Consider the following 55,477-nt stretch of genomic DNA (forward strand, 5'->3'; position numbering starts at 1 on the left):
CGCGCGCCGTGATCGAGCGCACGAAGAAGCCGCGATTGGGCAGGTAGGTCACTAAGCCAGAGTTCTCGAGCAGCCGCGCTGCCTCGCGCACCGGGGCGCGGCTCACACCGAGCTGGCGGGCCACCACCGATTCGGAGAGCCGTTCGCCCTGTGACAGCTGACCGGTCACGATCGCCTTGCTGAGCAGGCGCGCGACGCGCTGAACGAGTCCCTCGCGGTCGAGAGGCTGAAAGCCGTCGCTGTCCTGTTTTGGGTCCATGAAATCGAAACCGAAATGCACAAGTTGCGATCACGCTAATTGTAGGTTTGCCGATTGTCGACAATTTCCTTGACCAAAGATGCGTTCTCGGCCTTTCTTTACGGCAAGCGATGAAAAGGACGACTTTGATGCCCGATGGAGCACCCGCCGACACCGTCACCCAGCTGCGCCGCGATCTGGCTGCCGCCTACCGGCTGATCGCGCATTTCGGAATGGATGACGGCATCTACACCCATATCTCCGCGCGTCTGCCGGATGGTCCGGGTGGCGAGAAGCGCTTCCTTCTGAACCCTTACGGCCTGCGCTTCGACGAGGTGACGGCGGCGAATCTCGTCACCGTGGACGAGACCGGCGCGGTGGTCGACGATCCCTATGGCGCTGGCGTCAACGCGGCCGGCTTCACCATTCACTCGGCCGTGCACATGGCGCGGCACGACGCGGTCTGCGTGCTGCACACCCACACCGTCGCCGGTGTCGCGGTGTCCTCGATCAAGGAGGGGCTGCTGCCGCTGAACCAGTGGTCGGCGCAGTTCTTCAACCGAATCGCCTTCCACGACTACGAAGGCATCGCGCTGAACCTCGAGGAGCGCGAGCGCATCGTGGCCGATCTCGGTGAGAAGCAGGTGATGCTGCTGCGCAACCATGGCACGCTGCTGCTGGGCCGCTCGGTCGCAGAGGCGGTGAAACTGGCGCTGAACCTCGAGCGGTCCTGCAAGGCGCAGGTGGCGGCTCTGGGCATGGGGCAGACGCCGATCGTGCTGCCCGACGATGTCGCCGAGCACACGGCCGGCCAATATCAGAAAATGTATGACAAGATGGAAGGCGCCGGCGGCAAGGATCCCGAATGGGATGCCTTCCTGCGGATGCTGGAAACCGCCGCTCCCGGCTACAAGGGCTGAGTGGCGACCCGAGAGATAACCAATGCGGCCCGGCGCAGAACCGGGCCCGACACCCCCGAAACCAAACTGACAGGGAAAACATGAAACATCTCAAAGCGACGACCTTCCTGATCGCCGCCGCCCTCGCGGCGCCGCTTGCCGCCCAGGAGGCCGGTGGCCGGCTCGACATCGTGGTTCAGCCCGAACCGCCCTCGCTGATGCTGGGCCTGGTGCAGAACGGCCCGACGCAGCTTGTTGCCGGCGACATCTACGAGGGCCTGCTGCGCTACGGCACCGATCTGCAGCCGCAACCGCTGCTGGCGAAAAGCTGGGAGATCTCGGACGACGGCCTGACCTACACCTTCACGCTCAACGAAGGTGTGAAGTGGCACGACGGCGAGGATTTCACCGCCGAGGACGTGGTGTTCTCTGCCGATGTCTTCCTGCGCGAGACTCACGCCCGCCTGCGCGCCTCGCTGGCCTATGTCGAGAGCATCACCGCGCCGGACGACACCACCGTGGTGTTCCAGCTGAAGGAGCCCTTCGGCCCGTTCATCAGCGTCTTCGAGACCGGCACCATGCCCATCGTGCCCAAGCACATCTATGAAGGCACCGATTTCGCCAACAACGAGATGAACGCCACGCCGATCGGCACCGGCCCGTTCAAGTTCGAGGCCTGGGAAAAGGGCAGCTACATCCACCTCGTGAAGAACGAGGACTACTATGTCGACGGTCTGCCCTATCTCGACGAGGTCTATTACCGCGTGATCCCGGATGCCGCCGCCCGCGCCGTGGCCTTCGAGACCGGCGAAGTGGACGTGCTGCCCGGCGGCTCGGTCGAGAACTGGGACGTGCCGCGTCTGACCGAGATGGACAATGTCTGCTCGACCGGCTCGGGCTGGGAGTTCTTCGCGCCGCACGCATGGATGTGGCTCAACAACCGCGAAGGTCCGACCAGCGACGTGCGCTTCCGCCAGGCGGTGATGTACGCGATGGACCGCGACTTCCAGCGCGACGTGGTGTGGAACGGCTTCGGCAACGTCGCCACCGGCCCGGTCTCGTCGAAGACCAACTTCTACTCGGACGACGTGACGATCTACGATCACAACCCCGAGAAGGCCGAGGAGCTGCTGGCCGAGATGGGCTATGACGGTGAAGAGGTCCGCCTGCTGCCGCTGCCCTATGGCGAAACCTGGCAGCGCTGGGCCGAGGCCATCCGCCAGAACCTGAGCGAGGTCGGCATCAACGTGTCGATCGACAGCACCGACGTCGCGGGCTGGAACGAGAAGACGTCCCAGTGGGACTACGACATGGCCTTCACCTATCTCTACCAGTACGGCGATCCCGCGCTGGGCGTGTCGCGCAACTACACCGCCGACCGCATCCAGAAGGGCAGCCCGTGGAACAACGTCGAAGGCTACGACAACCCCGAGCTCGACGAGAAGTGGTTCGCCGCCGCGACCATGATCTCGCCGGAAGAGCGTCAGGCCGCCTATAACGAGATCCAGCAGGAGATCGTCGACGACGTGCCCGTGGCGTGGCTTCTCGAGCTCGAGTTCCCGACCATCTACCGTTGCGACATCAAGGACCTCGTGACCACCGGCATCGGTGTCAATGACGGCCCGCGCAACGCCTGGATCGAGCAGTAACCCAACCGGTTCGGGCCGGACTGTCCCTTGTCCGGCCTGACCTCGAGGCGCCGCCCCTTCCCCGTGGACGGCGCCTCGGGAAACAGATTCCCCTCCGAGGACGCATGACCATTCTCATCGCAATCCTCTCGCGGCTCGCGAAGGCGGCACTCACGCTGCTTGCCATCGCTGTCCTGAACTTCTGTCTGCTGCACGCAGCGCCGGGTGACCCGGCGGTGGTGCTGGCAGGCGAGGCGGGCGCGGCCGACGAGCAGATGATCGCGCAGCTGCGCGAACGCTTCGGCCTTGACCAGCCGCTTTACGTGCAGCTCGGCAAGTATATCGCCGGCATCGTGCAGCTGGATCTTGGCTATTCCTTCCGCCAGAGCGCCCCGGTGATCGACCTGATCGCCGAGCGGCTGCCGGCAACGCTGTTGCTGACCCTGACCGCCTTCGTGATCTCGCTGACCTGCGGCATCGCGCTGGGCGTCGCCGCCGCCGCCCGCGTCGGCAAGGTGTCGGATTCGCTCCTGACCACGCTGGCGCTGCTGTTCTACGCCACGCCGCTCTACTGGCTGGCGCTGATGGCGGTGCTGGTGTTCTCGGTCTGGCTCGGCTGGCTGCCCGGCTTCGGCTACGAGACCGTGGGCTCCGATTTCTCGGGCTTTGCCCGTGCCATCGACATCCTCAAGCACCTGATCCTGCCGGCGCTGACGCTGGGGCTGTTCTTCATGGCGGTCTACATGCGCATGACGCGGGCCTCGATGCTCGAGGTCTCGACCGCGGACTTCGTCAAGACCGCCAAGGCCAAGGGCCTGTCAGGCCCGGTGATCCGCCGCCGCCACATCCTGCGCAACGCCATCCTGCCGGTGGTCACGCTGGCCGGCCTGCAGGCAGGGCAACTCGTCGGCGGCGCCGTTCTGACCGAGACCGTCTTCGCATGGCCCGGCATCGGCCGGCTGATGTTCGAAAGCCTCGCCGCGCGCGACTACAACACCATCCTCGGGGTCTTCCTCGTGTCCGCCGCCATGGTCATCCTGTTCAACATCGTGACCGACATCGTCTACCGGATCGTCGATCCCCGGATCGGAGCGAGGGCCTGAGCCATGTGGAAACGTTTCAGAAGCAATATCGGTGCCATGGTCGGGGTCGTCCTGCTTGTCGCCGTCATCTTCATCGCCATCTTCGCGCCGCTGATCTTCGCCAACACGCCCTGGCAGATGGTGCAGCGCCCGTTCCTTGCGCCGTTTGCGATGGAGAGCCTGCCGCTCGGCACCGACACGCTGGGCCGCGACGTGGCTGCCCAGCTGGCCTATGGCGCGCGGGTCTCGCTGCTGGTCGGGCTGGTCTCGACGCTGGTGGCTCTGCTCATCGGGGTGCCGCTTGGCGCGCTGGCCGGGTTCTATGGCGGATATGTCGATGAAGGCGCCATGCGCTTCACCGAGTTCTTCCAGACCATCCCGAACTTCGCGCTGGCCATCGTGCTGGTGGCGATCTTCGAGCCGACGCTGGCCTCGATCACGCTCGCCATCGCCATTGTTTCCTGGCCGCCGGTGGCGCGCCTGGTGCGGGCCGAGGTGATGTCGGTGCGAAAGCGCGAGTTCGTCGATGCCGCGACGCTGGCGGGCCTGTCGAAGCCGCGCATCCTGGTGCGGCAGGTGCTGCCCAACACGGTCTCGCCGATCATCGTCATGGCCTCGCTGATGGTCGCCACCGCGATCCTGCTGGAGAGCTCGCTCTCCTTCCTCGGCCTCGGCGATCCCAATGCCATGAGCTGGGGCTACATGATCGGTGCCGCGCGCACGGTGATCCGCTCGGCCTGGTGGCTGAGCTTCTTCCCCGGCATCGCCATCGTCATCACGGTGCTGGCGCTGAACCTCATCGGCGAAGGTCTCAACGACGCGCTGAACCCGCACCTCTCCCGGAAGGGCAAGGCATGAGCACGACACTTTCCATCGAACACCTCACCATCGGCCTGCCGGAGGGCGCGGATCGCCCCTTCGCGGTCGAGGACGTGAGCATGGCCATCGAGAAGGGCGAGATCCTCTGCGTGGTCGGTGAATCCGGCTCCGGCAAGTCGATGACCGCCAACGCGCTGATGGGGCTGTTGCCGCCGGGCGTGAACGTGAAAGCGGGGCGCGCCATGTTCGAGGCCCGCGACGTGCTGCGTCTGCCCGAGGGTGAGAAGCAGGCGCTGCGCGGCGCCAGCATGGCGATGATCTTCCAGGAACCGATGACGGCGCTGAACCCGCTGATGCGCATCGGTGACCAGATCGTCGAGGTGTTTGCCGCGCATGACCGCTACACCCAGTCCGAGCGCCGCGAGAAGGCGCTCGCACTGATCCGCGAGGTGCAGCTGCCAGATCCCGAAAAGATCATCCGCGCCTATCCGTTCCAGCTTTCCGGCGGACAGCGGCAGCGGGCGATGATCGCCATGGCACTGGCGCTCGAGCCGAAGCTGCTGATCGCCGACGAGCCCACGACGGCGCTCGACGTGACGACGCAGGCGCAGATCCTCAAGCTGATCCTCGACCTGCGCGAGAAGCGCGGCATGGCGGTGATGTTCATCACCCATGACTTCGGCGTGGTGGCCGAGATCGCCGACCAGGTGATCGTCATGCGCATGGGCAAGGTGGTCGAGCGCGGCTCTGCCACCGAGGTGCTGGAGAACCCGCAGCACGACTATACCAAGCGTCTGCTCGAGGCGATCCCGACCGGCAAGCTGCCGGAGGCACGGCAGCTCTCGGAGACGCCGGCGCTCGAGATCAAGGGGCTGCGCAAGATCTACCGCACTGGCGGCGGCATGTTCAAACCGGTGCGCGAGGTGCGCGCGGTGGACGATGTCTCGCTCACCGTGGCGCGCGGCGAGGTGCTTGGGCTCGTCGGCGAATCGGGCTCGGGAAAGTCGACGCTCGGGCGCACCGCGGTGCGGCTCGTCACCCCCGATGGCGGGCAGGTGATGGTCGGCGGCACCGATCTTGCGGCGCTGTCCGACGAGGAGCTGCGCAAGCAGCGCCACAAGGTCCAGATGGTGTTCCAGGATCCCTATGCCTCGCTCAACCCGCGCCAGCGCATCATGGGCGCGATCACCGACGGGCCGATCACCCGCGGCATTCCGCGCAAAGAGGCCGAGGCCCGCGCCCGCGAGCTGCTCGAGATCGTGGGGCTGGGGGCGGATGCTGCCAGCCGCTTCCCGCACGAGTTCTCCGGCGGCCAGCGTCAGCGCATCGGCATCGCCCGCGCGCTTGCGATGGACCCCGAGCTGATCATCGCCGACGAGGCGGTCTCGGCGCTCGACGTGTCGATCCAGGCGCAGGTGCTCGACCTGCTGCGGGAGCTGCGCGAGAAGCTCGAGCTGTCGATCCTGTTCATCACCCACGACCTGCGGGTCGCGGCGCAGCTCTGCGACCGCATCGCGGTGATGCAGAAGGGCAAGCTGGTCGAGATCGGGACGGTGCACGACATCTTCCTGAACCCGAAGCAGGAGTACACCCGCAAGCTGCTCGCCGCCGTGCCCGGTGCCGACTGGGACCAGCAGGGAGCGGCCTGAGCATGATCGGGGTCGTCACCAACACCGCGTTCGAGATGTTCGACCGCTTCAGCCCGATCTTCGCCGCCGAGGCGCCGGAGATCACCATCCTGCGCCCCGAGGATGTCGAGCGCCCCGAGGAGGTGTCCTTCGTGTTCACCTTCCGCCCGGCCGACGATGCCTTCGCGCCCTATCCCAATCTGCAGGCGGTGTTCTCCGCCGGGGCCGGGACCGACGCCATTGACGCCTGTCCATCGCTGCCCGAGGGCGTGCCGGTCTACCGTGTCGAGGATGCAGACCAGGCGCTGCAGATGGCGGGCTATGCGGCCTTTCACGTGCACTGGCATCACCGCCACATGGCGCAATACGTCGCCCAGCAACGCGACGCCGTGTGGGAGCGTGTGCTGACGGGGCTGTCGCCGACCCACAAGCGGGTCGGCGTGCTGGGCTTCGGCCACATGGGCCGCGCCATTGCCAAGGGCCTCATGGCGCTGGGCTACCCGGTCTCGGCCTATGCGCGCTCGCAGCCCAGTCCGCCCGAGCCGGGCGTGCGCCATTTCATCGATGGCCAGATGGACGCGTTCCTCGCCGAGAGCGACATGCTGGTGAACGTGCTGCCTTTGACCGAGCAGACCAAGGGCCTGATCGACGCCGCCTTCCTGCGCAAACTCCCCGAGGGGGCGGCGCTGATCCACATGGGGCGCGGCGGGCAGGTCGACGAGGCGCAACTGCTCGAGGTGCTCGACGCGGGTCACCTCTGCGGCGCGTCGCTGGATGTCTTCGACACCGAGCCGCTGCCGGCAGAGAGCCCGCTCTGGGGCCATCCCAAGGTGCTCATCACCCCGCATGTGGCGTCGATCCCCGAGGCCACCTTTGTCGTGCGCGGCATCCGCGACCGGATGCGCGCGCTCGTTCCCGCCTGATCCTCTCCTCTTCTCCCCGCAGGACGCCATGACCACCGATCCCAACGACCTCTCCGCCCGTGAACTCGCGGCCCGCGTCCGCTCGGGCGCGCTCTCTGCCAGCTCCGTCATCCGCGAGACGCTTGACCGCGTCGCCAAAATGAACCCGCAGGTGAACGCGATCATCCAGGACTGCGGCGCGGACGCCATGGCCGAGGCCGAGGCGCTTGACGCGCGCATCGCCAAGGGCGAGGCGGTGGGGGCGCTGGCGGGCGTGCCGGTGACCATCAAGGTGCTCTCGGATCAGGCGGGCTATGCCTCGACCAACAGCTGCCGCATCTTCAAGGACGTGATGGCGACCGAGGACGCGCCCTTCCTGCGCCATCTGCGCGAGAAGGATGCCATCGTCATCGGGCGGACCAACACACCGGCCTTCTCTTATCGCTGGTTCTCCACCAACAACTTCTACGGCGACACCAAGAACCCCCACAATGACACGCTGACCGCCGGCGGCTCGTCGGGCGGGGCAGGGGCTGCGGTGGCGACCGGCATGGGCCATATCGGCCACGGCACCGACATCGCGGGCTCGATCCGCTATCCGGCTTATGCCTGCGGCGTGCAGGGGCTGCGCCCGACGCTTGGCCGCGTGCCGATGTTCAACGCCTCTTCCGGCGATCGCGGCGTGGGGCCGCAGCTGATGGCGGTTTCGGGCCCGCTGGCGCGCCGGGTCGACGACCTGCGGCTGGGGCTAGAGGGCATGGCGGGCTACGCGCCCGAGGATGTCTGGAGCGCCCCGGTGCCGCTGGTCGGCCCGACCTACCGCCGCCGCGTGGCGCTGGTGAAGCGCCCGGGCGGCATCGACACCGATCCGCGCATCCTAGAGGATCTCGACCGCGCCGCGGCGATTTTCCGCGCCGCCGGCTGGCAGGTCGACGAGCCTGCCGAGGTGCCGGAAATCCGCGAGGCGGTGGAGCTGCAGATCGACCTGTGGCTCTCGGACGATCACGCCACCAAGCTGCGCATGGCGCATGAAGAGGGCGATCCCGGTGCCATCGCGCTGCTCGAGCACTACGCGCCCCGCGCCGAGGCCATCGACGCCAAGCGCTTCGGCGAGGTGTTCCAGCGCCGCGCCACGCTGGCCCGGCACTGGCGCCACTTCCTGCAGGACTACCCGGTGGTGCTGATGCCGGTTTCGGCGGAGCTGCCATTCAAGCAGGATGCCGACCTTGAAGGTGGCGACGCGGTGGCGCGGCTCTGGGAGGCGCAACTGCCCCAGATCGCCTTCCCGGCGCTGGGCCTGCCGGGCATCGCCGTGGCCTCGGGTGTGCTCGATCACGTGCCCTCTGGCGTGCACCTGATCGGCGCGCCGTGGCGCGAGGACGTGCTCTGCGACGCGGGCGAAGTGCTCGAGCGCGGGTTCGGCTTTCCCGGCCTCGTGTCCTGACAAAGCTTGACAGATGGGGCGCAAAGCCCCATTTGGGACGGTAACGCTGCGCTGCCGCGTGAGCTAGCCGCGCCATTGGGCGGGAGGATCCCTCCCTGTCGGGCGCATCAGCGTTGCCAATACCGATTTCCCCATCACGCAGGGTTCTCGATGCGACGGCCGGATGGCGCGGGATACGCCCGCCTGTCCCGAGGCCGCGCCGCACCCTGACCGTGTCGCCTCTCGGGCGGCAGGTTCGTACGCCGTATCCGTGCCCGAGGAAGGGCCGTGCGGCCCGACAAAGGATATCTCTTGTTCGATTTCGACATGCTCGGCCTTGCGCCGACCCTCTCCGAAGCCCTGAAGCGCAACGGCTTTTCCGAGCCGACCCCGATCCAGAACCAGGCCATTCCGCTGGCGCTCGAGGGGCACGATGTGCTTGGCCTCGCCCAGACCGGCACCGGCAAGACGCTGGCCTTCGGCCTGCCGCTGATCGATGGCCTGCTGGCCCAGCCCGGCAAGCCGGCGCCCAAGACCGTCAAGGCGCTGGTGCTGGCGCCGACCCGCGAGCTGGTCAACCAGATCGCCGACAGCCTGCGTCAGCTCACCGACGGCACCAAGCTGCGGGTCGGCACCGTGGTCGGCGGCCAGTCGATCAACCGCCAGATCAACTTCCTCAGCCGCGGCACCGACATCCTTGTCGCCACGCCGGGCCGTCTCATCGACCTGATGGACCGCAAGGCGGTGGACCTGTCCACCGTGCGCCAGCTGGTGCTCGACGAGGCCGACCAGATGCTCGACATGGGCTTCATCCACGCCCTGCGCCGCATCGCGCCGCAGCTTGGTACCCCGCGCCAGACCATGCTGTTCTCGGCCACCATGCCGAAGCAGATGGAAGAGCTCTCCTCCGCCTACCTGACCAACCCGCGCCGGGTGCAGGTCTCGCCCCCGGGCAAGGCCGCCGACAAGATCACCCAGTCGGTGCATTTCGTCGACAAGGCCGGCAAGCCGTCGAAGCTGCGCGAGGTTCTGGGCCGCGATGACGAGTCGCTGACGCTGGTCTTCGCCCGCACCAAGCACGGCGCCGAGCGGCTGATGAAGGGGCTGGTGGCCGATGGCTACAACGCCGCCTCGATCCACGGCAACAAGAGCCAAGGCCAGCGCGACCGCGCCATCAAGGCGTTCCGCGACGGCGACATCAACGTGCTCGTCGCCACCGACGTGGCGGCCCGCGGCATCGACATTCCCGGCGTGGCCTACGTGGTCAACTACGACCTGCCGGAAGTGCCGGACAACTACGTGCACCGCATCGGCCGCACCGCGCGGGCTGGCCGCGAAGGGGAGGCCATCGCCTTCTGCGCGCCGGACGAGGCGGACCTGCTGCGCCAGATCCAGAAGCTGATGAAGATCGACATCCCCGTCGCTTCCGGTGACGCGCCGACCGAGCTGACCGAGGGCGGCCCGCGCCGTCGTCGCGGTGGCGGCGGCGGTGGTGGCGGCCGGGGCCGTGGCGGCTTCGGCGGTGGCAAGCCGCAGGGTGCCGGCAAGCCCGGCGGTGGCCAGGGCCAGCGGCGGCGTCGTCCGCGCCGTCGCGCAGCCTGAGCGCCAAGGACAGGGACGGGCCAAGATTTTTAGCTAAAAATCTTGGCTCCGGTGAAGACAAAACGCCCGGACGGGGATCTCCGTCCGGGCGTTTTCTGTTCTGAGCGGAAGAAAGCGGCTTACTGGGCCAGCTTCTTCGCGACGATCTCGTTCACCGCCTTGGGGTTGGCCTTGCCGCCGGTGGCCTTCATCACCTGGCCCACGAACCAGCCCGCGAGCTTGGGGTTCTGTTTGGCCTTCTCGACCTGTGCCGGGTTGGCGGCGATGATCTCGTCGACCGCGGTCTCGATGGCGCCGGTGTCGGTCACCTGCTTCATGCCGCGCTCTTCGACGATCTGCTCCGGGTCGCCGCCTTCGGTGTAGACGATCTCGAACAGGTCCTTGGCGATCTTGCCCGAGATCGCATCCGACTTGATCAGCCGCACGATGCCGGCGAGCTGCGCCGGGGAGACCGGGCTCTCGGTGATCTCGTGGCCTTCCTTCTTCAGCCGGCCAAAGAGCTCGTTGATCACCCAGTTGGCGGCGAGCTTGCCGTCGCCGGCGTCGCCCGCGACCTTCTCGAAGAAGGCGGCGTTGGCGACCTCGGCGGTCAGCACGCTGGCGTCATACTCGGACAGGCCGAACTCCTTGACGAAGCGCGCCTTCTTCTCGTCGGGCAGCTCGGGCAGGGAGGCGGCGATGTCATCGACCCAGGCCTGCTCGATCTCGAGCGGCAGCAGGTCGGGATCGGGGAAGTAGCGGTAATCATGCGCTTCTTCCTTGGAGCGCATCGAGCGCGTCTCGCCCTTGTCCGGATCGTAGAGACGGGTCTCCTGGTCAATGGAACCGCCGGCCTCGAGGATGGCGATCTGGCGCTTCGCCTCGTAATCGATGGCCTGCTGGATGAAGCGCATGGAGTTCATGTTCTTGATCTCGCAGCGGGTGCCGAGATGCGAGAAGTCCTGCGTTTCCTGGTATTTCTCGTACTGGCCCGGACGGCAGACCGAGACGTTCACGTCGGCGCGCAGGTTGCCGTTCTGCATGTTGCCGTCGCAGGTGCCGAGATAGCGCAGGATCTGGCGCAGCTTCGACACGTAGGCCGCCGCTTCCTCGGGGCCGCGGATGTCGGGGCGCGAGACGATCTCCATCAGCGCCACGCCGGTGCGGTTGAGGTCGACGAAGGACATGTTCGGATCCATGTCGTGGATCGACTTGCCGGCGTCCTGTTCGATGTGGATGCGCTCGATCCGCACGAGGCGGGCGATGCCCGGCTCCATGTCGACGATCACCTCGCCCTCGCCCACGATCGGGTGGTAGAGCTGGCTGATCTGGTAGCCCTGCGGCAGGTCCGGGTAGAAGTAGTTCTTGCGGTCGAAGGCGGATTTCAGGTTGATTTCGGCCTTCAGGCCGAGCCCGGTGCGCACCGCCTGCTCGACGCAGTATTCGTTGATCACCGGCAGCATGCCCGGCATCGCCGCGTCCACGAAGGCCACGTTCGAGTTCGGCTCGGCGCCGAACTTGGTGGAGGCCCCCGAGAACAGCTTGGCCTCGGAAGAGACCTGCGCATGGACCTCCATGCCGATCACCAGTTCCCAGTCGTATTTCGCCCCGGCGATGACCTTGGGTTTGGGGGGCTCGAAGCTCAGGTCAAGCATGGCGTATCCTCGTCTCGCAATTCGCGACGGGGATACGCCAGAGCGGCAGAGGGAGCAAGAGCGCTGGCGGCGCAGGGCGACGGAGACAGCGTGACACCGGCCTCGGTGAAGCGGACCTCGCGCCCGAGGCGCAATTGATGGGCGAAATGCTCAGCCAGCGCCGAGCGCGCGCGGCTCTCGCCGAGGCGCAGGCGATCGCTGGCGTCGGTCTTGCCGGCGAAGGCCCGGGCGTTGGCCCAGAGCGCGGGATGGATCTCGCGCAGGTGGTCCTCGACGATCCAGCCGAAGCAGCCGCTGATCCGGGCCCGGGCGCTGCTGGGCTCCGACGCACCCGAGAGGCTCATGCCGCAGAAGGCCGCGAGAAGATTGGCGGTGTGCTGGTCGGGACGGCGGGTGAGGATGTCGTGAAGGCCCTCGGTGAAGAGTTCCGCATCGACATGGGCGAAGCCGCGCAGCTGGCCGCTTGCGAGCGCGTCGAACCAGACCCAGACATAGCCGCCGGCCCCCCAGATATCGGCGGTGCGCCCGGCGGTGCGTCGGGCCTCGAGTTCGAGCCGGTCCCAGTTTCCGAAACGGGTCGGCATCAGGTCCCGGCCGAGCGCGCGCATGTGGGCGGGGCAGGCGGGATCGAGGTCGATCAGGTCCTCGTACTCGTCGATCACCCGGCGGCTCGGGCGCGGATCGAGTTCGAGCAGGGCGCAGCGCAGCGCGGCGATGGCCGGCGAATCGAACTCCAGCGGATGAAACGGCGCGATCAGTCGCGCCGCGGTCTCGAGGTGCTGTGAGCGGGCGTCGCGGCGCAGTGTCAGGGCGTCGCCGCTCGCCGGGACGGCCTCCCACGCCTCGGCCACGGTCAGATGGGCTTGTGCGACGGCATAGGAGAGCCACGCGGACTCTGCCAGCCCGTCGACGGCGTCATGCAGGCAGTACAGCGTCTGCCGCGCCGTCGTGGCATCGTTTCCGGTGACGGCGGCGAGCGCGGTCTCGACCACGTCCGAGCAGGCCCCCTCGGCGAGCAGCCGCGCAATGGGCATGCCGCCGCACGTCGCCGCGCGGCCAGTATCGGCCTCGCGCAGCCGTTCGGCCAATGTCTCCCAGTCTTCCTGCCGCGCGAGGTAGCGCCCGGCCAGGCGCAGGCTCTCGCAATCCGAAGCGTCGGGCGAGCTTTCGCGCAGGGGGATGTGGATCTTCGCGGGTTCGACGGTGGCAGGGCGCTCGGTCTCACCGGCAGGCGCCACCGTGGCGCCGACAGGACGCGGCCGGAGCCGCTTCCGTGACAGCACGGCGCGGGCAAACCGGAGGAGCGATGCGGGGCGGGCGATGTCTGACATGCGCGCAACATGTTTGGGGAATCGGGCACATTGAGGGCAGGAGCGGGTTGAGGCGGCGGCATTCCGCCGACGTTTCTTCGTCCGCTACCACGTTGACTCCCAAAGGGTTAACGGGGCCTTCGACGGTTTGGGTGCGACCGCCTGCAGCCTTGGGGCGAGCCGCGCTTTACCGAACCCACACCCTGTGGCAATTCTCCGGTCATGCTGCCACGTCTTCTCACAGTTCTGTCGGCCCTGTTCTTCGCAAGCGCCGTCTGGTCAGAACCCGCCCCGATGCCGCCCGGATACTCTCTCCAGGCCGTCGTCCACTCCGTACGCCCGCAAGAGCGGACCATGACGATCCCCGAAGCGCGCTGGGGCACCTCCGGCGAGCGCGGCACCTGGTCGCTGGCGGCGCTGTCGGCGCTGCGCGGACCGGCGAGCAACCTGCCCGGGATCGTCCCCGAGGACATCGCCACCTGGTGCCCGGCCTATCCGAGCGCCGGCCGCGAGGATCGCGAGGCGTTCTGGATCGGGCTGGTTTCGGCGCTGGCCAAGCACGAGAGCACCTATCGTCCGACCGCCGTCGGTGGCGGCGGCTTGTGGTACGGCCTGCTGCAGATCCTGCCCTCGACGGCGCGGCTCTACGATTGCCAGGCTGGAAGCGGGGCCGAGCTCAAGGACCCGCATCTCAACCTCACCTGCGGCCTGCGCATCATGGCCAAGACGGTGAAGCGCGACGGCGTGGTGAGCCAGAACATGCGCGGCGTCGCCGCCGACTGGGGCCCGTTCCATTCGCGCAAGAAGCGCGAGGACATGATCGCATGGACCCGTGCGCAGCCTTATTGCGCCGGCCTGCCGCGCTCGCTGAAGCCGGTGGCGCGCCCGGACAGCTGGGGTGAGGACGAGATCATGGCGAAGCTGCCCGCAAATGACGGCGTGATCGCCCTGAGCGTAGACGGCGCCATCCTGCGCCCGACGCAGGATCCGATCATCGCAACCTCGGGGATGTCCCCGGCACAGGAAGCTGTGGTGCAATAATCAAGACAACCAGCGCTGCGGCGCGAACCTGTCGAGCGCGCAGCGATGCGCAGAAAAAGGGGGCCAAGCGGCCCCCTTTTTTGGTCGCGTGCCGGTCCTCGTTCAGGACAGCAGGCGGCCCACCATCTCCGACACGTCGCGCGAGAGGTCAGGCTTGGCGGCGATGCGCTCGAGCTCGGCCTTCATCAGCGCCTGCCGCCCGGCGTCGTAGCGTGTCCAGGTCTGGAACACCGAGCACATGCGCGCCGCCGTCTGCGGGTTCTTGCCGTCGAGCTTGATCAGCCACTCGGCCAGCAGCCGGTAGCCGCTGCCGTCCTTGGCGTGGAAGCCGGCATGGTTCATCGCCAGCGAGCCCATCACCGCGCGGAAGCGGTTGGGGTTCTTCCAGTCGAAATCGGGCCGCTTGGTCAGCGCCTCGGCGCGGGGCGCGGCGGTCTCCGGCTTGGTGGCGGCGACCTGCAGCGCGAACCACTTGTCCATCACCAGCCGGTCGTCCTTCCACTGCTGCTCGAAGGCTGCGAGCGCCGCGTCCTCGGCGCCGGCGGAGATCAGGCAGGACAGCGCGCTCAGCTGCATGGTCATGTTGTCCGCGGCGTCGAACTGCGCCTGTGCGGCCTTGCCGCCATCGAGACGGGTCTGCAGCGACAGGACCGCATTGCCGAGCGCCCGCTTGCCGGACTGCTTGGCGTCGGGGCTGTAGCGGTCCGTGACGCGGGTCGCCGCCATCAGCTCGGGCAGCAGCGACGACCAGCGCTCGGCCATGGCGTTGCGCAGGGTCTCGGCGGCGGCATGGATCGCGTCGGGGTCGGGAGTGATGCCTTTGGCGTGCAGCATCTGCGCCAGCTCCGACTGGGTCGGCAGAGCCAGCATCAACGCCCGGAAGGCCGGATCGAGGTCGCCGTCGCGGATCACTTGTTCAAGCGCGTCGATCCATGCCGTGTCGGGCCCGGCGCCCTCGGTCACCATGTCGAAGAGGCAGCCCCGGGCGAGATCGCGGCTCGCCTCCCAGCGGTTGAAGGCGTCGGTGTCATGCGCCAGCAGGAAGCGCTTCTCCTCCGCCGAGGTCTCGCGGTCGAGCACCACCGGCGCCGAGAAGCCGCGCAGGATCGAGGCCACGGGCTTTGCGCTCAGCCCCTCGAAACGGAAGCTCTGCTCGGCGTCTGTCATCTCGAGCACGGTGGTCGGCACCACCTCGTCGCCATTGGGGTTGAGCAGACCCACGGCGATGGGCAGCACCTGCGGCGCCTTGTCGGGCTGACCCGGGGTGGGGGGCGTCTCCTGTTTGAAGGTCAGGGTGAAGGTGCCGTCGGCATAGTCCTCGGAGACGCTCAGATGCGGCGTGCCCGATTGCGAGTACCAGCGCTGGAACTGCGTCAGGTCGCGCCCGGTGGCATCCTCGAATACCCTGAGCCAGTCCTCGATGGTGGCGGCATCGCCGTCGTGACGCTCAAAATACAGATCCAGCGCCTTTGCATAGGCCTCGTCCCCCACCAGCCGCTTGAGCATCCCGATCACCTCGGCACCCTTCTCGTAGACCGTGGCGGTGTAGAAGTTGTTGATCTCCTGGAAGCTCTCGGGGCGCACCGGGTGCGACAGGGGACCCTGATCCTCGGGGAACTGGCGGGCGCGCAGGTCGATCACGTCGGAGATCCGCTTGACCTCGGCGGAGCGCATGTCCGAGGTGAACTGGCTGTCGCGATAGACCGTCAGCCCCTCCTTCAGGCAAAGCTGGAACCAGTCGCGGCAGGTGATGCGGTTGCCGGTCCAGTTGTGGAAATACTCATGCGCGATGATCGCCTCGATGCGCTCGAAATTGGCGTCGGTCGAGGTTTCCGGCGAGGCCAGCACGCAGGAGGAGTTGAAGATGTTCAGCCCCTTGTTCTCCATCGCGCCCATGTTGAAATCGTCGACCGCAACGATGTTGAAGATGTCGAGATCGTATTCCCGGCCATAGACCTCTTCATCCCATGTCATCGAGGCCTTGAGCGCCTCCATCCCGAAGGCGCATTTGCCCTCGTCGCCGGGGCGCACCCAGATGTTGAGCTCGACCTCCTTGCCGGACATCGTGGTGAACGCGCCGGGGTGGTTGACCAGATCGCCGGCCACCAGCGCGAAGAGATAGGCGGGCTTGGGCCACGGGTCATGCCACTCGGCCCAGCCTTCGCCGCTGTCGGTGGGGTTGCCGTTCGAGAGCTTGACCGGCGTGTCCCCCTCGATGCGGACGGTGAAGGTCGCCATCACGTCGGGGCGGTCGGGGTAGTAGGTGATCTTGCGGAAGCCCTCGGCCTCGCACTGGGTGCAATACATGCCGTTCGACATGTAGAGCCCCTCGAGCGCGGTATTCTCGGCCGGGGCGATCTCGACCTCGGTCTCCCACAGGAAGGGGCCGGAAGGCACGTCGCAGCGCAGGCCCTGAGGCGTCAGCTCAGGGGTGACCTCGGTGCCGTCGATGGCGGCGTGGATCAGCTTGAGCTCTTCGCCGTGCAGGAAGAAGTCCTGCGCGGGGGCGTTCGGATTGGGCTGGAAATGGATGCGCGAGACCACCCGCGTGGCTTTCGGGGCGAGCTTCACGGTCAGGTGAACATCCGCGACCTGCCAGCCGAAGGGCGTGTAATCGCTGAGGTAAATCGTCTGCGGGCTTGCGTCTTTCATGCGGTCTCATCCTGTCGGCAGGGGTGGCGCAGGAACTGCGCCCGATGGAAAAGTGTTAGGTCCGCAAGTCAGGCGCCACAACCGTGTGGCACGAAAATTTGCAAGTGAGGAGCTTTGTCATGTCGGCACCCGACACCAACATCAAGACGCAGAAGAAACAGCACAAGGGCCCGCTCGGGGGCATCTGGTTCGGGCTCGGGTTCGTGGCGCTGCTCCTGATCGTCTGGCTTGCATGGGTCTTTGCCTCGGCAGACGAGAGCGATCCCGCCGCCGCGACGACCGAGCCTGCCGCCGCCACCGAGACCGAGGCCGGCACGACGCAGATGGAAACGGCCCCCGCCGCCAACGACTGACGCCTTTCGCCAACCCCTTGCCAAGGCCTGCTCTGACGCTCGGCCGAGGTGTTCTCACGTGGGCCCCGGATCGGAACCGATCCGGGGCCTTCCGCGTTGTTCCGCGACCCAGCGGGATGCAAGGTGAGGGACAGATGGACGGGAAACTGGCGGGCCGCGCCTTCGCGGCGCTGAGCGAAGCCGATGGCGATGTGCCGGCGGAAGAGGCGCGCAACGGTCTGCGGCACGTGGTGTCGCTGTCGATGACCAAGCTCGCCGATGGTCTGATCAATCCCAAACTCGTGCTGACATGGCTGGCGCAGGCGCTGGGCGCGCCGGCGGTCCTCGTGGGGCTGCTGGTGCCGATCCGCGAGGCCGGGGCGCTGCTGCCGCAAATGCTGCTGGCGCACCGTGTCGAGGCGCTGCGACACCGCAAATGGGCGTGGGTCATCGGCTCGCTGGGGCAGGGGATCGCCGCCGCCGGCATGGTCGCGGTGGCCTTCACGCTGCAGGGCTGGGCCGCGGGGCTGGCGCTTTGCAGTCTGCTGGCCGTCCTCGCGCTGTCGCGCGCGGCCTGTTCGGTGAGCTTCAAGGACATTCTCGGAAAGACCGTCGAGAAGACCCGGCGCGGCGCGGTGACCGGAACCGCCGCCTCGGTCGCTTCGGCGGGGGTGATCCTTTTCGCGCTGCTGCTGATGACCGGACTGTTGCAGGACGTGACGCCGCTGGCACTCGCGGTGGGGCTCGCGGCGCTGCTGTGGTTCGCCGCCGCGGCCCTGTTCTCCACGCTCGAAGAAGCGCCCTCGGAGGCGGAGGGCGACGCCCCGGCGATCGATCTGTCTCCGTTCCGAAAGGACGGTCAGTTCCGCCGCTTCGTTTATGCACGCGGGGCGCTCACCGCGACGGCGCTCGCACCGCCCTATATCGTGCTGCTCGACACCGGCGAGGGGGCACTGCAAAAGCTGGGCGCACTGGTGCTCGCCTCGGCGGCGGCCTCCTTCGTCAGTTCCTATGTCTGGGGCCGGCTCTCGGACCGCTCGTCGCGCCGGGTGCTGATGTATTCCGGCTTTGCCGGTGCAGTGGCGATGGCGCTGGCTGTGCTGGCGGGGCTGACCGGTGTGGCGGGCGCGGCAATCTGGGTGACGCCTCTGCTGCTCTTTGCCCTGATGATCGCCTATCACGGCGTGCGTCAGGGGCGCTCGACTTACCTTGTCGACATGGCCCCCGAGGAGGCCCGCGCGCGTTACGCGGCTCTGGCCAACACCCTGATCGGCGGGCTGCTGCTGCTATCGGGGGCCTTCGGCGGCGCGCTGGCGTGGATCGGTCCGATCGCGGCGCTGGCGGGCTTTGCGGCACTGAGTGCCCTTGGCGGGGTCATCGCGATGGGGCTGGACGAGGTCGAGAAGGCTGCCGACTAGACCGGCACAAGCGCGGTGCTGGCGGCGCGGCGCACGGCGGCGGTGAGCCCGGTGACCGCACCCGCCACCAGACGGTTGACCTGCCAGTGCAGCGCCACCTCCTGCGGCTGATCGGGCCTCAGCGCGACCAGCCTCCCCTGCGCCAGATCCTCGCGCACCATGGGCTCGGGGTTGAGCCCCCAGCCCAGCCCGAGCCTCGCGGCATCGACGAAGCCTTGCGACGAGGGCAACCGGTGCAGCGGCGGGGTCGGGGCCTGCCCGGTGATCCGGCGCAGCCAGTCGTGCTGCAGCGCATCCTTGGCATTGAACTGAAGCATTGGAGCGTGGGCGAAAGCCTCGGTCGTGACGCCCTCCGCAAAGAACCTCTCGTAGAAGCCGGGCGCGCAGGTCGCCACGTAGCGCATCTTGCCGAGTGCGTAGGCGTCGCAGCCCTGCACCGGGCGGGCATGGGCGGTGATTGCCGCCGAGACCTCGCCCCGGCGCAGCCAATCGGCGGAGTGGGATTCGTCGTCCACCGCGATATCGAAGAGCAGGTCGTGCCCGATCAGCGCCGGCAGGAACCATGTCGAGAGGCTGTCGGCGTTGATCGCGAGGCGCAGCCGCGCCGGGGTGCCGGGCAGCTCGAGATCGCGGGCCAGCGCCGCCTCGAGCAGCCGCACCTCGCCGGCGTGACGGGCCAGACGCGCCCCGGCCGGGGTGGCGATGCAGGGCGCGGCGCGCACCACAAGCGCGCCGCCGACCCGGTCCTCGAGCGCCTTGATGCGCTGCGAGATCGCCGAGGGCGTGACGTACAGCTCGGCAGCGGCGGCGTCGAAGCTGCCAAGCCGGAGCACCGCGTCGAGCGCGGCCAGTTGCGACGGGTCGAACGACATTAGCAGAACTTATCAGAACTGAATTTCTTTAACTAGGCTGTCCCTTCGAGCCCGTGCTAGCAGGCGGGACGGATCGAAGGAGGGACAGGACATGCAGGCGGCAGTGGCGGGCTTCGCGCTCGGGTTTTCGATGATACTTGCGATCGGGGCGCAGAATGCCTTCGTGCTGCGGCAGGGGCTGATGCGGGCGCATGTGCTGCCGGTCTGCCTGATCTGCGCGCTCTCCGACGCGGTGCTGATCGCGGCCGGGGTCGCCGGCTTCGGGGTTCTGACCGAGGCTTTGCCGGGGCTGGAACCCGCCATGCGGCTCTTCGGTGCAGCTTTCCTTGCGTGGTACGGCGCGCGCAGCCTGCGCTCGGCCTGGCGCGGCGGGGCCGCGATGGGTGCGGGCAAGGCGGCGCTGAGCCTGCGCGGCGCGGTGCTCACCTGTCTCGCCTTCACCTGGCTCAACCCGCATGTCTATCTCGACACGGTGATGCTGCTGGGGGCGATCTCGTCGCAATACGCGCAGCCGGCGCTCTTCGGGCTGGGCGCGGTGACCTCCTCCTTCGTGTTCTTCTTCCTGCTCGGATACGGGGCGCGGGCGCTGGCGCCGGTCTTTGCCCGCCCGCGGGCGTGGCAGCTGCTCGATCTTGGCATGGCGGTGGTGATGTGGACGCTCGCCACCAAGCTGATCCTTGGCGGCATGGACAGCCTCGTCGCGAGCTTTCCGCTTTTCGAGAGATTGTTCGTGGTCTAACACCATCGCATGAGCGCTGTTTCCGCCCCGGTCCGGGGTATTCTCTGGATGGTCGTCACCGGCCTTTGCTTCGTCGGCGTCACGGCGCTGGTCAAGCTGCTGGCCGGGCGCGTCCCAGCGGCGGAATCGGCCTTTCTGCGCTATGTCTTCGGGCTTGTCTTCCTGCTGCCGGCCTGGCGCAGCCTGGCCGCGCTGCGGCTGTCCAAGCGCCAACTCGGGCTGGTGACGCTGCGCGGGGCGGCGCAGACTGCGGGCGTGATCTGCTGGTTCTTTGCCATGACCCGTATTCCGATCGCCGAAGTCACGGCGATGAACTACCTCACGCCGGTCTACGTCACCATCCTCGCGGTCTTCGTGCTGGGTGAGCGGCTCGCGATGCGCCGCATCATGGCTATCGTCGTGGCGCTGGGGGGCGCGCTGCTGATCCTGCGCCCGGGCTTCCGCGAGCTTGATCCGGGCCATTTCGCCATGCTGGGGACGGCGCTGCTGTTCTCGGTGTCCTACCTGATCGCCAAGATCATCTCGGGCGAGATGAGCGCTGCCGTGGTGGTGGCGCTGCTGTCGATCACCGTCACCATCGGGCTGTTCCCCTTCGCGTTGAATGTCTGGGTGACGCCGTCCTGGGGCGATCTCGGCATCCTGTTCCTCGTCGCCTGCTTCGCCACCGGCGGCCACTACGCGATGACGTTGGCCTTCGCAGCCGCGCCGGTGACGGTCACCCAGCCGGTGACCTTCCTTCAGCTTGTCTGGTCGGTGCTGGTGGGAGCGCTGTTCTTCGCGGAGCCGGTCGATCCATGGGTCGTCATGGGCGGTGCGATCATCATGGGCGCGGTGCTGTTCATCACCTGGCGCGAGGCTGTGCTGAAGCGCCGGGTCGCGCCGGCAGGTCCGGAAGCGCAGAGCTGAGCAGGCGGCTGGAAACGCAGCGTTTCCAATTCCAGAAAACTTCGCAGCGCTTCCGCATTCGCGCCCCAATCTGCCCGCAGCCTGAGCCCGGAGACTGGCGTATTGGAGAGTGACATGTTTGCCGAGAACAAGCTGACCGAAGACATGAATGACGTTCGGGATTTCCTGATCAACGAGCGGGCCAAGAGCCTGACCGAGGCCGAATGGCGGTTCCGGATGCGAGGCTACGGCTACAATCTTCGCCGCGTCGAGGGCGGTGTCGAGGTGGCCCGCCTGCCGCAAAACAGCGTGCTCGGCACCATCGAGCTCTGAGCCGGGTGCCACCGGCCGCCCCCGAGGCGCGGCCGGTGCGGAAGGGTCAGCCTTCGCCCAGTTTCGGCGAGGCCCTGTCCAGACACAGGTCCGCGTCCGAGAACTTGAACGGCGAGCGCACGCCGGGCACGCCCTCGGGCGAGATCTGCATGCCGCGCGCCTGCACCTGCGGATCGGCCATGACCTCCGACAGGTCGTTGATCGGCCCCGCCGGGATGCCCTCACGCTCGCAGCCCGCGAGCAGCTCGGCCTTGGTCCACTTGCCGGTCTCGGCCATCAGATGCGCCTCGAGCGAGGCGCGGTTGGCGATGCGGTCGGCATTGGTCAGGTAATCGGGGTGCTCGGCCAGATCGTCAAGCCCGAGCAGCCGGCACAGCCGCTGGTATTGCGGATCGTTCCCGGTGGCGATGATGATGTAGCCGTCGGAACAGTCGAACACCTGATAGGGCGTGAGGTTGGGATGATAGTTCCCGGTCCGCCCCGGCGCCTCGCCGGTGGCGAGATAGTTCATCGCCTGGTTCGCGGTTGCCGCCACGGCGCAATCGAGCAGCGCCATGTCGATATGCTGGCCCTTGCCGGTGCGCTGCTTCTGGTGCAGCGCCGCGAGGATGCCCGACACCGAGTAGAGCCCGGTGAACAGGTCGGTGATCGCAACGCCCGTGCGCTGCGGCTGACCCTCCGGATTGCCGGTGATCGACATGAAGCCCGACATGCCCTGGATGATGTAGTCATAACCCGCGCGATGCGCGTAGGGACCATCCTGCCCAAAGCCGGTGATCGAGCAGTAGATCAGCCCGGGATTCACCTGCGCCAGGGAGGCGAAGTCGAGCCCGTACTTGGCAAGCCCGCCGACCTTGAAATTCTCGATCAGGATATCCGCCTCGGCCACAAGCTCGCGCACCTGGGCCTGCCCCTCGGGCGTGGAGATGTCCACCACCACCGAGTGCTTGCCCCGGTTGCAGCAGTGGAAATAGGCCGCCGAGCGCTCGTCCTCGCGGTCGATGAACGGCGGGCCCCACTTGCGGGTGTCGTCGCCGCGCGACGCTTCGATCTTGATGACCTCGGCGCCGAGGTCGCTCAGAATCTGACCGGCCCAGGGGCCGGCCAGAATTCGGGCCAGTTCAATGACCTTCACCCCCTCGAGGGGGCCACGTGGTGCAGAGGTCATTGCGCGGCTTCGACACGCTCGTCGAGGATTTCCACGAACTCGTCGTAGGGCATGTTGGTGTGCAGCTCGCCGTCGATCATGAAGGACGGGGTCGAGTTGAAGCCGTCTTCCTCGACGTTCTGCTGGTACCAGCCGACGAGCGCCTTCAGCGTCTCGCCGTCCTGCATGCAGGCGTCGAGCTGCTCCTGGCCGATGCCGGCCTGCAGCCCCATCTTGCGGATCGCGTCGGCGACGCCAGCCTCGGTGCTCTGACGGGCCCATTCGTTCTGGGTCTCGTAGATCATGTCGACGATGCCGAAATACTTCATTTCGCCGCCGCAGCGCGCCATCAGCGAGGCCCACATGTCGTACTTGTTGAAATAGGCCTCGCGGAAGGTGAACTTGACCTTGCCGGTGTCGATGTAGTCTTCCTTGAGCTGCGGGAAGACCTCCTGCTCGAAGGTGGCGCAGTGCGGGCAGGTGAAGGAGCCGTATTCGATGATCTCGACCGGCGCGTCGGCCTGTCCGAGGGTCATGTCGGTCACCGTGGCCTCCTGCGCGCCGGCGGCGCCGATCGGGGGCTGGGCGGTGGGGTTCAGAACCCAGCTGCCGCCTGCGGCGATGGTAGCGGCCAGCGCGACGGTGGTCAGGATACGCTTCATGAGACTTCCTTCTTTCTGCGACAGCCCTCTGCGGGCCTCAGCGATGTGACTTGGTTATGACGTTTGCACCCAAACGATCAAGGGCGGCGCGCAGGCCTTCATCTCCGACACCCTCGGTGGCGCGATGCACCTCGGCGCGGGTCTCGGGCGAGGGGGCTGGCTTGGCCTGTTCCCTGGCACGGTGCTCGAAGGCGACGCGGCCCTCGGAAAAACCGGTTGCGGCGGTCTGGGTGACGCGGATGCGGGCGATGGCGTTGTAGCCGTAGATCGCGTTGACCCGCTCGCGCAGCTCTTCCTTGCGCATCTCCAGAAGCGGCGCGTTGGCGCCGGTGGTGAGCAGGGTGAGCGTGGCGCCGAGCCCGCCGCGGCTGTAGCCGATCTCGACAGGGCGCGAAATCGCGGCCATGTCGGCGCCGGCGATCTCTTCCCAATGGGTGAGAACACGCGATTGCGCGAAGCCGCGGCTTTCGCTGGCCTTGCGGATGTTCTGCTTCAGCAGGCCCGCGGTCAGGGCGAAGCCCTTGGTGGTGCTCTTGCGCCGTTGCATCTTGAATCCCTCTCTGCGGCACTATTCTAGTGACCGCGCCACCGGGCGCCAGCCCGGAATCATCCAATCAAGGGAATGTCAGTTTTGCGTGACCCCGCCCGCGCCGCGGATCTTCTCGACTGGTACGACCGCCACGCCCGCGACCTGCCGTGGCGTGTCGGGCCGCGTGCCCGCGCCGCAGGGATCCGCCCCGACCCCTACCGTGTCTGGCTCTCGGAGATCATGCTGCAGCAGACCACGGTGCCGGCGGTGAAGCCCTATTTCGAGGCCTTCACCACGCGCTGGCCGACGGTCTCGGACCTCGCGGCGGCCGAGGATGCCGACGTGATGGCCGCCTGGGCGGGGCTGGGCTACTACGCCCGTGCCCGCAACCTGCTGAAATGCGCCCGCGTGGTCGCCGCAGAGCATGGCGGCGTCTTCCCGCAGAGCCTCGAGGGCCTGCTGAGCCTGCCCGGCGTTGGCCCGTACACCGCCGGGGCGGTGGCGGCGATCGCTTTCGACATCCCGGCCACCGTGGTCGACGGCAATGTCGAGCGGGTGATGGCGCGGCTGCATGACGAGCACACGCCGCTGCCGCAGGCCAAGCCGATCCTCACCGAGATGGCCGCGGCGCTGACGCCCGAAGAGCGCCCGGGCTGCTACGCGCAGGCGGTGATGGATCTCGGCGCCACGATCTGCAGCCCGCGCAACCCGGCCTGCGGCCTGTGCCCATGGCGCAGCGCCTGCGCCGCCTGGGAGGCGGGCACCATGGCCGAGCTGCCGAAGAAGGCCCCCAAGAAGCGCAAGCCGACGCGGCTTGGCATCGCCTATCTCGTGCGGCGCGTCGATGGCGCCTGGCTGCTCGAGCGGCGCCCTGACAAGGGCCTGCTGGGCGGCATGCTCGGCTGGCCCGGCAGCGAATGGGGCGAGGCGCCGGAGGAGGCGCCGCCGATCGCCGCCGAGTGGAAGGCGCTCAATACCGAGGCGCGTCACACCTTCACCCATTTCCACCTGCGGCTGACGGTCAAGACTGCGCTGGTGCCGATGGACCGCCCGCCCGAGCGCGGAGAATTCGTCGAGGCCGAGGATTTCGATCCCAAGGATCTGCCCACGGTGATGCGCAAGGCCTACGATCTGGCCCGGAGCGTCTGAGGCAGAAAGGCCGGTCCCAGAGATTTTGTCGGGGTCTTCGCCCGCTTGCCCCGTGACGCTGCCCGGGCGGGGAGCTAGTCTCGCCCCGAGACGCGCAAAGGACCCGTGCGGAACGGAGACTCATCATGATCTCGTCGGACAAGATCGCCCGCATCGGGGCCGCCGCCCCCTTCTGGCTCACCTACATCCTGCCGCCGCTGGTTTGGCTCGGCGCAGCGCAGGGCGGGCTCTGGGTGCTCTTGCCTCCGTTGGCGACATGGTACCTGTTCTCGGCGCTCGACGCGGCGCTTGGCCTCAACACCGAGAATGCCGACCCGCAGACCGAGGAGCGGCATCTGATCTGGTACCGCGCCGGGGTGATCCTCTGGGCGCCGGTGCAGTTCCTGACGCTGGTCTCGTTGATCCGGTATGTGCCGGGGGCGGTGCACCTGAACGGGTGGGAGAGCTTCGGGGTGATGTTCGGCACCGGGGTGATGACCGGCTCGGTGGGCATCGTCTACGCCCATGAGCTGCTGCACCAGCGCAACAGGCTCGAGCGCAACTTGGGCGACGGGCTGCTGGCGATGGTGCTCTACTCGCATTTCCGCTCCGAGCATTTGCTGGTGCATCACACCTGGGTCGGCACCCCGCGCGACACCGTGACGGCGCGCTACAACGAGGGCTTTCACCGCTTCTACCCGCGGGTGCTGCGGGAAAGCCCGGTCTCGGCCTTCCGCGCCGAGGCGGCCCTGCTGGCACGGCGCGGGCTGCCGTGGTGGCACAGGCGCAACCCGTTCTGGACATACGCCGCCCTGCAGGGCGCGATGCTGGCGCTGGCGCTGCTGCTCGGTGGCTGGGCGGGGCTGCTGTTCTTCGTGGTGCAGGCGGGCGTGGCGATCTGGCAGCTGGAGCTCACCAACTATGTCGAGCATTACGCGCTGACCCGCCGCCACCTGGGCGGCGGCCGCTACGAGCACGTGCGCCCGCACCATTCCTGGAACTCGGCCCATACCGCGACCAACTGGCTGCTGATCAACCTGCAGCGCCATTCGGATCACCATTACAAGCCCGACCGTCGCTTCCCCTTGCTGCAGACCTACCAGGAGAGCGAGGCGCCGCAGCTGCCCTACGGCTATCCGATCATGACCATGGCCGCGATGGTGCCGCCGCTCTGGCGCCGCATCATGAACCCCAAGGTCCGGGCCTGGCGTCGTGCCTGGTATCCCGACATCGAAGACTGGACGCACTATAATCGCGGCACCACGCCGATGCCGAAAGGCGCGCGCGGCTGATCCTGCCTCGCCCTCCGGGGCGCGGCGCCGTCTCGGGCGCGGGGCAGGGGAGGTGCGCCCCCGAAAGAAGAAAGGGGGCTCTGCCCCCTCTTGGCGCTGCGCGCCAATTCACCCCCGAGGTATTTTTGAACCAAAGAAGCCAGAAGCGCCGCGCCCCTGGCTTCTTTTCGTCAAAAATACTCCCGCCGGAGGCCGGCCGGGCATCGCGGCCGGGCGTTGCGTCAGGGAGGCCAGAGCAGGGTTGCAATCGGGCTGGGCGGCTCGCAAACATGAGGGTCCGTAATGCTGGAAGGAGTCTGGGACGTGGATCTCGAGAAAGCCGCGCGCGACGTGCGCGAAAACGCCTACGTGCCCTATTCGCGATTCAAGGTCGGGGCCGCGCTGCGTGCGCCTTCCGGCAGAATCTATGCCGGCTGCAATGTCGAGAACGTGGCCTACCCCGAGGGCAGTTGCGCCGAGGCCGGGGCCATCGCCGCCATGGTCGCGGCCGGTGAGACCGAGATCGTCGAAGCCTATGTCATCGCAGACAGCGCCCACCCGGTGCCGCCCTGCGGCGGCTGCCGTCAGAAGCTGGCAGAGTTCGCCAGAGGCGACACGCGGGTGACGCTGGCCACGGTCGACGGCGGCACGCTCGAGACCACCGTGGCGGAGCTGCTGCCCGGCGCCTTCGGTGCGGACCACATGGATCGCACATGATGGACGCGCGCACGGTGATTGCCGCCCTGAGACGGGGCGAGGAGCCGGCCACCGAGGGGCTGCGCTGGTTCGCCCGCGGCCTCGCAGATGGCCGCGTCAGCGATGCGCAGGCCGGCGCGTTTGCCATGGGCATTTGCCTGCGCGGCCTGACCGAGGAGAACCGCGTGGCGCTGACGCTGGCGATGCGCGACTCGGGCCACGTCATGCGCTGGGATCTCGACGGGCCGGTTGTCGACAAGCACTCCACCGGCGGCATCGGCGACTGCGTCTCGCTGGTCCTCGCACCGGCGCTCGCCGCCTGCGGCTGCTACGTCCCGATGATCTCGGGCCGCGGGCTCGGCCATACCGGTGGCACGCTCGACAAGCTCGACGCCATCCCCGGCTATGTCGTCGCCCCCGACGAGTCGCGCTTCGACCGTGTGGTGCGCGAGGCCGGCTGCGCCATCGTCTCTGCCAGCGCCGAGATCGCCCCGGCGGACCGCCGCCTCTACGCGGTGCGCGACGTCACCGCCACGGTCGAGAGCCTCGACCTGATCACCTCCTCGATCCTTGCCAAGAAGCTCGCGGCGGGGCTCGAGGGGCTGGTGCTCGACGTCAAGGTGGGATCGGGCGCCTTCATGAAGACCGATGCAGAGGCGCGCAGGCTGGCCGAGGCGCTGGTCTCGACCGCCAACGCGGCCGGCTGCCCGACCACCGCCTTCGTCACCGACATGAACCAACCCATCGCCCCGGCTCTCGGCAACGCGCTCGAGGTCGATGCGGCGATGGGTGTGCTGACCGGGCGCGACAAGGGGCCGCTCTTTGATCTGACGCTGGCGCTGGGCGCGGCGCTGCTCGAAGGCGCTGGTTTCGATCGCCCCGAGGCACGGCTGCGCGAGGCGCTGGAGAGCGGCGCAGCGGCGGAGCGCATGGGGCGGATGGTCTACGGCCTCGGCGGGCCGGTGGAGTTTGTCGAGACCTGGGGCCGTTTCCTGCCCGAGGCCACGGTGATCCGCGAGGTGCCGGCCCCCGCGGCCGGCCACGTGGCGGCCATCGACGGCGAGGCGCTTGGGCTGGCAGTGGTCCGGCTGGGCGGCGGCCGCACCGTCGAGACCGACATGATTGACCCTGCGGTGGGCCTGTCGGACGTGGTGCGCCTCGGCGAGCGCGTCGAGAAGGGCGCGCCGCTGGCGCGGGTCCACGCCGCGCGCGAGGACCAGGCCGACGCGGCGGCGCGTGTGGTGCAGGCGGCGATCACTCTGGGCGAGGCCGCAAAGCCCGGGCCCTTGGTGCGGGAGCGCGTCGGATGAGGGCGTTTCTCGTGGTGATCGACAGCGTCGGCATCGGCGGCGCGCCGGACGCCGACAGCTATTTCAACGACGGCGTGCCCGATACCGGCGCCAACACGCTGCTGCACATTGCCGAGGCCTGCGCGAACGGCGAGGCCGAGGACGGGCGCAGCGGCCCGCTCGCGCTGCCGGTGCTTGACGGGCTTGGGCTGGGCCGGGCGGTGGAGCTTGCCAGCGGCACCCTGCCGCCGGGGCTCGGGGCGGTGCCGCGGGGACGCTGGGGGGCCGCGACCGAGAGCTCGAGGGGCAAGGACACGCCCTCGGGCCACTGGGAGCTGGCCGGCCTGCCGGTGCCGTGGGACTGGCATTATTTTCCCGACCAACAGCCAGCCTTTCCACAGCCCCTGATCGACGCGGTCTGCGAGATTGCCGGCACCGAGGGCACGCTGGCCAATTGCCACGGCTCGGGCACGGTGATGCTCGACCGCTTTGGGGCCGAGCACATCCGCAGCGGCTGGCCGATCTGTTACACCTCGGCCGACAGCGTGTTCCAGATCGCCGCGCATGAAGCGCATTTCGGCCTCGAACGGTTGCTCGATCTTTGCGAGCGCATGGCGCCGATGCTGCACGAGATGAAGGTCGGGCGGGTCATCGCGCGGCCCTTCCTCGGCGAGGAGGGCGCCTTCAAGCGCACCTCCAACCGGCACGACTATGCCATCCGCCCACCGGAGCCGATCCTCACCAACTGGGCGCAGGAGGCCGGTCGAACGGTGCACGCGGTGGGCAAGATCGGCGACATCTTCTCGATGGAGGGGATCGACCACTTGCACAAAGGCGATGACGCGACGCTGATGGGCCATCTCTCCAGCCTTGTGGATAACTCCGAGGATGGTTCTCTGACCTTCGCCAATTTCGTCGAGTTCGACAGTCTTTATGGCCACCGTCGCGATGTCTCGGGCTATGCGCGCGCGCTCGAGTGGTTCGACGCCGAACTGGGCCGCCTGCTGCCGCGGTTGCGCGAAGGCGACATTCTCGTGGTCACCGCGGATCACGGCAACGATCCCAGCTGGAGCGGCACCGATCACACCCGAGAGCGGGTGCCGGTGCTGATCGCCGGTGCCGGAACGGGGGCGCTCGGGCAGGTGGCTTTCGCGGATGTCGCCGCGAGCGTTGCCGCGCATCTGGATGTGCCCGCGCGCGGGCCGGGAAGATCATTTCTGTAAGGGAGTCCGGCATGGACGAGGAGCGCATCGCAGCCATACGTGGCCTGCCCAAAGTCGAGCTGCACCTGCATATCGAAGGGGCGGCGCCGCCCGCCTTCATCCGCGGTCTGGCGCAGGAAAAGAACGTCAGGCTCGATGGCGTATTCGACGAACGTGGCGGCTACGCATTCACCGATTTCGTGCATTTTCTCTCGGTCTACGAGGCCGCCACATCGGTGCTGAAGAGCCCCGAGGATTACGCCCGGCTTACCACGGCCGTGCTCGAGGAATGTGCCGAAAACGGCGTGGTTTACGCCGAGACTTTCATCTCGCCCGACTTCTGCGGCGGAGGCGACGTGGGCGCGTGGCAGGAATACCTTCATGCGATCCGCGAGGCCTCGGACCGGGCGGAGACAAGCCTGGGGATAACTCTGAGGGGAATTGTCACCTGCGTGCGCCATTTCGGCCCCGAGACCGCCAAGCGCTCTGCGCTCTGCGCCGCCGAAACCGCAGGGGACTGGATCGTCGGCTTCGGCATGGGGGGCGACGAGAACCAGGGCAAGCAGAGGGATTTCGCCTACGCCTTCGACATGGCGCGCGAGGCCGGGCTGAGGCTGACCACCCATGCCGGCGAGTGGCGAGGCCCGCGCGAGGTCGAGGATGCGATCACCGATCTGCGGGTCGAACGCATCGGCCACGGGGTGCGCGCCTACGAGGATCTGGCGCTTGTGGACAAGCTTGTTGAGAACGGCATCGTGCTTGAGGTCTGTCCGGGGTCCAACGTCAATCTCGGGGTCTACCCGTCGCTCTCGCGGCACCCGATCGAGAGGCTGCGCGAGCGCGGTGTGAAGGTGACGGTGAGCACCGACGACCCGCCCTTCTTCCACACCACCATGGCCGACGAGTACGAGGCGCTGGCCCGGACCTTCGACTGGGACGAGGAGGTGTTCGCAGAGATCGCCCGAACCTCCGCCGAGGCTGCGTTCTGCGACGAGGAGACCCGCAAGGCGGTGATGAAGCGGCTCGACGCCTGACGCCGCTTTCGCGGGCTTTGCCGGCCCTCACAGCAGTGGACGTGCCGGAACCCTGCGTGGCGCGGGCTCCGGGCGTTGCGGCGCGCTTGCGTGAGGTCTAAGGAGGAAGGCGATCAAAGCGCAAGGAGTCCCGGGGCCATGAAACAGCATCTCACCGTCGTCGATCACCCGCTGGTCCAGCACAAGCTGACCCTGATGCGCGAGAAGGACAACTCCACCGCCTCCTTCCGCCAGCTCCTGCGCGAGATCAGCCTGCTGCTGGCCTACGAGGTCACCCACGAGCTGCCGGTGACCACCAAGCGCATCGAGACGCCGATGTGCGAGATGGACGCGCCGGTGATCGAGGGCAAGAAGCTGGTGCTGGTGTCGATCCTGCGCGCCGGCAACGGGCTGCTCGACGGCATCCTCGAGCTGGTGCCGGCGGCGCGGGTGGGCTTTGTCGGCCTCTACCGCGACGAGGAGACGCTGAAGCCGGTGCAGTACTATTTCAAGGTGCCGAAGAACCTCGAGGACCGCTGCGTGATCCTCGTCGATCCGATGCTCGCGACGGGCAACTCCTCGGTCGCCGCGGTCGACCTGATGAAGGAAGCTGGTGCCAAGGATATCCGGTTCCTGTGCCTGCTGGCCGCCCCCGAGGGGGTCGAGAAGATGAAGCAGGCGCATCCGGATGTGCCGATCATCACGGCGGCGCTCGACGATCACCTGAACGAAAAAGGCTATATCGTTCCGGGACTAGGGGATGCGGGCGACCGCATGTTCGGCACAAAATAAGCGGTCAGTCCGCTTTACAGGGCTATATGGATCGGGCATGATTCCGCCAATCCTGTGGGGGCTGACATGCGATTGAAAACTCTGGCGTTCCTCGCCATCACCACCGCAGCGGCAGGCGCCGGGCTAGCGCCCGCGCTGGCCCAGGGGGTCACCACCATCGACACGCCGGCCGAGTTGCCGCCGGCCAGCTTCACCGGCACCCAGTATGCCGACAGCGAGGGCTGCGTCTTCGTGCGCGCCGGCTATGACGGGGCGGTGGTCTGGGTGCCGCGCGTGACGCGCGACCGCGATCAGGTCTGCGGCTACCCGCCGACCTTCGCGAGGTCCGCGCCGACGGCAACCGCTGCCGCGCCCGTGCCGGCGCCAGCTCCGCAGCCGACCACGGCGCCCGCGCCGAAACCCGCTGCCGTGGCGGCCGCTCCGGCCCCGACGCGCACCAGCATCACCCGCACCACGAGCGCCCGCCAGCCGATGGAGACCGTGGCCTCAAAGCCCGCCACGCCTGCGCCGCAGCGCGTGCTGAAGGCTCCGGCCTCCAAGCCGCCCTCGGCGCCGCCGCCGCGGACGGTGGTGAAGACCGTGCCGGCCCCGGTCGCGACGGCCTCTCGGCTGCCGCGCGTGGCGACGCCGTCGCAGCTTTGCCCGCCCGGCGCCACCGGCACCGTTCAGAGCAACGGGCGCACCGTCCGCTGCGGCGTGCAGTCGAGCCCCTTCGTCACCGAGGTGCGCCGGGGCGAGGCTCCGAGCGCCGGCAAGAACGTCTATTACAACTACGGCAACGGGCAGGGCAGCTGGGACGACAGCCGCTCCGCACCGGGTGCGGACGACCCGGTCGCGCTGGCCCAGATCGCGGCCCGGCCGCAGAGCCGGATCGTGCCCAAGCATGTCTGGGAGGCGCGCTCCGAGGTGCCGCCAGTGGTGCCGCAAGGCTATCGCCCGGCCTGGGAGGATGACCGGCTCAACCGTTATCGCGCCTGGCAGACCGTCGATGGCTACTACGCCACCCAGCGGCGCTGGACCAACACCGTGCCGCGGATCAACGACCTGACGCTGCGCCGCATCCCGGCGCGCGATCCGGAGATCGCCTATCGCGACAGCGAGCCGGCACCGCTGCCGGCCCAGATCATCGCCACCAGTGGCCGCACCGAGGCGCAGGCGCGCCGGACCGGCGTGATCTCGTCGCGCTCGACGCCGGCGGCAGAGGCCCCGGCGCGTAAGGCCTCTGCGGCGGCGCGGTATGTCGAGGTCGGTCTCTTCACCACCAAGGACAAGGCCGATGCCGCCGCCGCAAGGCTGCGGGGGGCCGGGCTGCCGGTGCGCTACCTGCGCAGCGGTGAGACCCGCCGGGTGGTGGTCGGCCCCTATAGCGACGGCAACGCGCTGCAATCGGCGCTGCGCCGGGTCAAGGGCACGGGCTACGTACAGGCCTACCTACGCTGACGCTCTGTCGGTGATGACGGAAGAAGGCCCTGCCGGAAACGGCGGGGCTTTTTTCTGGCAGGTTGGGCCGAGACAACGTGGCGCCGCGAACCCGTCTGGTGCGGGAGATCGCTTGCGCTGTGAGGGCCGGCTTGCCAAGCGAAGCTCTGGTGAAGCCGTTGTCCGAGATCGGTCTGGCGGAGCCGCCAGTCAGCCGCCGCAGATCGCCTGAAGCCGCAGCCAGTCGGGATCGGAGAGCACCGGACGGCTGCCCTCGACGGCGCGGGGATCAGCCTCGATCAGCGCCACCGTGCTCTCGCCGGTGACGTCGCGGGCAAAGGCGTAGGGCGTGCTGCGCAGCTCGGCCGCGGCGAAGGCGCGCAGCAGCGTGTCGGTCGCGACCGGCTCGCGCGCCTCGGTGAGCAGGGTCTCGGCATAGGCGTCGAGCGTGGCATCGGGCAGCGCACCGGTGGTGAGAAGCTTCAGCGTCGCCCAGAGGCCGCTATGGGAAAGCAGGTCGCCCAGAGGGTCGCTGGCGCGGGCGCGCAGCGATTCCGCCAGCAGGTAGCCGGCGGCGGTGTCGGGATCTTCGTAATCCTCGATCATCGCCCGGTTCATCAGGATCAGCCCACCCGGCAGGTGGGCGGTGTCGCGCACCCCGTCCGGCAGCACCACGAGATCGTTGCGCCGGGCGTCTCCCAGAACCCGCTGGGCCAGATGGCGCAGCGGCAGGCGCGCCTCTTCGGTCATGCAGGGCTGCCCCGAGATACGGGTGATCCGGGCCAGAAGCGCCTCGCCGATCTCGTCGCGCTTGACCGCGGGCACCACCCGCCGCGTGTGCTCGAGCAGGGCGCCCGGGAGCCAGAAGATCGCCCCGGCAAGCACCGTGGCGGCGACCGCACTCAGCAGCACCACGCGCAGCTTGCCCGGGCGCGGGCGGCGCCGGTCGATGGCACGCAGCAGGCGTTCGATCGCCTCGATCATCGTGGTCTCGTCGGCGGGCAGCTCCAGCGTCTCGCCCGGATCGCCGTCGGGATGGTAGATGGCGGGGGTCTGCCCCTTGTTGGCGCGGCGCACGGCGGCCAGCGACCAATGCGCCAGCGGGCGCCCGGAAAACTCGGAAATCGTCAGCGAGGCATCGCCCAGCGACACGACCACTTCACGACGCTGCGCGTCGGGATCGGGCCGCCAGAGGCCCGATGCTTCCAGTCGTTGATACTCTTTGAGTGCCGTCATTCAGGGCTGCTCTGCCTCGTTTCGCGGCACCGTAGCATGGGCCGCGAGACAGGGGCAACGCGTTCCGGTCGGGGCGGGTTCGGTCGCCGTTTCGCGGTGTCAGTCGCGAGCGGGAGAATGGGCGTTGCGGAGCAACGGCCGCCCGGCTATGTCGAAAGTGTTACATGATAACATTACAGAATCAGACACACGAGAGGTCTCCATGCCGTCCATCATGCCCACGCGTCTCAGCCTGCCGGTCCTTGCCCTGCTGATCGCGACGCCGCTCGCCGCTTTCGCTCAGTCTGCCGATAGCCACGACCACGATCACGATCATGACCATGAGCACGCGCAAGGCCATGATCACGCCGAGAACGATGTCTATCGCGGCTATTTCGAAGACAGCGCGATCGCTGCCCGCCCGCTGTCGGACTGGCAGGGAGACTGGCAGTCGGTCTATCCCTATCTTCAGGATGGCACGCTTGATGTGGTCATGGCGCACAAGGCCGAGAGTGGCGAGAAGACCGCCGCCGAGCATCGCGCCACCTACGAGACCGGATACCGGACCGATGTAGACCGGATCGAGATCGAGGGGCAGGAGGTGACGTTTCACACCGCCGACGGCGCCGCCACCGGCACCTACGCCGGCGACGGCTACGAGGTTCTGACCTACGCAGCTGGCAATCGCGGCGTGCGCTTCATCTTCGAGAAGCAGGGCGGAGACGCTGCGGCGCCGGCGTATATCCAGTTCAGCGACCACAAGATCGCGCCGGAACCCGCCGACCACTACCACCTCTACTGGGGCGACGACCGCGCGGCGCTTCTCGAAGAGGTCACCAACTGGCCGACCTACTATCCCGCCGACCTGAGCGCCGAGGCGATCGCGCAGGAGATGATGGCGCACTGAGCGCCGTACTGCCCCCGGATGTCCCGGTGCCTCGCGCCCGGCAGAGACGCTGGGCACCGGGACCGTTGGGGGGCTGTCTCCGGGGCGCTCAGACCTCCTTGGCGCGGGTGCGGAGCTGGAACTTCTGGATCTTGCCGGTCGAGGTCTTGGGCAGCTCTTCGAACACCACCTTCTTGGGGGTCTTGAACCCTGCCAGCCGCTCGCGGGCAAAGGCGATGAGCTCGGCCTCGCCGGCCTCATGGCCGGGCTTGAGCTCGACGAAGGCGCAGGGCACCTCGCCCCACGTTTCGTCGGGCTTCGCAACCACGGCGCAGAGCAGCACCGCCTCGTGCCCCATCAGGGTGTTCTCGACCTCGACCGAGGAGATGTTCTCGCCGCCCGAGATGATGATGTCCTTGGCGCGGTCCGCAATCTGCACGTAGCTGTCGGGGTGCAGCACGGCGATGTCGCCGGAGTGGAAATAGCCCCCCTCAAAGGCCTCACGGGTGGCCTTGGGCGCCTTGAGATAACCCTTCATCACGCCGTTGCCGCGATGCATGATCTCGCCCTTGGTCTCGCCGTCGGCGGGGATGATGGTCATCTGCTCGTCCATCACCGTGACGTGCTCCATGAACGGCATGGCGACGCCCTGGCGGGCCTTCATCGCGGCGCGCTCGGCGCCTTGCAGTGGTTCCCATGCGGCCTGCCAGGCGCATTCCACGTCGGGTCCGTAGGTCTCGGTCAGGCCGTAGACCTGGGTGACGTGGAAGCCCATGGTCTCGATCTTGGCGAGTGTGGCGGGGGCCGGGGGCGCGCCGGCGGTGAACACCTCGACCGCGTGGTCGAAACCGCGCTTCTCCTGCTCGGGGGCGTTGACCAGCATGTTGAGCACGATGGGCGCGCCGCCGAAATGGGTCACGCCCTCGTCGGCGATGGCGTCGTAGATGTTGCGTGCGGTGATGTCGCGGCAGCAGACCACGGTGCCGCCCACCGCCGGCATCATCCAGGTGTGGCACCAGCCGTTGCAGTGGAACAGCGGCACGATGGTCAGGTAGACCGGGTGCAGCACCATGCGCCAGCTCAGCACCTGCCCCATGGCGTTCAGGTAGGCGCCGCGATGGTGATAGACCACGCCCTTGGGCCTCCCGGTGGTGCCGGAGGTGTAGTTGAGCGCGAGGCTCTCCCACTCGTCCTCGGGCATGATCCAGTCGAATTCGGGATCGCCGGTGGCGAGGAAATCCTCATACTCCAGGTAGTCGCCGAAGGCCTTGGCGCCGCCATGTGGGTCGGCGACCTCGATGACCTTGGGCGGCTCCTGCTCCATGAGCTCGATGGCCTCGGCGAGATGCGGGATGAACTGCGGATCGCAGAGCACCAGCTTCGCCTCGCCGTGATCGAGGATGTAGGCGATGGTGTCGACGTCGAGCCGGGTGTTGATGGTGTTGAGCACCGCGCCGCAGGCCGGCACACCGAAATGGGCCTCGGCCTGGGCGGGGATGTTGGGCAGGATCGTCGCCACCACGTCGCCGGGCTTGATGCCGATCTTCGTCAGCGCCGAGGCGAGCTGGCTGACCCGGTCGTGATACTCGGCATAGGTCTTGCGATGCGGGCCGTAGATCACCGCCGGATGGTCGGGATAGATCTGCCGCGCCCGGCGCAGGAACGACAGCGGCGTCAGCGGCACGTGGTTGGCGGCGCATTTGCCGAGCCCGGTTTCGTCTGCAAGCCAGCCCATGGCGGATCCTCCCTGATCTCTCCTGCGCCCGACTATGCGCAGTCGCGGCGCGCTCGAAAAGCCCTGAATGGGGATTCCCGATGCGATCTTGCACGGTTACGGTGTCGGGCATGATCATCTCGCCCGGCCGCCGCTATATCCTCGTGCATATCCCCAAGACCGGCGGCACCGCGATGGCCACCGCGCTCGAGGCGCGGGCGCATCGCGACGACATTCTGATCGGCGATACGCCGAAGGCGCAGAAGCGGCGCGGACGGGTGGCGAAGCTCTCGGCGCGGGGGCGGCTCTGGAAGCACGCGATGCTGAGCGACATCGACGGGGTGCTGAGTCCTGAGGAGATCGCGGCGATGTTCACGGTCACGCTGGTGCGCAACCCGTGGGACCGGATGGTGAGCTATTACCACTGGCTGCGGGCGCAGAGCTTCGATCACCCGGCGGTGTCGTTGGCCGCGGAGCTGTCCTTCGGCGCCTTCCTGGCCCACCCTCAGACCGTCGCCAGCCTGCGCGCCGCGCCCTATGGGCGCTACATGCGCGACGTGACGGGGCAGGAGCGCGCCTCGCTCTTCATCCGGCTCGAGCATCTCGAGCAGGACATGGCACCCTTCGTGGCGCATCTGGGGTTCCGCCCCGCGATCGCGCGGGTCAATGCTTCCGAGCGGGCGCGGGACTATCGGGGGTACTATGACGATGCGACGGCAGAGCGCGTGGCCAGGCTCTGTGCCGAGGACATCGCGCGCTTTGGCTACCGGTTTGACGATGTTGCGGACTCTGGCCCGGCGCCGCATCGGTGAGGCGGGCAGGATGCCTCCGGCGGGGATATTTCTGGCCAGAAGAAGACAGGGGCGCCCAGATCCCCGAAGCCCAAAGGAAACCCGCCCCCGAAGGGACGGGCGGCGAAGCCGGGGCTTCTCCTGGCACGGTCATCGGCGTCCCCGCCTGTACCGTGAGACCAGCATCGGCCGTTAACCTTAATAATGTGTTTCTTCTGGCTGGAAATATCCCGGGGAGCGCGAGGGGCAGCGCCCCTCGTGGCCGGGCATGGCGGTCAGCGCACCGGATCGAGCAGCGCGTTGCCAAGCGTGCAGTCGCGCACCACGTCACGGCCGCAGGGCACGGGCTCGAGCGTCGCCGACAGGCAGAGGCGGGCCTCCTGGATGCGGCCCTCGCGGCAGGTGATGGTGATCATGTCCGGCTCGAGCCCTGGGTTGGCCTCGAGGAAGGCGTCCTCGATCAGCGTGGCGGGCAGGGTGACGGGCTCTTCCAGCCGACGCAGGAGCTCGGGCCGGGTGACGCGCCCGTAAGCCTCGCGGGACAGGGCGAAATAGTCCTCGGCGGACAGCCCGCTGCAGCTGCCGTGTTTCTTCCACTGGTGCCATGCCAGCCCGCCCGAGCCCATGATGTCGGCCATGTCGCGGGTGCGTGCGCGGCTTGGCGGGCGTGCGGAGGTGGGGCAATAGGAGGGATAGCCGCGGTGGTATTGCGGCCAGAGCCCGTGCAGGATCCAGCCATGGTCGGTCTCGCACTGCTCCGACCCGCGCGCATCGCCCTCGAGCGCGCACCAGGTGGGTGACCAGCTGAGCGAAAGCACGTAGTAATCGAAGGCGCCGGCGCGCTCGCCTTCGGCATGGGCCAGTCCGGCCGACAGCAGCAACACAACCAGCCAGCGCATTTTCTCTTCCCTCTTGGCGTCCGGATCACTATATAGCGCGCAAGTTCCCCGACAACGGTAACCTGTCCCGAGTTCAGATTCGGGACCTCCCGGCCCGAAGAGGGCCCGGGGGAGGGGACGGAGACTTGCAAGGAGACGAGACATGGCCAAACTGCTGCATCCCAAGGCGACCGCCGTCTGGCTGGTCGACAACACCACGCTGAGCTTCAAGCAGATCGCCGATTTCACCGGCTATCACGAGCTTGAGGTGCAGGGGATCGCGGATGGCGATGTCGCCGCCGGGGTGAAGGGCTTCGACCCGGTCGCCAACAACCAGCTCGAGCAGTCGGAAATCGACAAGGCCGAGAACAACCCGCTGCACAAGCTCAAGCTCAAGTACAATGCCGCTGCCGTTGACGAAGATAAGCGTCGTGGCCCACGCTACACGCCGCTGTCGAAGCGTCAGGACCGCCCGAACTCGATCTTGTGGCTGGTGAAGTTCCACCCCGAGCTGTCCGACGGCCAGATCTCGAAGCTGGTGGGCACCACCAAGCCGACCATCCAGTCGATCCGCGAGCGCACCCACTGGAACATCCAGAACATGCAGCCGATCGATCCGGTGGCTCTGGGGCTCTGCCGCCAGTCCGAGCTCGACGCCGCAGTGGCAAAGGCCGCCAAGAAGCTCGACGAGGTGATGACCGACGACGAGCGCCGCAAGCTGGTCTCGACCGAGCAGAGCCTCGGCATGGAGCCCGAGCCGCGCCTGCCCTCGGCCATCGAGGGGCTCGAGACCTTCTCGCTGTCGGACCCGCGCGGCGAGGATGACGAGGAAGAGGACACCCGGGGCCCGAGCGACTTCTCGGATGCGGACAGCTTCTTCAACCTGCCCTCCGGCGGCGATGACGACGACGAGGACGACAGCGACGATCCGCGCGGCTGATCCGCCTTCGGCCTGCCAGAAAGAAAACGCGTCGCGAAAGCGGCGCGTTTTTTCATGTGCGGGGGCGGTCGTCGGTGGGGGCGGCCCTCACACCCGCTTGCGGGCGTTGAGCGCTGCGGTGATGGTGCCGTCGTCGAGATAGTCGAGCTCACCGCCGATCGGCACGCCCTGCGCCAGCGAGGTCAGCTCCACCCGGGTCTCGAGCTGGTCGGCGATGTAATGCGCCGTGGTCTGGCCGTCGACGGTGGCGTTGAGCGCGAGGATCACCTCGCTGATCGCCTCGCCGTCGATGCGCGAGACGAGCTGCGGGATGCGCAGTTCTTCGGGGCCCACGTTGTCGAGCGCCGAGAGCGTGCCGCCCAGCACGTGGTAGCGGCCCTTGAACACGCCCGAGCGCTCCATCGCCCAGAGATCGGACACGTCCTCGACCACGCAGATCTGGCCGTTGGCGCGGCGCGCGTCGGCACAGATCGGGCAGATCTCGGCGGTGCCGATATTGCCGCAGTTGAGGCACTCCCGCGCCGAGCTCGCCACCTGCTGCATGGCATCGGCCAGCGGCTGCAGGAGCAGCGCGCGCTTGCGGATCAGGTGCAGCACCGCCCGTCGCGCCGAGCGCGGCCCGAGGCCGGGCAGCTTCGCCATCAGGTCGATCAGCGCGTCGATTTCTGTGCGGTCGGGCAAGCGGGAGCCTCCGGAAGGCAGAAAAGCGCGGCGCCCCTCGGGGCGCCGCTTGGGTCATTTCTGGGGGCGCGAGCGGCGCGTCAGAACGGCAGCTTCATGTCCGCCGGCAGGCCCATCTCGGAGGTCAGCTTCTGCATCTCCTCCTGCGCCTTCTCCTGCGCCTTGGTCTGGGCCTCCTTGATGGCGGCGAGGATCAGGTCCTCGACCACTTCCTTGTCGTCGGAGTTGAAGATCGACGGATCGATGTCGAGACCGCGCAGCTCGCCCTTGGCGGAGGCGGTGGCCTTGACCAGCCCGGCGCCGGACTCGCCGGTGACTTCCATCGCCTTCAGATCTTCCTGAAGCTGGGCCATCTTGCCCTGCATGTCCTGCGCGGTCTTCATCATCTTGGCCATGTCGCCAAGTCCGCCCAAACCTTTCAGCATCGTGTCTCTCCTGCGTCGCGGGCGCGGGGATCGCGGCCTTTGCATTTGCCCCAGTATATCGCAGTCGCAACCGCGCTCGACAAGTGGGGCAGGCCAGAGAGGCGCCTGCTAGCGGCGCCAGAGGGGCGCGCGGCTGGCAAACAGGCCCTGCAGTTTCGACAGCATTCGGTTGGCGGGGCCGGGGCGGGGCAGGCGGCCGGTCTCGAGCCGATCGGCCACGACCTCGACCGGGCAGGGCAGGCCGGTCACCGGATCGCGGTAGCGCGGGTAGGCGATGAGCGTGGCATGGACCAGCGCCTCGAGCGTCGGGCGGGGGCCGGTGACCCGGCGGGCAGGCACCGGGCCGAGATCGCGGGTCAGGCCCCAGCCGGCGTAGAACGGCGCGCCAAGCGTGGTGACGCGCAGGCCGCGCAGCAGCGCCTCGAAGCCGCTGAGCGAGGTCAGGGTCCAGACCTCGTGGACCTCTGGTAGCAGCGCGCCCATGTCGGTGTTGCTCAGCGTCAGATCGGCCCACCGTTCGGGCGCCTCGACATGGCCGGGGCGCAGGCCGGCTTCCACGTCGGGATGCGCCTTCCAGAGGATCACCGCGTCCGGGTTCTCGGCACGGACGCGGGCGAGCAGATCGGCGTTGCGCTGAATCCCGGGGCTGCCGAGGCGGATCGAGGCGTCGTCCTCGACCTGTCCGGGGACGAGGATGCGATGGCCCTCGGGCAGCGGCGGCAGGGGTCCTGCGAGGTTGTACTTGGTAAGACCGCCGGCGGTGATGCGGGTGATGAGGCGGCGGGCGCGCTCGGTCTGGTCGGGGCGGGGCTGGGCGGTGTCGGCGATCAGGCGCTCGAGCCGCGAGGGGCGCGTGGGATCGTAGTAGAGGCCGAGATCGTCCGCCACCAGCGACAGCGGCGGGACCAGTTCGGCGCCAAGCCCGCGCGAGCGCAGGAAGCCGTCCTCGATGCGCACCGTGCCCGGATCGGCCTCGGCGGCGCCCCAGATCATCCGGGCGCGGCCCTCCTCGGCCCGCTGCCGGGCCTGCTCGGGGGAGGGTGCGAAGACCACGGGCCGCTCGCTGCCGAAGACCCCCTGCAGCGGTTTGCGTTTCCACAGGCGCATGTTCTCGGCGACCCAGCCGCGACGGTCCTCGCGCCATGCCCTCGCGCGGCTCTCGAGCGTGGCGAGCACGTCCTCGATCTCGCAGAGCCGGTCGCGATAGGGATCGTACCAGGTGGGGTAGAGGATCATCGCGGCGGCGAAGAGCTGCGCGCGGGTCAGCCGGCGCTGGCGGCGGGGCAGGGGCGTTTCTTCTTCGGTCAGGCCCCAGCCGGCGTAGAAGGGCTGCCCGAAGACCCGCGGCCGGTGGCCCGCGAGGATCGCCTCGAAGCCCATCTGCGAGGACACGGTGTAGACCGCGATGGCACCCTCCAGCAGCGCCTGCGGCGAGGCGGGCGCGGTGAACAGCGTGACGCGACCGGTGGCATCCCCGGCGCGGTAATGCCCGGCGCGAAACCCTTCGCGGGTCTCCGGATGGGTCCGGATCACGATGCGCTGGCCCGGATGCTCGTCCTGCGCCCAGTAGAGCATCTCGAGAAAGCGGTTGCGGTCGGCACCCGAGGCCCGCACCGACGCGTCGCCCTCGGTCTGGTCGATGACCAGCACGTAGCCCGGCTCGGGCACCGGATCGGCGGGATCGACGGCGCTGTACTTGGTGAGATGCGCGTCCTGCATCCGCGCCATCGCGCCCCGCGCCCGTTCCAGCAGGGCATGGTCGTCGAGCGGATGGGTGGCGAGCAGCGTCTCGAGATCCGAAACGGTCGAAGGGTCGAAATGGACGCCCGAGCGATCGAGAAGCAGGCCCAGCGGCGGCTCGCCGCTGCGGCCCGGGTGCAGCGAACGCAGGAAGGCGTCCTCAACGCGCAGGAGCGGCACGCCATGCTTCGTTGCCATGCTCTCGCCGCGATGGGCATAGGGCGACTGGCCCCACACGCCGACCATGTCGCGCGCGCCGGGCCGGCCCAGCGAGACCCGGTAGCCGGCGAGCGAGAGGATGCGGCGCAGCCGGGGCTGGCGCAGAAAACCGGCATTGTAGACATAAAGACGCCGGGGATCTGCATCCCCGGCGCCTTGTTGACCATCGTCGGTCTGGTTCAGGATCAGCCCCCCGATCCCTGCACCAGCGTCGCGGTGGTCGCGAGCGTGTTGACCGCGCCGAAGGAGCCGAGCAGCGACGAGATCGTCTTGCTCCACTGGGCGAAGGGCGCTTCGGTCACGTAGAGCGTGTCCTGGTCGCGGACCACGAAGTCGCGCGCCATGAACATGCCGTTGGGTTGCGTCAGGTCGAGCACGTAGACCATGCGCTGCGCGCCGATCAGGTCGGAGCGGCCGAGCACCTGGTTGGCGACCTCGGGCGGCTCGTTGCGCATCACGAAAACACCGGTCGGGTCTGCAGTGGTCGACAGCAGCCCGCCGACCTGCGCGATCGCCTCGAGCGCCGAAAGCGTCTGGCTCTCGAACGGCACGCGCGCCTGCGTGCCGGTGGCGCCGAGCGCGGTGAAGGAGCGGGTGTCGGCCTCGACGAGGATCTTGTCGCCGCCGCGTAGCGCGATGTCGAAACGCGGGTTCTTGTAGAGGTCCTGGAACCAGATCCGCTCGGTCTGCTGGCCGCGGATCACCGAGATCTGGGTGATCTCGGGCTCGAGGGTGATGCCGCCGGCGCGGGCGAGCATGGCCGAGAGCGTGCGGGTCGGGCGCTCGATGGCGTAGACGCCCTGACCGCCGACCGCGCCCACGAGGCTCACGGTCGAGCCGTCGCCGGCAAGGCGGCGGACCTCGACCTGCGGGTCCGGGGTCTGTTCGGCGAGGCGCTCTGTGATGATCCGACGCACCGCCTCGGGCGAATTGCCGGCGGCGCGGATGCGGCCCGCGTAGGGCACGAAGATGAAGCCCGAGCCGTCGACCTGCACCTCTTCCAATGTGGTGGCGTTGGCGGTCTCGGCGACCAGCAGGCCGTCATCGACGTTTTCCCAGACCGTCAGCCCCAGCGTGTCGCCGGGCTGGATGGTGTCGGAGCCCACCACCGAGGCGTTCTGGAAGCCTTCGGTGAAGCCCAGGGCGGGCACCACGGCGGTGGCGCGGCTCACGCGGTCGTTCACGGTGACGATGAAGGCATCGCCCTCGCGCATCACCGAGCCGGAGTAGATTTCGCTTTTGGTGGGGCCAGACCGCGGCAACGTGCAGGAGGCCAGGATGGACATCGCGGCAAGCACCGCGACGGTCTTGACCCATCGTGTGGTGGTAAAAGTCACTGCTCGGTCTCCTCGACCTGTTCTTATCTGCCTCAGGTTTTTTCGCTAACCTATCGGAATCCGGCCTCAAAAGCCAGTCTGACGGTATCGCGGCGTCAGCGCACCACGCGCAACTGTTGCCGAGGGGCCGCGGTGCCGTGACGCAGGGCATCGTAGGGATCGTCGGGAGAGAGCATCATGTCGACCACCAGCCGCAGCAGCTGGCGGCGTCCGCGTGCAGAGTAGAACCCGCCGGGAACTTGACTGGTTTCAAGCAGATAGCGCCGGTAATCGCGATAGGCGCGATTGTCCGGCCGGGCCGGCTGGGCGAAGAATTCCGCCAGCGGCTGGTCGGAAACGAACGCGGGCTTGGCATAGACCGCCTGACCGAAGACCTTGAGCGGAATCCCCCGCCAGAGGACCTGCTGGCCGGCGGTGGAGTTCACCGTGACGGCGGTCCGGGCGTCGTTCAGAAGCTGCGCGAGCTTGCCGCCGCGCACGAAATGCACCCGGTCGGCGATGCCCAGCCGCGTCGCGGCGGCGCGGATGGTGCGCCGCACCGGCGCGCGGCCATCCTCAAGCGGGTGCGCCTTGAAAACGAGGTGGTGATGTCCCGCCGCGCCCTCGGCGAAGCCCTCGAGCACCAGTTCGAGAAACTCGGTCATCGAGGTGAAGGGCGAGTGCTGGCGGAAGCTCGCGTCGTGCTCGAGCTGCATCAGGACGAGGTGGTAGGGAAAGCCGCCACGGCGGATGCGCAGCGTCTCGAGCAGGCGCTCGGCCCGGTGCAGCGGCATCAGCAGGAGTCGCTTGAGGTAGAGCCGGAATTCCTGCGCCACGTTGAGGTCGCGATGCGGGCGGAAGTTGCGGTAGTCACGGTTCCGGAACATCACGAACCAGTGGTAGAGCGCGCCATAGAAGATGTGCTGGCGCATGTCGCCCCAGTGGCCGGGCGGCAGCGGCGCTTCCATGTCCGATTGCGCCAGCGCGGTGCGCATCTCCTCGATGCCCATGTCCATCAGCCGTGAATGGCCGTTCGAGCCGCCGCGCTCGTAGCTCACCCAGTAGGGCCGCATGTAGCCTTCCTCGAAGACATGCACGGTCAGGCCGCGGGCGCGGGCATGAGCAATGGCCTCGGCGTGGATGCGGCGGGTGTCGCCGTAGAGCACGAGGTCGGTGACGCGCTTTTCCGAGAGCAGCGCTTCGAGCCGGGCCGGCCAGTCCTCGGGGCTGCCGTCGAAGGGGAGGTAGCTTTGCGGGTGGAACCAGAAGGCGCGGTCGCCGGCATTGAACCCCACCCGCCAGACCTCGGCCCCGGCGCGGCGCAGCATGGCGCCCAGCCGGTGGAAGAAGGGCCCGTGCGGCCCCTGCAGGAAGAGGAACACCCGGGCGGGAACGGTTGCCTTGCTCATGTCGCCCCGCTAATGGTTTGCCTGATATTGCAATCCATACCGGGGTTTCCCGGCGAAAATAAGGCCCGCGTTGGGCGGGCCGGGAGAGGGCGGATGTTCACCGGCATCGTGACGGATATGGGCGAGGTGCGCAGCCTCGAGCAGGCGGGCGACCTGACGGCGCGGATCGGCACCGGCTACGACACTTCGGGCATCGAGATCGGCGCCTCGATCGCCTGCGACGGGGTCTGCCTGACGGTGATCGACCTCGGGCCAGACTGGTTCGACGTGCAGATCAGCGCCGAGACCGTGTCGAAGACCAATCTCGACGCCTGGACCGAGGGCCGCCGCATCAATCTCGAGCGCGCGCTCAAGGTTGGCGATGAGCTTGGCGGCCACATCGTGTCGGGCCATGTGGACGGGCTGGCCGAGGTGGTGGCGATGCGCGACGAGGGCGACAGCACCCGCGTCACCCTGCGCGCCCCCGAGGCCCTTGCGAGGTTCATCGCCCCCAAGGGCTCGGTGGCGCTGAACGGCACCTCGCTGACGGTGAACGAGGTCGATGGCTGCGAATTCGGCATCAACTTCATCCCGCACACCAAGGAAGTCACCACCTGGGGTGGGGTTGAGGTCGGCGACCGGATCAATCTCGAGATCGACACCCTGGCCCGCTACGTCGCGCGCCTTGCCGAGATGAGCTGACCGCCCCCGCGAAGCTGGGCGCAGGCGTGCCGCCGTGCCACTGCGCCCCGTCTTCTCTGGTTCAAAAATACCTCGGGGGAGTCCGCCTTTGGCGGACGGGGGCAGCGCCCCCTTCTTTCCTCGACTGTCCCGCTTTGCGGACCCGGGGCAGCGCCCTCGGATAGACCCTCACCGCTCACTCCGCGGGCTGGAACCCGACGATCAGTTGCCGCAAGCCCAGGGCCGCGCCGGCAAAGATCGCGGCCATGGTCACCGGTGCCGAGAAGGCCAGCACCGAGAAGGCCGAGAGCCCCTGGCCGATGGTGCAGCCCATGGCGATCACCGCGCCGCCGCCCATCAGCGCCGCGCCAAGGATCTGGCGGCGCAGCTCGCGCGGGTCTTCGCAGGCTTCCCAGCGGAAATGGCCCTTGATCAGCGAGCCGAGGAAGGCGCCGGCCCAGACGCCGGCGACCGAACCCACCGCGAAGGAGAGCGGCCGCACCGAGCCGGTCATCCACCACAGGATGCTGTCGCCGAGCGGTGCCGCGAAGCTGTGCGAGACGACGGGCAGCCCCTCGAAGCCGGTGCGTGCCACCCAGGCGGTGCCGGCCCAGGCCAGCACCACGCCAAGGCCGACCATCGCCGCCCAGAAGATCTGCTTCGGCTTGGCCCAAAGCCCGCGCGAGGCCAGCGAACCTGCCAGCAGCACGATCCCCAGCACCATGCCGATCGGCTCGGCAGGCACGTTGGTGAACCGGCCGAGCTGGTGTGCGATGCCCGGTGGCGTGGCGCTCATCACCTCCTGTTGCGGAAACAGCGCGGCGCGCAGCGGCGCCAGCGGCCCGGCGAGCACCACGTAGGTCGACACGCCCATCACCAGCACGATGACGAAGCTGCGCAGGTCGCCGCCGCCAAGGCGGGCCACCGCGCCGTAGCCGCAATTGCCGGCCAGCGCCATGCCGTAGCCGAAGGCGAGCCCGCCGAAGATCGAGGCCATCGGCATCCACCGGATCGAGAGGTAGTAGCTGTCAGAGGGGGCGAAGAACCCGGCGCTCATAAGACCGAAGCTGCCGAGGATGGCGATGCCGATGGCGATGCCCCACATCCGCATCCGCAGGTCCGACCCGCCATAGAGCAGGTCCTCGATCGCGCCGAGGGTGCAGAACCGCCCGAGCCGTGCCGCGAGTCCCAGCAGCACGCCGCTGCCCAGCCCGATCAGCGCGACCAGATGGTGTTCGCTCAACACCTCGAACATGCCGATTCCTCCCTCCCGGCGGCTCCGATGCCGTGACTGGAGAGTATGCGGTCGCGAAGAGATAGACTCAAGCGAAAGCTTGAATGTGTTCGTCAGGCAGGGGGGCGGCTCAGCCGCGCTGGCTCAGCTCTCGTCGCCGCAGAACAGCTCGTACACCGTCTCGAGCATGCGCTTGGGGCGGTCGTCGGCGAGGCGGTAGTAGATCGCCTTGCCCTCGCGGCGCGGCACGACCAACCCCTCGAGGCGAAGGCGCGAGAGCTGCTGCGACACAGCCGCCTGCCGGGCGGCGAGCAGCTCTTCGAGCTCGGTCACGGATTTCTCGCCGGTGACGAGATGGCACAGGATCATCAGCCGACCCTCGTGGCTGATCGCCTTGAGAAAGGCCGAGGCGGCGGCCGCCTTGTCGGCGATCTGGTCGAGCTCATCGTCGCTCAGGTCGTCCTTGATCACCGGAAGTGCCATATTCATCACCCACCCTCCAGAACCTGCGCGGGCGTCTCCACTGCCGCGTCCGGATCGAATGCCGTGTGTTGCTCAAGCAGTTGCGAGAGCACGGGCCAGAAAAAATCTTCGCCCGGATAACCTTCTAGCCGGGCGAGTTCGTCACCGTCTTCTATCAGAATGAATGTCGGTGTGAACAAGACTTTACGCTGATACGAAACGCCCTCTGGCGGGCCCGCGCGCAGGTCTGCCCGCAAAAGCGGCGCAAAGCGGCCCTCGGCGGTCTTGCCATAGGCCGGGGCAATCTGCTCGTCCCACGCCCGGCAATAGGCGCAGCCGGGCTGTTCGACCATGACCAGCCTGATTTCCGCCGCCGCGGGGAGCGCAATACACAGCACGGCCAAGGCCGCCGAGGCGAGAGTTTTCACAAAGGTCATGGCGCACCGGATTGACGAATGTCGTAACGTTCAACATAATATGAATATGTGAATTGTTCAAGCCAGCGAGGGGAGGCGTCTTGCTTGATATCTCGTTCGCAGGCGCCGCACTGGCGGGCCTGCTCAGTTTCTTCACACCGTGCATCCTGCCGATGGTGCCGTTCTACCTCTGCTACATGGCGGGCATTTCCATGGCCGAGCTGCGCGATGACTCGGGCATCGAGGCCGGGGCGCAGCGCCGTCTGGTGCTCTCGGCAGTGGTCTTCGCCGCCGGCGTCACCACGATCTTCGTGCTGCTGGGCATGGGGGCGACCGCGGTGGGGCAGGCCTTTGCCGACTGGAAGCAGCCGCTCTCTTATGCCGCCGCCGCCGTGCTGCTGGTCTTCGGGCTGCACTTCCTCGGCGTGATCCGGGTGCCGCTCCTGCATCGCGAGGCGCGGATGGAAAGCAAGGCCGAGCCCACAAGCGTGCTTGGGGCCTATGTCATGGGGCTCGCCTTCGGCTTTGGCTGGACGCCCTGCGTCGGCCCGGCGCTGGCCTCGATCCTGATGATCGCCAGCGGCATGGGCGACATCGTCCGCGGCGGGCTGCTGCTTCTGGTCTACGGCATCGGCATGACCGCGCCCTTCGTGATCGCGGCGCTGTTCTCGGGGCCGTTCCTGCGCTGGAGCGCACGGCACCGGGGCAAGCTGCAATATGTCGAGAAGGCGATGGGCGTGATGCTGATCCTGTTCGCGATCCTGATCGCCACCGACAGCGTGAACGTCATCGCGCAATGGATGATCGACACGTTCCCGGGCTGGACATCGCTGAGTTGAGGTCACGCCGGGCCCGCGAGGCGCCCGTTTTGAGGAGGAGGAGACGATGAAAGCATGGATAGGCGCCGCATTCGCGGCGGCACTGGCACTGCCCGTCTGGGCCGAGGTCGCGCCGATGGGCGATGACGGGCTCTACAAGGAGCCGTGGATGCGCGACACCTTCAAGGATCTGCGAGAGGATCTGGCCGAGGCCAATGACGAGGGCAGGCGGCTGGTGCTCTTCGTCGAGCAGCGCGGCTGCATCTACTGCCACAAGATGCACGAGGAGGTGTTTTCGCTTCCGGACGTGGCCGCCTTCATCGAGGAGAATTTCTTCGTGGTGCAGATCAACCTGCACGGCGACACCGAGATCACCGATTTCGACGGGGAATCGCTCTCCGAGAAGGACGCGGCGCGGAAGTGGCGGGTTCTGTTCACGCCGAACATCGTCTTCCTGCCGGAAGAGGTGGCCGAGGACAGCACAGCGATCGAGGCGGCGGTGGCGGTGATGCCCGGCGCCTTCGCCAAGGGCACGACGCTGGATATGTTCACCTGGGTCGCCGAAAAGCGCTACGAGCTTGATAACGGTGAGGACTTTCAACGCTATCACGCGCGCCGCATCCAGGAGCGCGACAACGGCAAGTTCGACTAGAGCGGGAATGCTGCGTTTGCGTAATCATCGTAAAATTCATGTCTGTGAATTTGTTGTTGCGTAAGGCCCGCGCGGTAGACTACGGTATTCACAGCTACGGAGGAGACAGCCCGCGGGACGGGCTGCTGGAGCCAAGGGAGGGAACATGAAACTTACTGCACTGACGCTCGCGGGCGTGTTTGTCGCGGGTGCGGCACTCGCGAACGGCGTGGCCCCCGACGAGGTCACCTATGGCGAATACGGCGCGGTCGAGGCCTCGCTCAGCGGCGCCGAGGGCAATGCCGACAAGGGGCGCGAGATCTTCTCGACCAAGTCGATGGGCAACTGCGTCTCGTGCCACGCCGTCTCGGCGCTGCCCGACGTGCCCTTCCAGGGCGAGGTCGGCCCGATGCTCGACGGTGTCGGCGGTTACCGCTCCGCCGAAGAGCTGCGTGGCATCGTGGCCAACGCCAAGATGACCTTCGAGGGCACGGTGATGCCGGCCTTCTACAAGACCAGCGGGTTCATCCGCCCGGGCAACGGATACACCGGAAAGGCGGCCGAAGGGCCGATCGACCCGATCCTGTCGGCCCAGGATGTCGAGGACGTGGTCGCGTTCCTCATGACCTTGCAAGACTGACGCACGCGACCGGAAATTTGTTCAGGAGAAACGGAACCATGGAATTCACACGTCGTGAAACCCTTGCCGTGGGCGGGGCCGCCGCGCTGGTCGCCATGCTGCCGAAGGGAGCCTATGCCGCCACCACCGAGGAGTGGATCGCGGAATTCACCGGCGGCGCCGATATGGCCGATGCGGGCATCGACCTGACCGCGCCGGAGATCGCCGAGAACGGCAACACCGTGCCGATCGAGGTCAGCGCCGAGGGCGCCTCCGAGATCCTCGTGCTGGCGACCGGCAACCCGACCCCGGGCGTGGCCACCTTCAAGTTCGGCCCCCTTGCCGCCTCGCAATACGCCTCGACCCGCATCCGGCTCGCCGGCACGCAGGACGTGGTGGCGATCGCCAAGCTGGCCGACGGCTCGTTCGCCAAGGCGTCGAAGACCGTCAAAGTGACCATCGGCGGCTGCGGCGGCTGATCGGCTTAACATAGGAGACAGAACACATGGCAGACGGCGTCAAACCCCGCGTCAAGGTCCCGAAATCCGCGTCCGCCGGTGAGGCGATCACGCTCAAGACCCTCATCAGCCACCCGATGGAATCCGGCCAGCGCAAGGACGGCGATGGCAACGTGATCCCGCGCTCGATCATCAACCGCTTCACCTGCGAGTTCAACGGCGAGAGCGTGATCGACGTGACCATGGAGCCGGCGATCTCGACGAACCCGTATTTCGAATTCGAGGCCACCGTGCCCGAAGCCGGCGAGTTCAAGTTCACCTGGTACGACGACGACGGCTCCGTCTACGAGGAGACCAAGGCGATCGCGATCGGCTGATCAAGAACAAGACCCTGTCCCGCAGAGGTGCGGGGCGGGGCTTTTCAGGGAGGGAACCTAAATGATTTTCAGGACGATGACGGCGGCCGCCGCCATGCTGGCCCTGACCGCCCCGATGCTTGCAGCGGGCGGTGCCGATGATGATACGCTCATCATCAACGAAGACCTCGAGATCACCACCAAGGCCGCCGCGGCGCCGCATCTCGACGGTCACCTCGACGAGGTGATCTCGGGCTGGCATTTCCGCGACGACGACACCCAGGCCATGGAGATGGACGATTTCGACAACCCGGGCATGATCTTCGTCGACCAGGGGATCGACCAGTGGAACGCCGTCGAGGGCTCTGAGGAGAAGTCCTGCGCGTCGTGCCACGGCGATCCCGAGGAGATGGCGGGCGTCAAGGCGGTCTATCCGAAATGGAACGAAGAGGCCGGTGAGGTGCGCACGCTGCAGATGCAGATGAACGACTGCCGCGAAAATCGCATGGGCGCCGAGCCGTGGAAATACGACGCGGGCGCCGCGATCAACATGGAGGCGCTTCTGGCCTCGGTGTCGCGCGGCATGCCGGTCAACGTTGCCATCGACGGCCCCGCCGCCGAGGCCTGGGAGATGGGCAAGGAGATGTATTACACGCGGTACGGTCTGCTCGAGCTGTCCTGCGCCTCCTGCCACGAGCAGAATTACGGCAACTACATCCGGGCCGATCACCTGTCGCAGGGCCAGATCAACGGCTTCCCGACCTACCGCCTGAAGAACGCCAAGCTCAACGGCGCGCATGGCCGTTTCAAGGGCTGCATCCGCGACACCCGCGCCGAGACCTTCTCGCCGGGCTCGCCGGAGTTCGTGGCGCTCGAGCTCTATGTCGCCTCGCGCGGCAATGGCCTCGACGTCGAGGGCCCCTCGGTCCGCAACTGATCCTTTGCCCCGTGCGTGAGAACGCGCGGGGTTTCCCGTTTTCAATCAATTCACACATGCGAATGTGTGCTGAGAGCCAGACGAAAGATCCCTCCCATGATCTCAAGACGCGATTTCCTTCAGGTCTCGATGGCGGCCTCGGCGCTCTATGGTGCCAGCGGCGTCGGCAACTGGGCGCGGCTCGCTGCGCAGCAGAGCCTGACGCAGGACCAGCTTCTCCAGTTCGACACGTTCGGGAACGTCTCGCTGATCCACGTCACCGACATCCACGCCCAGCTCAAGCCGATCTATTTCCGCGAGCCGGAAGTGAATATCGGCGTCGGCCCGAACAAGGGCGAGGTGCCGCACGTGACCGGCGCCGACTTCCGCAAGCTCTACGGCATCGATGACGGCTCGCCGTCGCATTACGCGCTGACCTACAACGACTTTTCCTCGCTCGCGAAGGGCTATGGCAAGGTCGGTGGCATGGACCGCGTGGCGACCGTGATCAACGCCATCCGCGCCGACCGCCCCGACGCCATCCTGCTTGACGGCGGCGACACCTGGCACGGCTCGATGACCTGCCACAAGACCGCCGGCCAGGACATGGTCAACGTGATGAACGCGCTCAAGCCCGACGCCATGACCTTCCACTGGGAGTTCACGCTGGGCTCCGAGCGGGTGCAGGAGATCGTCGAGGGCCTGCCGTTTGCCGCGCTGGGCCAGAACATCTTCGACGCCGAGTGGGACGAGCCCGCCGAGCTCTTCAAGCCCTACCAGTTCTTCGAGCGCGGCGGCGTGAAGGTCGCGGTGATCGGTCAGGCCTTCCCCTACATGCCGATCGCCAACCCGCGTTGGATGTTCCCGGAATACAGCTTCGGCATCCGTGACGAGCACATGCAGGAGATGGTCGACGAGGTGCGCGGCATGGGAGCCGAGCTGGTCGTCTGCCTGAGCCACAACGGCTTCGACGTCGACAAGAAGATGGCCGGGATCGTCAACGGCATCGACGTGATCCTGTCGGGCCACACCCATGACGCGCTGCCCGAGCCGGTTCTGGTGGGCGAGACGATCATCGTGGCCTCCGGCTCCAACGGCAAGTTCGTCTCCCGCGTCGATCTCGACGTGCGCGACGGCCGCATGATGGGTTTCCGTCACAAGCTGATTCCGATCTTCTCGGACGTGATTACCCCAGATGCCGAGGTCGCGAAGCTCATCGACGAGCAGCGCGCGCCCTACAAGGCCGAGCTCGAAGAGGTCATCGGCCAGACCGATGAGCTGCTCTATCGCCGCGGCAATTTCAACGGCTCGTGGGACGACCTGATCTGCGATGCGCTGATGTCCGAGCGCCAGGCCGACATCGCCATGTCGCCCGGTGTGCGCTGGGGTCCGAGCCTGATCCCCGGCGATCCGATCACCCGCGAGGACATCTGGAACGTCACCTCGATGAGCTACGGCGAGGCCTATCGCTCGGAGATGACCGGCGAGTTCATCAAGGTGATCCTCGAGGACGTGGCCGACAACATCTTCAACCCCGATCCCTATTACCAGCAGGGCGGGGACATGGTCCGCATCGGTGGCATGGGCTACCGCATCGACATCACCAAGCCGCAGGGCGAGCGCATCTCCGACATGACGCTGCTCAAGACGGGCGAGGCCATCGATCCGTCGAAGACCTACATGGTCGCCGGCTGGGCGAGCGTCAACGAAGGCACCGAGGGACCGCAGATCTGGGACGTGGTGGAAAGCCACATCCGCAAGCTGGGCACCGTCACCCTGGAGCCCAACAACAGTGTCGAGGTGGTGGGCGCCTGAGCCCGCCGCGCAGCAACAGGAGAGCCAACATGGCGACAGAGAAGAAAGCCGCCTCCGCCTCGCGCCGTCAGTTCCTGACCGGTGCCGCGGCCGTGGGCGCGGGCACAGTCGCGGCCGGCGTGGCGCGCGCCGCCGAGCCCGATCCGCTGATCACCGAGGTGCAGGACTGGGCCAGCGGCTTCGGCGACGGCGTCGATGCCACCCCGTACGGCCTGCCGATCAAGTTCGAGGATGACGTGGTCCGCCGCAACGTGGAATGGCTGACCGCGGACACGATCTCGTCGATCAACTTCACCCCGATTCATGCGCTCGACGGCACCATCACGCCGGCGGGCTGCGCCTTCGAGCGGCACCATTCCGGCGCCATCGAGCTCAGCAAGAGCGACTACCGGCTGATGATCAACGGCGATGTCGAAACGCCGATGGTGTTCAGCTATGCCGATCTCGAGCGCTTCCCGCGCGAGAACCACGTGTACTTCCTCGAATGTGCCGCCAATACCGGCATGGAGTGGGCCGGGGCGCAACTCAACGGCGCGCAGTTCACCCATGGCATGATCCACAACATGGAATACTCGGGCATCCCCGTCCGCACCCTGCTGGCCGAGGCCGGCTGGTCGGGCGAGGTCGAGGGCAAGTGGCTCTATGTCGAGGGCGCCGATGCCTCCTCGAACGGGCGCTCGATCCCGCTCGAGAAGGCGCTGGATGATTGCCTGATCGCGATCAAGGCCAATGGCGAGGCGCTGCGCAAGGAGCACGGCTATCCCGCGCGCCTCGTGGTGCCGGGCTGGGAAGGCAACATGTGGGTCAAGTGGGTGCGCCGCATGGAGATCATGGACGGCCCCGTCGAGAGCCGCGAGGAAACCTCCAAGTACACCGACACGCTGGCCGACGGCACCTCGCGCAAGTGGACCTGGGTGATGGACGCCAAGTCCGTTGTCACCTCGCCGAGCCCGCAAATGCCGATCACCCACGGCCACGGCCCGGTGGTGATCACCGGCATGGCCTGGTCGGGTCACGGCAAGATCACCCGCGTCGATGTCTCCAAGGATGGCGGCAAGACCTGGGAGACCGCGCGTCTCGCGGCGGATCCCGCCAACAAGGCACTGACCCGCTTCTACCTCGACACCGAGTGGAACGGCGAGGAGTGGTTCCTGCAAAGCCGCGCCATGGACGAGACCGGCTACGTCCAGCCGACCAAGGCCCAGCTGCGCGATGTGCGCGGCCTGAACTCGATCTATCACAACAACTGCATCCAGACCTGGTGGGTGAAATCCAACGGAGAGGCGGAAAATGTCGAAGTCTCTTAAGCTCTACGCCGGCACCGCGATCGGCATCCTCGGGACGTTGACACTGGCGGTGAACTTCGCCGACCGTTTCGTTGCCGATTTCCCCGAGAACCCGCGCACCATGGCGGCGCTGCCGGCACCCGAGCCGGTGGCCGAGGCGCCCTCCGGCGTGCTCGTCGGCGCGGCCACTGCGGCCACAACCGATGGCGGCGGCACCTTCGGCCTTGGCCGCGAGGCGCTGCCTGAGGAGGTCGCGGCCTGGGATCTCGACGTGAGCCCCGATGGAACCGGCCTGCCGGCAGGATCGGGCGATGTCTGGACCGGCGAGACGGTGTTCGAGGAGAACTGCGCGGTCTGCCACGGCTCCTTCGCCGAAGGCGTCGACAACTGGCCCAAGCTCGCCGGTGGCGACGGCACGCTGGCGGATGAGGATCCGCTGAAGACGGTGGGCAGCTACTGGCCCTATCTCTCGACCGTGTGGGATTACGTGCACCGCTCGATGCCCTTCGGCAACGCGCAGTCGCTGACGCCGGACGAGGTCTACGCGATCACCGCCTACATCCTCTATTCCAACGATCTCGTGGATGACGATTTCGAGCTCAGCGACGCCAATTTCGCCGAGTTCGAGATGCCCAATGCCGAGGGCTTCATCGTCGATGACCGGGCCGAGACGGAATACAGCCTCTGGCGCACCGAGCCCTGCATGGAAAACTGCAAGGAGAGCGTCGAGATCACAATGCGCGCCACCGTCCTCGACGTGACGCCGGAAGCGGAGGGCGCCGAGGCGGCCGACGCGGCCGAGGCATCGACAGGCGAGCAGGAGGCCGAGGTCGAAGAGGTCGCCGCCGTTGCCGAGGAGGCTGCGCCCGCAGCCGAGGAAGCGCCTGCCCAAGAGGCACCGGTCGAGACCGCCGTGATCGACGAGGCCCTCGCCGCGGATGGAGAGAAGGTGTTCCGCAAGTGCAAGGCCTGCCACCAGGTCGGCGAGGGGGCGAAGAACCGCACCG

At 67.6% G+C, this 55,477-nt stretch carries 54 protein-coding genes (2 of these 54 cut by a window edge); 35 read left to right on the plus strand and 19 right to left on the minus strand.

Going from position 1 to position 55,477, the window contains the following annotated elements:
* Positions 1 to 259, minus strand: the 5' end (the start) of a protein-coding gene (locus tag JF542_RS14890) for a GntR family transcriptional regulator (RefSeq protein ID WP_207076398.1). Its footprint begins 440 nt before the window's first position; 259 of the gene's 699 nt are visible here — the first part of the coding sequence; its start codon is at positions 257 to 259; its stop codon lies off the left edge, out of view.
* Positions 260 to 387: 128 nt separating this feature from the next.
* Between JF542_RS14890 and JF542_RS14895 the strand changes: the two genes are divergently transcribed.
* The 8 genes from JF542_RS14895 (at position 388) to JF542_RS14930 (ending at position 10,221) form a co-directional block, all read left to right on the plus strand.
* Positions 388 to 1,158, plus strand: a complete 771-nt coding sequence (locus tag JF542_RS14895) for a class II aldolase/adducin family protein (RefSeq protein WP_007797587.1) — start codon at positions 388 to 390, stop codon at positions 1,156 to 1,158.
* Positions 1,159 to 1,238: 80 nt separating this feature from the next.
* Positions 1,239 to 2,786: an ABC transporter substrate-binding protein gene (locus tag JF542_RS14900; protein WP_007797590.1), complete on the plus strand. Its 1,548-nt coding sequence runs from the start codon at positions 1,239 to 1,241 to the stop codon at positions 2,784 to 2,786.
* 104 nt (positions 2,787 to 2,890) lie between these two features.
* Complete coding sequence (locus JF542_RS14905) at positions 2,891 to 3,868, plus strand: ABC transporter permease (RefSeq protein WP_007797594.1); 978 nt, start codon at positions 2,891 to 2,893, stop codon at positions 3,866 to 3,868.
* Between the two features lie 3 nt (positions 3,869 to 3,871).
* A complete protein-coding gene (locus JF542_RS14910) occupies positions 3,872 to 4,705 on the plus strand; it encodes an ABC transporter permease (RefSeq protein WP_040544582.1) in 834 nt (277 codons plus the stop codon).
* Positions 4,702 to 6,315: an ABC transporter ATP-binding protein gene (locus JF542_RS14915; protein ID WP_207076399.1), complete on the plus strand. Its 1,614-nt coding sequence runs from the start codon at positions 4,702 to 4,704 to the stop codon at positions 6,313 to 6,315. Before JF542_RS14910 ends, JF542_RS14915 begins: the two co-directional genes overlap by 4 nt.
* Before the next feature lie 2 nt (positions 6,316 to 6,317).
* Entirely contained in the window at positions 6,318 to 7,217 is a 900-nt protein-coding gene (locus JF542_RS14920; RefSeq protein WP_207076400.1) for a 2-hydroxyacid dehydrogenase, read from the plus strand.
* Between the two features lie 28 nt (positions 7,218 to 7,245).
* Positions 7,246 to 8,640 (plus strand): amidase, encoded by a 1,395-nt coding sequence (locus JF542_RS14925; RefSeq protein WP_207076401.1) that lies wholly within the window; start codon positions 7,246 to 7,248, stop codon positions 8,638 to 8,640.
* 291 nt (positions 8,641 to 8,931) lie between these two features.
* Positions 8,932 to 10,221 (plus strand): DEAD/DEAH box helicase, encoded by a 1,290-nt coding sequence (locus tag JF542_RS14930; RefSeq protein WP_207076402.1) that lies wholly within the window; start codon positions 8,932 to 8,934, stop codon positions 10,219 to 10,221.
* 119 nt (positions 10,222 to 10,340) lie between these two features.
* On the opposite strand, the gene gatB is transcribed toward JF542_RS14930, so the two are convergent.
* Positions 10,341 to 11,855: an Asp-tRNA(Asn)/Glu-tRNA(Gln) amidotransferase subunit GatB gene (gene gatB, locus JF542_RS14935; RefSeq protein ID WP_007797613.1), complete on the minus strand. Its 1,515-nt coding sequence runs from the start codon at positions 11,853 to 11,855 to the stop codon at positions 10,341 to 10,343.
* Complete coding sequence (locus JF542_RS14940; protein WP_207076403.1) at positions 11,843 to 13,186, minus strand: hypothetical protein; 1,344 nt, start codon at positions 13,184 to 13,186, stop codon at positions 11,843 to 11,845. Before JF542_RS14940 ends, gatB begins: the two co-directional genes overlap by 13 nt.
* A gap of 333 nt (positions 13,187 to 13,519) precedes the next feature.
* Here JF542_RS14940 and JF542_RS14945 point away from each other — a divergent pair, with 333 nt between their 5' ends.
* The gene (locus tag JF542_RS14945; protein WP_007797619.1) at positions 13,520 to 14,206 is read left to right on the plus strand and encodes a transglycosylase SLT domain-containing protein; all 687 of its coding nucleotides are present in this window, start codon (positions 13,520 to 13,522) and stop codon (positions 14,204 to 14,206) included.
* A 102-nt stretch (positions 14,207 to 14,308) separates the two neighbouring features.
* Here JF542_RS14945 and pepN read toward each other — a convergent pair whose 3' ends face one another.
* Positions 14,309 to 16,858, minus strand: coding sequence for an aminopeptidase N (pepN, locus tag JF542_RS14950; protein ID WP_207076404.1), 2,550 nt, complete (start codon positions 16,856 to 16,858; stop codon positions 14,309 to 14,311).
* A 119-nt stretch (positions 16,859 to 16,977) separates the two neighbouring features.
* Here pepN and JF542_RS14955 point away from each other — a divergent pair, with 119 nt between their 5' ends.
* Together JF542_RS14955 and JF542_RS14960 are read left to right on the plus strand one after the other, a co-directional pair.
* Complete coding sequence (locus JF542_RS14955; protein WP_007797624.1) at positions 16,978 to 17,211, plus strand: hypothetical protein; 234 nt, start codon at positions 16,978 to 16,980, stop codon at positions 17,209 to 17,211.
* 134 nt (positions 17,212 to 17,345) lie between these two features.
* Positions 17,346 to 18,608 (plus strand): MFS transporter, encoded by a 1,263-nt coding sequence (locus JF542_RS14960; RefSeq protein ID WP_207076405.1) that lies wholly within the window; start codon positions 17,346 to 17,348, stop codon positions 18,606 to 18,608.
* On the opposite strand, the gene JF542_RS14965 is transcribed toward JF542_RS14960, so the two are convergent.
* Entirely contained in the window at positions 18,605 to 19,480 is an 876-nt protein-coding gene (locus tag JF542_RS14965; protein WP_207076406.1) for a LysR family transcriptional regulator ArgP, read from the minus strand. The two genes, JF542_RS14960 and JF542_RS14965, sit on opposite strands and share 4 nt — an antisense overlap.
* Before the next feature lie 91 nt (positions 19,481 to 19,571).
* On the opposite strand from JF542_RS14965, the gene JF542_RS14970 reads away from it, so the two are divergent.
* From JF542_RS14970 to JF542_RS14980, 3 genes are all read left to right on the plus strand, one after another.
* Positions 19,572 to 20,219: a LysE/ArgO family amino acid transporter gene (locus JF542_RS14970; protein ID WP_207076407.1), complete on the plus strand. Its 648-nt coding sequence runs from the start codon at positions 19,572 to 19,574 to the stop codon at positions 20,217 to 20,219.
* Positions 20,220 to 20,228: 9 nt separating this feature from the next.
* Complete coding sequence (locus JF542_RS14975) at positions 20,229 to 21,125, plus strand: DMT family transporter (protein WP_040544587.1); 897 nt, start codon at positions 20,229 to 20,231, stop codon at positions 21,123 to 21,125.
* 114 nt (positions 21,126 to 21,239) lie between these two features.
* Positions 21,240 to 21,437, plus strand: a complete 198-nt coding sequence (locus JF542_RS14980) for a hypothetical protein (RefSeq protein ID WP_007797640.1) — start codon at positions 21,240 to 21,242, stop codon at positions 21,435 to 21,437.
* Positions 21,438 to 21,483: 46 nt separating this feature from the next.
* On the opposite strand, the gene JF542_RS14985 is transcribed toward JF542_RS14980, so the two are convergent.
* The 3 genes from JF542_RS14985 to JF542_RS14995 are packed head-to-tail and all read right to left on the minus strand — an operon-like array spanning position 21,484 to position 23,793.
* Positions 21,484 to 22,605: a CaiB/BaiF CoA transferase family protein gene (locus JF542_RS14985; RefSeq protein WP_040544591.1), complete on the minus strand. Its 1,122-nt coding sequence runs from the start codon at positions 22,603 to 22,605 to the stop codon at positions 21,484 to 21,486.
* Positions 22,602 to 23,246, minus strand: a complete 645-nt coding sequence (locus JF542_RS14990; protein WP_007797645.1) for a DsbA family protein — start codon at positions 23,244 to 23,246, stop codon at positions 22,602 to 22,604. Before JF542_RS14990 ends, JF542_RS14985 begins: the two co-directional genes overlap by 4 nt.
* Positions 23,247 to 23,283: 37 nt before the next feature.
* Positions 23,284 to 23,793, minus strand: coding sequence for a DUF721 domain-containing protein (locus tag JF542_RS14995; protein WP_207076408.1), 510 nt, complete (start codon positions 23,791 to 23,793; stop codon positions 23,284 to 23,286).
* An 84-nt stretch (positions 23,794 to 23,877) separates the two neighbouring features.
* Here JF542_RS14995 and mutY point away from each other — a divergent pair, with 84 nt between their 5' ends.
* The 8 genes from mutY (at position 23,878) to JF542_RS15035 (ending at position 32,606) form a co-directional block, all read left to right on the plus strand.
* Positions 23,878 to 24,924 carry an A/G-specific adenine glycosylase gene (gene mutY, locus JF542_RS15000; protein ID WP_207076409.1) on the plus strand — a complete coding sequence of 349 codons (1,047 nt, stop codon included), beginning with the start codon at positions 23,878 to 23,880 and terminating at the stop codon, positions 24,922 to 24,924.
* Positions 24,925 to 25,049: 125 nt separating this feature from the next.
* Positions 25,050 to 26,195, plus strand: coding sequence for an alkane 1-monooxygenase (locus tag JF542_RS15005; protein ID WP_207076410.1), 1,146 nt, complete (start codon positions 25,050 to 25,052; stop codon positions 26,193 to 26,195).
* A gap of 303 nt (positions 26,196 to 26,498) precedes the next feature.
* Positions 26,499 to 26,891, plus strand: a complete 393-nt coding sequence (locus JF542_RS15010) for a cytidine deaminase (RefSeq protein WP_207076444.1) — start codon at positions 26,499 to 26,501, stop codon at positions 26,889 to 26,891.
* Positions 26,891 to 28,180 (plus strand): thymidine phosphorylase, encoded by a 1,290-nt coding sequence (locus JF542_RS15015; RefSeq protein ID WP_207076445.1) that lies wholly within the window; start codon positions 26,891 to 26,893, stop codon positions 28,178 to 28,180. The genes JF542_RS15010 and JF542_RS15015 overlap by 1 nt, the downstream gene beginning before the upstream one ends.
* Positions 28,177 to 29,382: a phosphopentomutase gene (locus tag JF542_RS15020; protein ID WP_207076411.1), complete on the plus strand. Its 1,206-nt coding sequence runs from the start codon at positions 28,177 to 28,179 to the stop codon at positions 29,380 to 29,382. The genes JF542_RS15015 and JF542_RS15020 overlap by 4 nt, the downstream gene beginning before the upstream one ends.
* 11 nt (positions 29,383 to 29,393) lie before the next feature.
* Positions 29,394 to 30,395, plus strand: a complete 1,002-nt coding sequence (locus JF542_RS15025; RefSeq protein ID WP_207076412.1) for an adenosine deaminase — start codon at positions 29,394 to 29,396, stop codon at positions 30,393 to 30,395.
* A 138-nt stretch (positions 30,396 to 30,533) separates the two neighbouring features.
* Entirely contained in the window at positions 30,534 to 31,166 is a 633-nt protein-coding gene (gene upp / locus JF542_RS15030) for a uracil phosphoribosyltransferase (RefSeq protein ID WP_207076413.1), read from the plus strand.
* A 66-nt stretch (positions 31,167 to 31,232) separates the two neighbouring features.
* Complete coding sequence (locus JF542_RS15035) at positions 31,233 to 32,606, plus strand: SPOR domain-containing protein (protein WP_242533772.1); 1,374 nt, start codon at positions 31,233 to 31,235, stop codon at positions 32,604 to 32,606.
* Positions 32,607 to 32,795: 189 nt separating this feature from the next.
* Here the strand turns inward: JF542_RS15035 and JF542_RS15040 are convergent, their stop codons facing one another.
* On the minus strand, positions 32,796 to 33,821 hold the full coding sequence (locus JF542_RS15040; protein ID WP_007797675.1) for a hypothetical protein: 1,026 nt from the start codon (positions 33,819 to 33,821) through the stop codon (positions 32,796 to 32,798).
* Positions 33,822 to 34,023: 202 nt separating this feature from the next.
* Between JF542_RS15040 and JF542_RS15045 the strand changes: the two genes are divergently transcribed.
* Positions 34,024 to 34,707, plus strand: coding sequence for a ZinT family metal-binding protein (locus JF542_RS15045; RefSeq protein WP_207076414.1), 684 nt, complete (start codon positions 34,024 to 34,026; stop codon positions 34,705 to 34,707).
* Between the two features lie 88 nt (positions 34,708 to 34,795).
* Here JF542_RS15045 and JF542_RS15050 read toward each other — a convergent pair whose 3' ends face one another.
* Positions 34,796 to 36,421 (minus strand): AMP-binding protein, encoded by a 1,626-nt coding sequence (locus tag JF542_RS15050; RefSeq protein WP_207076415.1) that lies wholly within the window; start codon positions 36,419 to 36,421, stop codon positions 34,796 to 34,798.
* A 110-nt stretch (positions 36,422 to 36,531) separates the two neighbouring features.
* Here JF542_RS15050 and JF542_RS15055 point away from each other — a divergent pair, with 110 nt between their 5' ends.
* Positions 36,532 to 37,212: a sulfotransferase family 2 domain-containing protein gene (locus JF542_RS15055; RefSeq protein WP_207076416.1), complete on the plus strand. Its 681-nt coding sequence runs from the start codon at positions 36,532 to 36,534 to the stop codon at positions 37,210 to 37,212.
* A gap of 254 nt (positions 37,213 to 37,466) precedes the next feature.
* Here the strand turns inward: JF542_RS15055 and JF542_RS15060 are convergent, their stop codons facing one another.
* Positions 37,467 to 38,090: a ribonuclease T2 family protein gene (locus tag JF542_RS15060; protein ID WP_207076417.1), complete on the minus strand. Its 624-nt coding sequence runs from the start codon at positions 38,088 to 38,090 to the stop codon at positions 37,467 to 37,469.
* Between the two features lie 142 nt (positions 38,091 to 38,232).
* Between JF542_RS15060 and JF542_RS15065 the strand changes: the two genes are divergently transcribed.
* Positions 38,233 to 39,009: a DUF1013 domain-containing protein gene (locus JF542_RS15065; protein WP_007797691.1), complete on the plus strand. Its 777-nt coding sequence runs from the start codon at positions 38,233 to 38,235 to the stop codon at positions 39,007 to 39,009.
* 87 nt (positions 39,010 to 39,096) lie between these two features.
* Here JF542_RS15065 and recR read toward each other — a convergent pair whose 3' ends face one another.
* The 5 genes from recR to JF542_RS15090 form a co-directional block, all read right to left on the minus strand.
* Positions 39,097 to 39,690, minus strand: coding sequence for a recombination mediator RecR (recR, locus tag JF542_RS15070; RefSeq protein WP_207076418.1), 594 nt, complete (start codon positions 39,688 to 39,690; stop codon positions 39,097 to 39,099).
* Between the two features lie 80 nt (positions 39,691 to 39,770).
* Positions 39,771 to 40,115 (minus strand): YbaB/EbfC family nucleoid-associated protein, encoded by a 345-nt coding sequence (locus JF542_RS15075; RefSeq protein WP_207076419.1) that lies wholly within the window; start codon positions 40,113 to 40,115, stop codon positions 39,771 to 39,773.
* 108 nt (positions 40,116 to 40,223) lie between these two features.
* A complete protein-coding gene (locus JF542_RS15080; protein ID WP_207076447.1) occupies positions 40,224 to 42,257 on the minus strand; it encodes a capsular polysaccharide biosynthesis protein in 2,034 nt (677 codons plus the stop codon).
* 2 nt (positions 42,258 to 42,259) lie between these two features.
* A complete protein-coding gene (locus JF542_RS15085; protein WP_050768445.1) occupies positions 42,260 to 43,360 on the minus strand; it encodes a polysaccharide biosynthesis/export family protein in 1,101 nt (366 codons plus the stop codon).
* Between the two features lie 146 nt (positions 43,361 to 43,506).
* The gene (locus JF542_RS15090; RefSeq protein ID WP_207076421.1) at positions 43,507 to 44,799 is read right to left on the minus strand and encodes a capsule biosynthesis protein; all 1,293 of its coding nucleotides are present in this window, start codon (positions 44,797 to 44,799) and stop codon (positions 43,507 to 43,509) included.
* Between the two features lie 93 nt (positions 44,800 to 44,892).
* Between JF542_RS15090 and JF542_RS15095 the strand changes: the two genes are divergently transcribed.
* Positions 44,893 to 45,480 carry a riboflavin synthase gene (locus JF542_RS15095; protein ID WP_007797711.1) on the plus strand — a complete coding sequence of 196 codons (588 nt, stop codon included), beginning with the start codon at positions 44,893 to 44,895 and terminating at the stop codon, positions 45,478 to 45,480.
* A gap of 175 nt (positions 45,481 to 45,655) precedes the next feature.
* On the opposite strand, the gene JF542_RS15100 is transcribed toward JF542_RS15095, so the two are convergent.
* The 3 genes from JF542_RS15100 to JF542_RS15110 all read right to left on the minus strand — a co-directional run bounded on the left by JF542_RS15100 (position 45,656) and on the right by JF542_RS15110 (position 47,592).
* Entirely contained in the window at positions 45,656 to 46,714 is a 1,059-nt protein-coding gene (locus JF542_RS15100; RefSeq protein WP_007797713.1) for a YeeE/YedE family protein, read from the minus strand.
* A gap of 123 nt (positions 46,715 to 46,837) precedes the next feature.
* The gene (locus tag JF542_RS15105) at positions 46,838 to 47,182 is read right to left on the minus strand and encodes an ArsR/SmtB family transcription factor (protein WP_007797716.1); all 345 of its coding nucleotides are present in this window, start codon (positions 47,180 to 47,182) and stop codon (positions 46,838 to 46,840) included.
* Entirely contained in the window at positions 47,182 to 47,592 is a 411-nt protein-coding gene (locus JF542_RS15110) for a thioredoxin domain-containing protein (protein ID WP_207076422.1), read from the minus strand. Before JF542_RS15110 ends, JF542_RS15105 begins: the two co-directional genes overlap by 1 nt.
* 80 nt (positions 47,593 to 47,672) lie before the next feature.
* Here JF542_RS15110 and JF542_RS15115 point away from each other — a divergent pair, with 80 nt between their 5' ends.
* The 9 genes from JF542_RS15115 to JF542_RS15155 all read left to right on the plus strand — a co-directional run.
* A complete protein-coding gene (locus JF542_RS15115; protein WP_207076423.1) occupies positions 47,673 to 48,410 on the plus strand; it encodes a cytochrome c biogenesis CcdA family protein in 738 nt (245 codons plus the stop codon).
* Positions 48,411 to 48,456: 46 nt separating this feature from the next.
* Complete coding sequence (locus tag JF542_RS15120) at positions 48,457 to 49,041, plus strand: thioredoxin family protein (protein WP_207076424.1); 585 nt, start codon at positions 48,457 to 48,459, stop codon at positions 49,039 to 49,041.
* Between the two features lie 145 nt (positions 49,042 to 49,186).
* A complete protein-coding gene (soxX, locus tag JF542_RS15125) occupies positions 49,187 to 49,660 on the plus strand; it encodes a sulfur oxidation c-type cytochrome SoxX (protein WP_007797724.1) in 474 nt (157 codons plus the stop codon).
* Between the two features lie 38 nt (positions 49,661 to 49,698).
* Complete coding sequence (soxY, locus tag JF542_RS15130; RefSeq protein ID WP_207076425.1) at positions 49,699 to 50,118, plus strand: thiosulfate oxidation carrier protein SoxY; 420 nt, start codon at positions 49,699 to 49,701, stop codon at positions 50,116 to 50,118.
* A 26-nt stretch (positions 50,119 to 50,144) separates the two neighbouring features.
* The gene (gene soxZ, locus JF542_RS15135) at positions 50,145 to 50,474 is read left to right on the plus strand and encodes a thiosulfate oxidation carrier complex protein SoxZ (protein WP_007797729.1); all 330 of its coding nucleotides are present in this window, start codon (positions 50,145 to 50,147) and stop codon (positions 50,472 to 50,474) included.
* 61 nt (positions 50,475 to 50,535) lie between these two features.
* Entirely contained in the window at positions 50,536 to 51,390 is an 855-nt protein-coding gene (gene soxA, locus JF542_RS15140) for a sulfur oxidation c-type cytochrome SoxA (RefSeq protein WP_207076426.1), read from the plus strand.
* Positions 51,391 to 51,486: 96 nt separating this feature from the next.
* Positions 51,487 to 53,184: a thiosulfohydrolase SoxB gene (soxB, locus tag JF542_RS15145; RefSeq protein WP_207076427.1), complete on the plus strand. Its 1,698-nt coding sequence runs from the start codon at positions 51,487 to 51,489 to the stop codon at positions 53,182 to 53,184.
* Between the two features lie 29 nt (positions 53,185 to 53,213).
* A complete protein-coding gene (soxC, locus tag JF542_RS15150; protein WP_207076428.1) occupies positions 53,214 to 54,491 on the plus strand; it encodes a sulfite dehydrogenase in 1,278 nt (425 codons plus the stop codon).
* A protein-coding gene (locus JF542_RS15155) for a c-type cytochrome (protein WP_207076429.1) crosses the window boundary here: on the plus strand, positions 54,475 to 55,477 show its 5' portion. It continues 224 nt past the right edge of the window; only the first 1,003 of its 1,227 coding nucleotides appear in the window; its start codon is at positions 54,475 to 54,477; its stop codon lies off the right edge, out of view. Before soxC ends, JF542_RS15155 begins: the two co-directional genes overlap by 17 nt.

Origin of the sequence: Salipiger bermudensis (assembly GCF_017309175.1) — a bacterium.
GTDB classification, from domain to species: Bacteria; Pseudomonadota; Alphaproteobacteria; order Rhodobacterales; family Rhodobacteraceae; genus Salipiger; species Salipiger bermudensis.

What these genes read in the sequence shown, in the direction of transcription:
- JF542_RS15045 (WP_207076414.1), top strand. Translation starts at nt 34,024, where the DNA reads ATGCCGTCCATCATGCCCACGCGTCTCAGCCTGCCGGTCCTTGCCCTG.
- JF542_RS15085 (WP_050768445.1), bottom strand. Translation starts at nt 43,360, where the DNA reads ATGTCCATCCTGGCCTCCTGCACGTTGCCGCGGTCTGGCCCCACCAAA.
- JF542_RS14920 (WP_207076400.1), top strand. Translation starts at nt 6,318, where the DNA reads ATGATCGGGGTCGTCACCAACACCGCGTTCGAGATGTTCGACCGCTTC.
- JF542_RS14955 (WP_007797624.1), top strand. Translation starts at nt 16,978, where the DNA reads ATGTCGGCACCCGACACCAACATCAAGACGCAGAAGAAACAGCACAAG.
- JF542_RS14960 (WP_207076405.1), top strand. Translation starts at nt 17,346, where the DNA reads ATGGACGGGAAACTGGCGGGCCGCGCCTTCGCGGCGCTGAGCGAAGCC.
- JF542_RS14905 (WP_007797594.1), top strand. Translation starts at nt 2,891, where the DNA reads ATGACCATTCTCATCGCAATCCTCTCGCGGCTCGCGAAGGCGGCACTC.
- gatB (WP_007797613.1), bottom strand. Translation starts at nt 11,855, where the DNA reads ATGCTTGACCTGAGCTTCGAGCCCCCCAAACCCAAGGTCATCGCCGGG.
- JF542_RS15020 (WP_207076411.1), top strand. Translation starts at nt 28,177, where the DNA reads ATGAGGGCGTTTCTCGTGGTGATCGACAGCGTCGGCATCGGCGGCGCG.
- JF542_RS15040 (WP_007797675.1), bottom strand. Translation starts at nt 33,821, where the DNA reads ATGACGGCACTCAAAGAGTATCAACGACTGGAAGCATCGGGCCTCTGG.
- upp (WP_207076413.1), top strand. Translation starts at nt 30,534, where the DNA reads ATGAAACAGCATCTCACCGTCGTCGATCACCCGCTGGTCCAGCACAAG.
- JF542_RS15050 (WP_207076415.1), bottom strand. Translation starts at nt 36,421, where the DNA reads ATGGGCTGGCTTGCAGACGAAACCGGGCTCGGCAAATGCGCCGCCAAC.
- JF542_RS14985 (WP_040544591.1), bottom strand. Translation starts at nt 22,605, where the DNA reads ATGACCTCTGCACCACGTGGCCCCCTCGAGGGGGTGAAGGTCATTGAA.
- JF542_RS15090 (WP_207076421.1), bottom strand. Translation starts at nt 44,799, where the DNA reads ATGAGCAAGGCAACCGTTCCCGCCCGGGTGTTCCTCTTCCTGCAGGGG.
- JF542_RS14940 (WP_207076403.1), bottom strand. Translation starts at nt 13,186, where the DNA reads ATGTCAGACATCGCCCGCCCCGCATCGCTCCTCCGGTTTGCCCGCGCC.
- JF542_RS14895 (WP_007797587.1), top strand. Translation starts at nt 388, where the DNA reads ATGCCCGATGGAGCACCCGCCGACACCGTCACCCAGCTGCGCCGCGAT.
- JF542_RS14900 (WP_007797590.1), top strand. Translation starts at nt 1,239, where the DNA reads ATGAAACATCTCAAAGCGACGACCTTCCTGATCGCCGCCGCCCTCGCG.
- JF542_RS15065 (WP_007797691.1), top strand. Translation starts at nt 38,233, where the DNA reads ATGGCCAAACTGCTGCATCCCAAGGCGACCGCCGTCTGGCTGGTCGAC.
- JF542_RS15120 (WP_207076424.1), top strand. Translation starts at nt 48,457, where the DNA reads ATGAAAGCATGGATAGGCGCCGCATTCGCGGCGGCACTGGCACTGCCC.
- JF542_RS14990 (WP_007797645.1), bottom strand. Translation starts at nt 23,246, where the DNA reads ATGAAGCGTATCCTGACCACCGTCGCGCTGGCCGCTACCATCGCCGCA.
- JF542_RS14965 (WP_207076406.1), bottom strand. Translation starts at nt 19,480, where the DNA reads ATGTCGTTCGACCCGTCGCAACTGGCCGCGCTCGACGCGGTGCTCCGG.
- JF542_RS14910 (WP_040544582.1), top strand. Translation starts at nt 3,872, where the DNA reads ATGTGGAAACGTTTCAGAAGCAATATCGGTGCCATGGTCGGGGTCGTC.
- JF542_RS14975 (WP_040544587.1), top strand. Translation starts at nt 20,229, where the DNA reads ATGAGCGCTGTTTCCGCCCCGGTCCGGGGTATTCTCTGGATGGTCGTC.
- soxB (WP_207076427.1), top strand. Translation starts at nt 51,487, where the DNA reads ATGATCTCAAGACGCGATTTCCTTCAGGTCTCGATGGCGGCCTCGGCG.
- JF542_RS15105 (WP_007797716.1), bottom strand. Translation starts at nt 47,182, where the DNA reads ATGAATATGGCACTTCCGGTGATCAAGGACGACCTGAGCGACGATGAG.
- JF542_RS15025 (WP_207076412.1), top strand. Translation starts at nt 29,394, where the DNA reads ATGGACGAGGAGCGCATCGCAGCCATACGTGGCCTGCCCAAAGTCGAG.
- JF542_RS14915 (WP_207076399.1), top strand. Translation starts at nt 4,702, where the DNA reads ATGAGCACGACACTTTCCATCGAACACCTCACCATCGGCCTGCCGGAG.
- JF542_RS15110 (WP_207076422.1), bottom strand. Translation starts at nt 47,592, where the DNA reads ATGACCTTTGTGAAAACTCTCGCCTCGGCGGCCTTGGCCGTGCTGTGT.
- JF542_RS15005 (WP_207076410.1), top strand. Translation starts at nt 25,050, where the DNA reads ATGATCTCGTCGGACAAGATCGCCCGCATCGGGGCCGCCGCCCCCTTC.
- JF542_RS14995 (WP_207076408.1), bottom strand. Translation starts at nt 23,793, where the DNA reads ATGCAACGGCGCAAGAGCACCACCAAGGGCTTCGCCCTGACCGCGGGC.
- soxZ (WP_007797729.1), top strand. Translation starts at nt 50,145, where the DNA reads ATGGCAGACGGCGTCAAACCCCGCGTCAAGGTCCCGAAATCCGCGTCC.
- JF542_RS14980 (WP_007797640.1), top strand. Translation starts at nt 21,240, where the DNA reads ATGTTTGCCGAGAACAAGCTGACCGAAGACATGAATGACGTTCGGGAT.
- JF542_RS14925 (WP_207076401.1), top strand. Translation starts at nt 7,246, where the DNA reads ATGACCACCGATCCCAACGACCTCTCCGCCCGTGAACTCGCGGCCCGC.
- JF542_RS15055 (WP_207076416.1), top strand. Translation starts at nt 36,532, where the DNA reads ATGATCATCTCGCCCGGCCGCCGCTATATCCTCGTGCATATCCCCAAG.
- JF542_RS15075 (WP_207076419.1), bottom strand. Translation starts at nt 40,115, where the DNA reads ATGCTGAAAGGTTTGGGCGGACTTGGCGACATGGCCAAGATGATGAAG.
- soxY (WP_207076425.1), top strand. Translation starts at nt 49,699, where the DNA reads ATGGAATTCACACGTCGTGAAACCCTTGCCGTGGGCGGGGCCGCCGCG.
- JF542_RS14945 (WP_007797619.1), top strand. Translation starts at nt 13,520, where the DNA reads ATGACGATCCCCGAAGCGCGCTGGGGCACCTCCGGCGAGCGCGGCACC.
- JF542_RS14970 (WP_207076407.1), top strand. Translation starts at nt 19,572, where the DNA reads ATGCAGGCGGCAGTGGCGGGCTTCGCGCTCGGGTTTTCGATGATACTT.
- soxX (WP_007797724.1), top strand. Translation starts at nt 49,187, where the DNA reads ATGAAACTTACTGCACTGACGCTCGCGGGCGTGTTTGTCGCGGGTGCG.
- JF542_RS15060 (WP_207076417.1), bottom strand. Translation starts at nt 38,090, where the DNA reads ATGCGCTGGCTGGTTGTGTTGCTGCTGTCGGCCGGACTGGCCCATGCC.
- JF542_RS15095 (WP_007797711.1), top strand. Translation starts at nt 44,893, where the DNA reads ATGTTCACCGGCATCGTGACGGATATGGGCGAGGTGCGCAGCCTCGAG.
- soxA (WP_207076426.1), top strand. Translation starts at nt 50,536, where the DNA reads ATGATTTTCAGGACGATGACGGCGGCCGCCGCCATGCTGGCCCTGACC.
- soxC (WP_207076428.1), top strand. Translation starts at nt 53,214, where the DNA reads ATGGCGACAGAGAAGAAAGCCGCCTCCGCCTCGCGCCGTCAGTTCCTG.
- JF542_RS15100 (WP_007797713.1), bottom strand. Translation starts at nt 46,714, where the DNA reads ATGTTCGAGGTGTTGAGCGAACACCATCTGGTCGCGCTGATCGGGCTG.
- JF542_RS15035 (WP_242533772.1), top strand. Translation starts at nt 31,233, where the DNA reads ATGCGATTGAAAACTCTGGCGTTCCTCGCCATCACCACCGCAGCGGCA.
- JF542_RS15015 (WP_207076445.1), top strand. Translation starts at nt 26,891, where the DNA reads ATGGACGCGCGCACGGTGATTGCCGCCCTGAGACGGGGCGAGGAGCCG.
- pepN (WP_207076404.1), bottom strand. Translation starts at nt 16,858, where the DNA reads ATGAAAGACGCAAGCCCGCAGACGATTTACCTCAGCGATTACACGCCC.